This is a genomic window from Glutamicibacter sp. AGC84, from assembly GCF_053543575.1.
In genome coordinates this window covers 310,820-363,712 of record NZ_JBLVOC010000005.1, presented here as the reverse complement: position 1 = coordinate 363,712, position 52,893 = coordinate 310,820, and the positions used below count along the sequence as shown (strand labels likewise).

The following is a 52,893-nucleotide window of genomic DNA, read 5'->3' as shown; positions in this document are numbered from 1 at the left end:
CCCCCCCCTGCCGCGAACCCTTGTCCCATGGCAGGCCCAGTGCTTGAATGGGCCAATGGGCCTTAGAATGCTTACCCCCGCCGCGGCGCGGGTTGCCGACCTCGTCGATGAGCTCGCCAGCTGGCAACGCGATGGCCTGCCCCTGCAGCTGCATCCCGGGGATGTGGGCTGGTACGCAATGCGGGGTCTGGAAATCACGGCGCAAAGCCTGCGGGTCTGGGCGGATCGCGAATCGATTTATGCCATTGGCCTGCTCGATGGCCCGGATCTCATGCGAATGGCCCTGCATCCGGACTACGTCGGCATCCAGCCGCTGGCCGAGCAGATCCACACCGACCTCCTCTCGCCGCAACAGCGGATCTTCCCTTCCTCATCCGCCAGCATCGAAGCCCGCGGCGCGACGGCCTTGGGCCAGGTCCTGCAGGCCAACGGGTGGGTTCCGGGCGAAGCATGGACTCCCTTGCGCCGTTCGCTGGACACTCCGGTGCATCTGCCGGAGCTTACCTTTCGGCGGGTCGATTCCGCCCAAGCCAGCCAATGGATGGAAGTCCACCTCAATGCCTTTCGCGGCGCCGATTTCTCAGCAGAAGACTTGGCGCGTGCGGTGCAGCGCTGGCATACCATGGCCAGTACTCCCATCTATGCCCACGGGCAATGCCTGACCGCCTATGACAGCGACATGAACCCGCTGGCTGTCGCAGCGGTCTGGTCTGCTGGTCCCGGACGGCCAGGGCTGCTGGAGCCCATCGCGGTGCATCCGGCATCCCGCGGCCAGGGGTACGGCACGGCGATCAGCCTGGCGGCCGCTGCAGAACTGCGATCCATGGGAGCATCCAGCGCCTTGGTATGCACTGCCAGCGACAACACTGCCGCCGTTGCCACCTATCTCGCCGCCGAATTCATTGCCGATAACGAATCCTGCGACTGGCATCGCGGGAAGAACGAGGAATCATGAAAGTCTCCGAGCTCCTGTCAGACTTGGCCCAGCGGACAATTGACGCGGCACGCGCGCTTCCGCAGCTGGGCAATGAACAGCTCAACGCGCACCCGGGCAACCACCCCAACTCCATTGCATGGCTTCTCTGGCATTCAGGGCGCGAAGCAGATATCCAGCTCTCGGCGCTGAGCGGTCAGCCTGAACTCTGGGAGCAGTTCCGGGACCGCTTCAATTTGGGCGAGCTCGGCGATTCGATGGGCTTCGGGCACAGCGCCGAGCAGGCTCGCTCGATCATCGTCAACGACCAGCAGCTGCTCCTGGACTATTTGGAGGCGTGCTTTTCCGCGCTCGGCGGCTACGCCTCAAGACTGCGCGAGGACGAACTCGACGAAATCATTGATCGAAGCTGGGACCCGGCGGTTACCCGTGGGGTGCGCTTGGTATCGATCATTGACGACGCATCGGTCCATGTCGGGCAGGCTGCCTATGCCGCTGGCGCCTTGGGCTAGGCTGCAGGCAGGCTTTTGGCCCTCTTGGCGATCCACCAGAAGATCACCAGCTGGAGCACCAGTACGATAGCCGAGATGCCGGCATCGCCCCATCCCATCGAATACCCAGCCTGCAAGGTCCCGATTCCACTGGCTACTGGGTAGAATAGCGGCCACAACACCGCGAGGTTGCGCATCATGGCAAAGGCAATCGCGAACAAGATCGCGAAAACACCGAATCCTGCTGCAGCTGCCACCGGAACCGAACCGAGGTGCTGAACCATGAAGCCGAGGCCAGTCAGCGCAATAGCTGGCAACCATCCGAAAGCGCGTTCCCACCGCAGATACAACCATCCAAAGACAAAGAACGGTTCCCACAAGACCAAGAAGTTCGCCGCCAGATGGCTTGCGATATCGGCGCCACTGGCGTTGGCCAAGGTGACCAGCTGGTAGGCGGACCCGGCACCCAGCACCAGGGAAATAGCGAGGGATGCCAGCAGGAGTTTTCTCGTGATCCCCACCCCTGCAAGAGTCTCTCGGCGCCGGTGCAGCACCGTCCAGAGAGGGACAAAGGTTCCGAAGACCAAAATGCCGAGCCAGAGAAAAAGGCTATCAATCGCGGTCCCCGCGTAGTAGCACAGGGAAAACGCCAGCAACGTGGCCAAGGCAATGAGCGTATCGGCTTCAGGTCGCCACGCGAATGCACTCCGACGGTGATCCATGGCTGTTTCAGATCGAGCAGAAAAAGCATTCATGTTGACGTGCCTCGGTGCCGTGGGTGGTTTAGCTGGCTCCGTCCGAGAATAGCAGTTCCTCAACCGTCCGATCATAAAAAGCATGAACAGATAAGGAATTGAAACAAAATACTACTTGCGAATATTGCAACTAGTTGCAAAGATTGAGGCATGAGCCAAGATTCCAGTTCATCCACCCCGCTATCGCCCGGCAAGGCGCAGCAACTGCTGGGCTCGGTCCCCCACCGCCCCCGCCGCGAACTCAAGGCCGTCGATCACGCGATAGCGATCTTGGTTGTTGCCGCATCATTGGCGGCAGGACTACTGGCACTGTCCGGATACGGTTGGATCTCCATAGCGCCAGCAATTATTGCCTTTTTGTCAGCGAATCACTGGTTCGCTGCGCGGCAGCGCCGCATCAATGAACCGCGTTATCCCGGTGCCCGCACGATCCTGGCCATTTTTGCCACCTGGTTGCTCCTGCCTATTTGGCGAAGCATCGTCCATCATGAAACCGCACCTTGGCCTGAAGCGCTGCTGCTGGGAGGCTTCGCACCGATGCTGTGGCTTGGCTACTATCTCTTCCTGTTAATTCGGCGCTGAGCTCCATGAATTACCAAGAACTTGATCCCTTGCTTCTGGCGCCCAAAAGATTCGTTACGCTGGCGCATCTGAGCCAAGTAGAACAGGCGGATTTCGCTGGACTCCAAGCAGCCACGGGGCTGTCCACCGCCGACCTTTCAAAGATCCTCAAGGATCTGGAAAATCGTGAACTAATCCACCTGTCAAAGGAACGCAAAGACCGCTACGGCATCACCCTCGTGTGCCTGTCGGAGAGTGGCCAGCGCACCTTCAAGAAACTGATGAAAACTCTCAACCGTATTGCGGGAGAATAGTGCGGGGCACCTGATGCCTTCACGCTTCAAGGAAAGAACTCATGAAACTCGTTATTATCGGTGGCAACAGCGGAACCGGCGCTGCGCTGGCTGAACTCGCTCGCCAGGCATCCCATGAAGTTACCGTCGTCTCGCGAAGCGGTTCCCGCACCGCGCATGGGCAAATAAATCAGCTCAACGGCGATGCCTCTGATCCTGAATTCGCGGTGCAGGCGATTGCCGGCGCCGACGCCGTAGCTATCACCGTGGGTGGCAGCAAGGGAAAGAAAAATGCCCGCACCAGCGTGACACGCAGTGTTATCCACGCGATGCAGGCGAACGGTCCCCAGCGCCTGCTGATCCAGTCTTCCCTGGGCGCCGGAAACTCCGGTTCGCAACTTCCCGGCGTCATCGGTCTCATCTCCAAAATGCTATTGGCCAAGCCTTTGGCCGACCACACCGAGCAGGAAAAGCTAGTGGAAGATTCTGGCTTGGATTGGAGCATTGTGCGCCCCACCGGATTGGGCAGCAAGCCTGCCCTCGGCAAGTGGACCGCACTGCAAGTTGGTGAACCAGGCCGGCTGGGTGGAAACATTACGCGTGATGATCTTGCCGCGTTCATGCTCGAAACACTTCAAAGCAACCAGAGCATCAGCAAGGCCTACGGCATCAGCAATTAGTTCGGCTGCGGAAAGCCAGGGGCCCTTGACACCCGTTTGGTGCGGGCCAGTCCCGGCAATGCCGGAGCCTGCCGCCAAGGCGAAATGCCCTGGCGGCAGATTTTCCAACTATTCACAGAACACAAATGTCCTATGAGGTGCCGGGCTGTGCCCGGGTTGCCGTTCCTTGATGCAACCCGCGTGCGGCCGTCGCCCGCCTGGCGCGCACTGCCTTATCCGGGGAAGGCTTAGAGCCAAGCTCCGAGCTGCTTGCCGGACATCTCCGCCAACCACATTTGCCACAGCGGTCCGAAGCTCACGCGACGAACCCCTAGCTCACGCAAGGCTGCGAGGTCACCGGCGGGGTGCGCGTTGACTGGGTGGGCCGTCACGTTCACCGGAATGCTGACTGCTCGCACGACCTGCGCAACCTGATCGGCATTGGCCAGGGCCACCGGATACACGCTACGCGCACCAGCCTGCTCCATCAGCTTGATGCGCTCGATTGCCTCGCCCAGCGGGTCTGCGAACTTATCGGCCAGCTTCACTGCATCGGTGCGTCCGTTGATCACGAATTCGATGCCTGCTGCATCTGCTGCTTGGCGGACGCCGTTAATGTAGTCCGCATGCTCCTGGCGTTCACGGACACGGCCGCCTTCACGGTGGAGAACATCTTCGATATTCACGCCGACAGCGCCCGCTGCCGCAACGCGTTCGAAGAGTTCCTTCGGATCCAGGCCGTAGCCGGATTCAACGTCAGCGCTGACCGGCACATCGACACTGCTGGTGATTCGCTGAACCGCGGCCAGATAGTCTGCGAAGTCCATCTTCTCGCCATCTTCACTGCCCAAGGCATCGGCGACGGGGTGGCTTCCGACAGTCAGCGAGGCGAAGCCAGCGGATGCCGCGATGTTGGCGCTGAATGCATCCCACACGGTTGGCATGACCAGCAGTTCACCTGAGGCGTGCTGCTTGGCGAGGTTCTGGGCGAGAGCTGAAATTTCAGTCAAGGATATCTCCTAGAGTCGTGACGGAATCTACCCAGTCTACGGCTCGGAGTCCACGATGGAAACAACTGGAAGATGAACTCCCAGGATTCGGCATGAGCGCTGGAACCAGGCATCATTTCAATCCTATTGCTACTTGCCAGGTAGCGGTTTAACCATGATCAAGCAGGGCGTCCCAGCTCCCCAGAGGCTAGTTTCCTCCAGGGGAAGGAAGCCCTGCTTTTCATAGAATCGCCGAGTTTTCGCGTAGCCGGCATCCGGGTGCGAAGGACCCAGGGTCTTGACCTGCAAGAGCTGCACTCCGCCGGCGAGCGCCTCGGCTTCAATGGCTGCGCACAAAGCCGAACCGATTCCACCGCCGTGGTATCCACGGTCGACCACCATCAGATGGATCTCAACGGAGTGGTGGTAGTGCCGTTCTGCCAAGAGCACACCGAGCACTGCGCCTTGGGCATTGCGAACGGTCCAGGTTTCCTTGGTCCGCGCGGACTGGATGTACTCTGCGTTTGATTCAGGTTGGCCAAACCATTCAGGAACGGTGGCAAGCAACCGCGCAACGTCGCCTGGCACGGGATGGTCCCTGGTTGCTGCAAAGCTGGATTGTTCCACGATGGCTCCTGACCGGATAGTACTTGCGCTAGCTAGATGGGGTCATGATTTCCAGACGATTCCCGAACCCGTCGCGGGCATGGAACCGCAGATATCCTTCAAAGGTTTCGCGCTCTGCCCAAGACAGTTCATAGCCCATGGAATCGATACGGCCAGCGAGGGTTTCCCACTCCTCTACCGAGTCGCAGACCATTCCAGGATGCGCTTTCTTGGCTGGAATGAATGCATCGTCTATGCCCAGATGGATTTCCGCCACAACGGCATCTGCTTTGAAAGCGCGGAACCAGCAACCTCCCCTGCCGGCAAGGGAAGGCGGCTTGGGGACTTCGATTAGCCCCAGGGCTTCACCGTAGAACCGGCGGGCTTCAGCTTCCTGGCCGCGTGGCATCGGCAACTGAACGTGATGGAGTCTCATCTGGTCCCTCTTCGTCGCTGTTGCTGCCAATATACCTGCAAGGAGACTGCCCAGGGCTAGGTTCGGCCAATATTGAAGATCAGGGTTTCAGCCCGTGCGGCGTCGCTGTCTGGATCTTCAACCCGGCGTCCTTCCAGCTTGAATCCGGTCTTTTCAAGGACTCGGATGGAAGCTGCGTTTCTCGCATCGCAGGTTGCACTGATCCGTTCCAAACCAAGATCCTCGAATCCCCGACGGAGCAGGAGTCCAGCAGTTTCGGTGGCGTATCCGTTTCCCCAGTATTCTCGATTCAGGGTGTAGCCGATCTCCCCTGCCTTGGCTTTCCGGTCGGTGACCCACACCGAAGCCGAACCGATGAGAACATCACCGAGCATGACCGCCTGCAAGACCCTATGCGGTTGCCCGAGCAGTGCATCGGCGAGAAATTCCCGGGTGTCGGCCAGTTGGTTGGGTCCCCATGTCGAGTAGTGGCACACCACTGGGTCAGCGGCAAAGGCATGGATTGCAGGCAAGTCCTGCGGTTGAAAATCAGCCAAGCGTATTCCGTGCCCAGCGGCACTCCTGCCGCTGGCTGCCTGAGCGTCGCACATTATTTCTCCTTTGCAGGGCAACGCCAGTCTATGTGTTGGGGCGCACCCTATCGGGCTGGCGGGGTTCAAGTCCAAGCATGTTGCGCAGCTGTTAAGCGGTGTTGAGATTCGTTGCGTTTTTTGGAATCGTGGCACCCACATGCCCTGAACTTGGTATGTCCTCAACCGGAAGGAGAGCCTCGTGCTCGCACTGACCGACCAAGCAGCATCGATCGTGACCGCGATCGTCACCAACCAGGCCGAGGAAGAAACCGCTGGTCTGCGCATCATGCAGGCAGACAGCACCCACCCGGAAGATGCCGCTTTCGGCCTGCAGATTGTCCCCGCTCCCGAAAGCACCGACGGCGTCGTGGCTTCCGAAGGCAGCCCAGTCTACGTGGATGAAGCGATTGCCGACGCTTTGGAGGGCAAAGTACTCGACGCGGCGGTGGATGAGCAGGGTGGCGTAAGCTTCCAGCTCCTTGAGCAGGGCTAATTCTGCACCCTGCCCTTTAGCTTTGGCTGCGGGGGTCGTCCTTCGGGACGGCCCCCGCAGTTCGTTAACAATCTCCCTGCACCAGTACGCTGGACGGATCATATTTGCAGGCCAGATGCCCCGCACCCTTGTATATTGCGACGCAGTGCGTCATCGTTCAACTAAGGGAAAGGGGAAAGCAGTGGAAACGCGCGCGGTACGCAAACATGAGTGGGCGACGATTCCGAACGCCATCACGATTATTCGCTTTCTCCTGGTGGTTCCCATCGTCGGCTATTTGCTGGCCGATACCGAACCGACACTGACAGCGGTTCTGCTTCTCGCCTTCGGCCTGAGCGACTGGGTTGACGGGTTTATTGCCCGCAAGTTCAATCAGGTTTCGCATCTGGGCGTCCTGCTGGATCCCATAGCTGATCGTTTGGGCATCGTGGCTATCGCGATCGCCCTGGTGGCCAATGGGGCGATCCCCTTATGGGTTGGCGTGGCCATTTTCATCACCGACCTGATCCTGCTGTGCACCTATTTCTTCTTGCGCCTGGGCTCCCCGCCGGCTTCCACGTGGCCGGGAAAGATCCGCACCGCCATCATGATGCTGGGGCTGGCCTGCGTGGCGTGTGGCAGGATCCCCGATTTTTCGGTGCTGGCAACACCGGGCGTAGCCATTTTGACTGCCGGTACGGTACTGCATTTATTTGTCGGGTTCGGCTATCTGCGCATCATGCGTGCTTCTGCCAAAGAGCAAGCTGCATCGGCCAGCTAGTCGCGGTTTTCCTGCTGCATTGCTCCGGCCAGGAGCGTCAGTTCGGGTATTCGCGGCTTCCACAAGGCTGCCCGGCAGGCAGTCAGTTCCCTGAGCTGCGTTGAGGCCAGCTCTTCAAGTGCCCGGATATAGTCGGGAACAATTTCGCGTGGCAGCCGCAACCCCATGGTCAGGTGCGGGGTCCACCGCGGTCCCCGCCCATCGGGATTCAGCGCGCTGATTTCCCGGGCTGCCATTTCCAAGGCATCCGTGGTTTCCAGCAGCCACGCAACCGTCTGCTTGCGCTTCGTGCCAAAGACAATAGTGCCCACCCGTTGGAAGCTCGCGGGGATGAGCGCAGGCAGTAATTCTGCCGCCCGCTGCGTCACGACCTCGCTCATGCTGGGCGAAAAGGTAATGGTGATATGCGGAGTCTGGTGTTGCGCGGGGAAGCCGCGCATCTCCAACTGGGCAAAGACCTCCTGTACTTGCTGCTCCTGCTCTGCTGGAAGGTGCAGCAAAATGTTGTCCGGGGACCTACTCATCAAGGTTCTCCTTCCTCATGCTGGTGATCGGGCGCGACCACGTGCGCGCCCATGACTGCTTGTCCCCCACCGCGTAGGTGCTGATTTCTCCGGTCGGCGCATAACCAAGGCTCTTCCAGAACGGTTCAACTTCAGCAGCATTGGCATCGACTATCGAAATCCGGCAGGCGGTGATCAACAGATGATCCTGGATCACATCGAGCACCGCTTCATGGATCTGCTTCCCCAGGCCCCGTCCGTGCCTGGCACCATCGACCATGAGCAATCCGATGTGGACCGTATCTGGTCTGGGCCAGCCGACGATCAGATCCGCGAATCCGGCCAGTTCTTCGCCTTCCCATAGGCCAAGATCAATTTTCTGCTCGGATTGCGCCTTCGGCGGCAGGGCGCTCAATGCCTGAATTGCGGCATCGGATGCAGGCCCGGCACCGGTGACACGTTGCGAATATCCCGGGTTGCTTTCCATCAGCCGTTGCAGGCAAGCTGAATGCTCGATGGAAAGCACGGTAACCGGCAACTTGGAAGGTTGCCTATCCATGAGCAGTCTCCCCGGCCACTTTCCTGATCGCTTCCGCTTCGAAGATCATCAGGGGTTGTTCTCCGTTGAAGCGGTTCTTCTGCCAGTCACCCCAAATTGCGCGAACTTTGAACCCTGCGGCAACTAGATCTGCACTGATCTGCTCGGCGCTGCGGAAAGCCAGGTCCAGCTTTTCGACCAGTACTTCCTGCGAGTGCTCAATCTTGGCATAGGATGTCAAGCGCACGAGTCCCGCACTGGTTTCTTCCGCATCGCTCCACTCGGTCAGCGGACCGAATTGCGTGTCCCGGGTTGCGGTTTCTTCGTCATTCCATTGCTCCCAGGCGCGAGTCGACGGGTTCCTGCTTTCAAAGGCCAGCACGGCCCCGGTCGCCGCGGCAGCGCGGAGTTGTTTCAGGGTTTGCGCCCACTGCGGATCCGGGATGTGCTGGGCTACGTTGCCGGTCATCACCATCAGGTCAAAGGGCCCGCCGTCGATTGCCGAAGCGTCGCCGTCAATCCATGTGACTCGCTCAGCGTTGGGCCGTTGTCTGGCGTAGTCCATCATTACCGGTGAGGGGTCAACTCCAACGACAGTTCTTTGCGCAATGGCAAGCGTAACCGTCAAAAGGCCGGTGCCGGAGCCGAGATCCAGAATCCGGTGCGCTTTGGTTTCAGCCGCTAAGGCACGGTAATAGTCATGATCCGGTCCGTCGGGATTATCCGTATCGTAGAGCGCAATGATTCGTGGATCGTAGTCAGCGAAGCTCACTTGGGCCTGTTCCGTTCTCAAAATTTCCGTCGAGGTGCAGTGTGCTCCATCAATTCTTGCATTGCCTAGGTGCAGCCCGCCCATTGGCAAGTACTTCCATCAGGCGTGTTCAATTCGCCGGACACCACGCCGAGTACTCGCGCCAACACCGAGGGCACCGCGCTCCTGCTTTGACCTTCCAGGACTCCAGCCTTGGCAAAGCGCGGAACCGAATTGGCTGCCTTCTATGCCCTGTCTCCACCTGGCAGCACCCGGAATCACGCCACGAGTTGACCGCGGCCTTGGGCACCGCAGGTCCAGCGGAGGCCGGATGAGTCCCGGCAATGGTTGCAGGCTTCCCGAAGCAAAAACGATCAGACGGTCTTGTGCCCGTGACTCGGCGACGTTTAGCAGGTCCGGGTTGGGGTCGCTGAACCTGGACTGGGCGCTAATCCGGTCGCAGGCAATTTCCCGGCTCGCTTCGCCCGCGCATCCGTTTTCCATTCTGGAGCATATTCTCCAGCCAAGCCGCGCCTATCGGTAGCGAATTTGGAGCTAGTGGCATTTTCCCAAGCCAAGCGTGGCAATTGTGACCTAGACAACCGTTGATGAATTGGGCATTGTTGGTTCAGCAGACGTTTCCTGTCAAAAACTTCCTGGAGGAGCCCATGCCCGAGGCCTACATCATCGATGCGCTGCGTACACCTGTCGGACGCCGGGGAAAGTCTCTGGCGCATATGCATCCGCTGGACCTCGCCGCCGCGCCGCTGGCCGAACTGGTGAACCGCAACAACATTGATTCCGAGCAATACGACGAGATCATCCTCGGCTGCATCGACCAGCTGGGACCCCAGGCCATGGACATCGCCCGCAACGCATGGTTGGCCGCCGGCCTTTCCGAACACGTCCCCGGGACAACGGTAGAACGCCAGTGCGGCTCCGGGCAGCAGGCGATCTCCTACGCGGCCCAAGCAGTCATGAGCGGAAGCAGCGACCTCGTGGTTGCCGGTGGCGTCCAGTCCATGTCGAGCATTCCCCTGTCCTATTCCAACTCCGCCGCCAAGGACTTCGGCTTCCCCGATCCCTACACCGGCTCCACGCTGTGGGCGTCCCGCTACGGCGAGCAGGAAATCTCGCAGTTCCGCGGCGCAGAGATGATGGCAGAACGCTGGAGCCTCACCCGCACCCAGCTAGAGGACTTCGCTGCGGCCTCCCATGAGCGGGCATTGAACGCCCAGGCGCAAGGATACTTCGACCGCGAGATCCTTGCTTTGGATTCCCTGGCTGCAGATGAGGGGCCACGCCCCGTGGACCGTGCCAAGATGCAGTCATTGGCACCGATTGCCGAAGGCGGCGCGCATACGGCAGCCACAGCATCGCAGATGTCTGACGGCGCCGCGATGCTGCTCATTGCTTCCGAGGCCGCGGTCAAACGCTATGGGCTGAAACCCCGCGCCCGCATCCACCACATCTCGGCCCGAGGCGATGACCCGGTCATGATGCTTTCGGCCCCGATCCGCGCCACCAAGCATGCCCTGGCACGCGCCGGGATGGGCATCGAAGACATGGACCGCATTGAAATCAATGAGGCCTTCGCCGCGGTAGTGCTTGCCTGGCAGCAGGAAACCGGCGCCGACATGTCCAAGGTCAACGTCAATGGCGGCGCCATCGCCCTGGGCCACCCCATCGGTGCCACCGGTGCACGGCTGATGACCTCCTTGCTCCATGAGCTGGAACGCAGCGATACCCGCTTCGGCCTGCAGACCATGTGCGAGGGCGGCGGCCAAGCCAACGTCACCATCATCGAACGCCTCTAGCTACCCGCACCCGCCGCAAAGGAAACTACCATGAGTGCATTGCGAGCCACCTCGGCGATGAATTCCGATGACCAGAACACCATGGGCGCGCTGCTGCGCCGCTCGGTGGCCCGCTGCCCCGCGGACAATGCTCTGGCCTTCGGGGAACGGAACTGGACCTACAGCCAGCTGGCCGACGGGGTGAATCGGGTGACTGCCCGGTTGCGGCAGGCAGGCCTGCCGGCCGGTTCGCGAGTTGCTGCCTATGCAGCGAACAGCGACGCCTATGCCATCTTGTTCCTCGCCTGCGCCAGTGCCGGGTTGGTCCACGTGCCGGTGAACTTCGCACTCAGGGGCGACGAGTTGCGCTACCTGCTGCACGATTCCGGGGCCGCACTGGTCATCGCCGATGAGTCCCGCCTCGAACTGGTCCAGGAACTGCGCGATGCCGGCGGCCTGCAGGCAGTCAAGGATGTTTGGCCGCTGCTGCCCGGAACCGGAAACAGCACCAGCGTGCTGGAAACGGCGATGGATGAAAGCGTGGAGGCCGCGCCGCCTGGAGCTGCGGTGGCCGGCACGGATCTGGCCCAGCTGCTCTATACCTCCGGAACCACCTCGGCACCCAAGGGCGCAATGATGACCCATTCGGCGCTGGTGGCCCAGTACGTCTCAGCCATTATCGCCCTGGATCTGGAGGGCACGGACCGGCCCCTGATCGCGATGCCGCTCTACCACTCGGCGGCCATGCACGTGTTCCTGCTTCCCTATCTGTCATTGGGTGCCAGCATCCGCTTGCTCGCCAAACCCGATATCGGCGAAATCCTGGAACGCGTCGAATCCGAACGCATCGGCTCGCTGTTCTTGGCGCCCACCGTCTGGGTGCCTCTGAGCAATCACCCGGATCTGGACACCCGCGACCTGGGCTCGCTGGCCAAGGCGCAGTACGGTGCCTCGATCATGCCGGTAACCGTGCTGGCCCGCTTGCGCGACCGCTATCCGCAGATCGGGTTCTACAACTGATTTGGCCAGTCCGAGCTCGGCCCGTTGTGCACGGTGCTGCGCCCCGAGGAGCACGATGCACGCCCCGCGTCCTGCGGCCGCCCGGTGTTCTTCATCGAAGCGCGCGTGATGACCGCCGAGGGGAAGCTCGCCGATGCCGGTGAGCCCGGAGAGATCCAATACCGTTCTGCACAGGTCATGAGCGGCTACTGGAACAAGCCGGCGGAAACCGAGCAGGCATTTGCCGACGGCTGGTTCCGCTCCGGGGACCAAGTGGTCAAGGACCAGGGCGGCTACATCCAGGTGGTGGATCGCATCAAGGACGTCATCAATACCGGTGGGGTGCTGGTAGCCCCGCGCGAAGTGGAGGACTGCATCTACGAATTGCCCGAAATTGCGGAAGTCGCGGTGGTGGGCATCGATGATGAACGCTGGATCGAGGCGGTGACCGCGGTCATTGTGCTCAAGGCCGGCGCCACGCTCACCGCCGAAGAGGTGCGCGAGCACGTCAAGTCCAAGCTGGCGCACTACAAGGTTCCCAAGCGGGTGGACTTTGCCGCACAGCTGCCCCGCAACCAATCGGGCAAATTGCTCAAGCGCCAGCTGCGTGCCGAACGCAACAAGACTTCGGGCGGCACCCATTGACCCGGGACCCATGGGCACCCTACGACCTGGCCTCGGCTTTGGACATCGATTATCTATCCGCTTTCGATGCTGCCACCGACGAGGATCGCAAGCATTGGGCCCGCGCCCGGCACTACGGAGTAGAGATCCTGCCCAGCATCAACCAGCATTGGGAGAACGCGCATTATCCGCTGGATCTGGTTCGCCGCATGGGCGAACTCGATTTGTTCACCGACGGTCTTGAGATTCCAGGCCACGCCCACTTCTCCCCGCTGGCCGCGGGCCTAGTGGCCATGGAGCTTTCGCGCGCAGACGGTTCGATGGCCGCGGCCGCCGCGGTGCAGGGCGGCCTGGTGCTGCGCAGCCTGAAATTCTTCGGCAGCCCCGAACAGCAGGAGAAGTATCTGGAACCCGTGGCCTCCGGTGAGCTGCTCGGTGGTTTCGCCCTCAGCGAGCCGCATCATGGCTCGGACTCTGTTGGCCTGGATTCCAGTGCCCGGCGCGACGGGGATCACTGGATCATCAATGGCCATAAGAAATGGATCGGCAATGGAGCCGCCGGAGGCATCACCATTGTGTGGGCACGCGACGTCGCCGACTCCCGGGTCAAGGGGTTCATTCTCGACCAGCAGGCCCCTGGCTACGAGGCTTCCCCTGTGCGCGGCAAGGGCGTGCTTCGCGCGATCGAACAGGCAGAGATCCGGCTCACGGACGTTCGCGTTCCTGAATCCGCCAGGCTCACCGGGGCCGGCGCATTCAAGGATGTCTCGCGGGCACTGGTTGAAACCCGGGTGAATGTTGGCTGGTCGGCGCTAGGCCATGCCCAGTTCGTCTTCGAAGCGGCCCTGCAGTACGCCAAGCAGCGCACGCAGTTCGGCAAACCCCTGGGCGCGCACCAGATGGTGCAGGAACGGCTGGCGCAAATGCTCGCCGAAATCACCAATATGCAGTTGCAGTGCGTGGCCGTGGCCGGCGCCCAGGCTGCCGGCCGGTTGAAAGACACGCAAGCTTCGCTGCTGAAGTACCACAACACCCGGGCTGCCCGCCGGGTGGCAGCCACCGCCCGCGACCTGCTCGGCGGCAATGGAATCTTGCTGGAAAATCACGTGATTCGCCATTTCGGCGATATCGAAGCCTTGCATACCTATGAGGGAACCGAGTCTGTGCAGGCATTGATCCTCGGCAGGGACCTGACCGGATTCAGTGCCTTCGGCTAGTTTCGCGGAGTACGATAACAACGAATTACCGAATCCACGGGGCCAACGCCCGAAGGGATGCCCATGCCATACCTTGTCGATTTCAAAGACATATCCACCCACGGTCTTGAGACTTCGCCTGTTGCTGACGCGCTGGCAGGCTTGCGCGCCAACGAAGCGCGCTATCTGAAGAACAAGTTCAACCACGACTTTGCCGTGGAGCAAGCAGACGACGCAAGGGAAGCCATAGCTTGGGTGCACACGATTCTGGCGCAGGAACGCGACTTGCACATCGCATCGAAGCCATTGCAGGCAGCTGTGTTCGAGGCGGATGGCGCCAAGCGCGCCTACGTCTTCTACGCGTCCGGCTTGTCCATCAATGTTCTCTACGGCCTGGATCCCGGCGAGAAGCGCGCCGTGGGCTTCAAGCTTTCCGATGGCATGGCTGTGCCCAGCGAGCTGGAAGGGAAGTTCAAGTTCGCTCGCCAGAAGTCCAAGCTTGCAGGGACCATCCGCGGCTCGTACTTCGTGATCAAGAACGAATACTGACATTTCGCCCATTCCGCCGCTGCCCTCAGTCGAGTGCCGGCCATGAGGTCATTTCGTGCTCTGGCTTCATGCGCCGCGCTTTCCTGGTTCCTTCGCGTTACCCGGCAGCTGCGCGTAGGCATCCTTGGCAGCTTCGAGAAGGAAATCGGCAGGCCACAGTTCTTGCAGCTCTGCAGGGAACGCAATGTCCTTGATTGCCGCACCCTTCTCATGAGCCGAACCCAGGGTCGCGGCGAGCAGCTCGAAGCAGTGCATTTGCCGAACGACGAATTCCCGGTCGACGGGCTCTCCATGGCCTGGAACAATGACGTCTCCCGGCTGGATGCGCGCTAGCAGGGATTGGAGCACCACAGGCCACTTCATCGGATAGGCGCCCGAGCCGAACATCGGTGGACCAGACTGCTCGATGATGTCGCCAAGGAACCATGCCTTGGCATCAGGAATATGGATCGCAAGGTCGGTGTCGGTATGCCCGGCACCCAGCGGGATCAGTTCAACTTCCCGTCCGCCTAGATTTGCCGTGCAGGGTTCGGCCAGCAAGTGGCTAGGCGGCGTCAGCGTTACACCGCCCCAATTCATTTCAGGTTCGAGTTCCGGCGAGCGCTGCACCATTTCAAGCCGGGGCTTCTCGAACTGCTCGAAGTGCGCGGGGATCCGGTGATGGCCGTAAATCGGGATTCCCCGCTGGGCAAAGAGCTGGTTGCCGAAGGTGTGGTCATAATGCGCGTGGGTGTTGATCACGGCAACGATCGGCAGTCCGAATTGCGTTGTGGCTTCGTCAAGGATTTCTTGTGCTTCGGGTGCGTTGTTGCGGGTATCGATGATCGCCACGCCTTGCCCGCCGAGCACCGCTCCCACGGTAATATCCAACGGATCATATCTGCGCTGGAATACTCCCTCGGCAACGTGCTTCCAGGGTCCTTCAGCCATCTTTTCCCCTCCCGCCAGCCTTGCTTGGGCTATAGCCCCGCCTTCAGCAACTGCTTCCAGCGCTGCGGCATGGGTGCCTCGATCACCAGTTCCTGGCCATCGGGCTTGGGAATCACCAGCTTAGTCGCATGCAGGAACAGCCCGCGACCCCCAAGCTGTTCGACGCGGCGGTTGAACTTCGCGAAGCCATACCGGTCGTCTCCTGCAATCGGATGGCCTTCGCTTTGCAGGTGGACCCGGATCTGGTGCTTGCGTCCGGTCATCAGCTGCACATCCAGAATGGTGGCGCGCTGGCCTACGCGCTGCTTCACGGTGACTTGGGTTTCGGCTCGCTGCCCGTTCGGATCAACCACGACCTTGTCGGCACGGCGCAGCAGCGGCGAGTGGATCGATTCGGTCTTGTAGCTCCAATGCCCGGCAACGAGCGCAAGGTAGTGGCGTTCTATCTCCTCTTCGCTCTCCCGAAACATCTCATGCAGGTAGCGCAGCATGCTCGGGGTCTTCGCCAACACCAGCAGCCCGGAAGTATCGCGATCCAGCCGGTGGCTCAATTCCAGGTCCGGCAGCTCGGGGCGCAACTGGCGGAAAGCTTCGATAACCCCCGCAGGAACATCGGTTCCCCGGTGCACGGCGACGCCGGCAGGCTTGTCAATCACCAGGACGTCCTGGTCTTCGTGCAGGACGCAGTTGCGTAGCCGCTTGAGCAAGGGTGCCGGGACATCGAAGGCTGGTGCCACGCCCTGTTCTGCATATAGCGCCGGCAGCGTGATCTGGTCGTTTACGGCTAGCCGGTAGCCTTCCTGGACTTTCTTGCCGTTGACACGCAGTTGCCCTTTGCGCATCAGCCGGAAAAGCTGCCCGGCGGGCACCGTCTTGAGCTGGACCCGGAGGAACTTCTCGATCCGCCGGCCAGCATGCTCGCCGTCGACATAGATGGTGCGTGTCTTGGAATCAGACCGCTGTTCTGACGCTGGCTGCTGGAGGACTCCAGACAAGAATTATCACTCCGTTTATAAGACCACATCCAGTGGTGGATCATGGCGTCGCCGCTTTCGACGAGTCATTTGCAAGGGACTTCCGGGAGCTGCCGCCCCGAATTGGCCAACTTTCATGGTACCCCGATGCCGTGAGCCGGTACGAGCAAAGGCGCTGTTATGAGGACTGAACTCACACCTCGCCCGGCGCTCATCGAGCCATAGCGTTCGCTCGGCGAACCAATGATCAGCCCTGGCCCTCGCGTTGCAGCAAGGGTGCAACGGGTGAAGGTACCGCACCTCCAGAACCTGCCGGGCTCTTCGAAGCCCCGGACCTGTTTTCAGCCCAGGAGTCGCTTGCCACCATCTCCATGACTAGGCTGGGTTCATGGCCACAGTAATCCTTGTGCGGCACGGACGCACTACCGCCAACGCCACCGGCGTACTGGCCGGACGCACCCCCTCAGTATTCCTCGACCAAACCGGCGAAGAACAGGCGATTCGTACCGCCGAACGCCTAGCAGCGCTCCCCTTGGCTGGCGTTGTCTCAAGCCCGCTGGAACGCTGTGTGCAGACGGCGGAGTTCGCCATGCAACGGCAAAGCCCAGCGGAGCAATTGCTGATTGAACCCGAACTCTCGGAATGCGACTACGGCCAGTGGCAAGGCCGCACGCTGCAGGACTTGGCCGCCGAAGACCTCTGGAAAACAGTGCAGTCAGCTCCGTCCTCGGTGACCTTCCCGGATGGCGAATCCATGGCCGGAATGCAATCCCGGGCAGTAGCAGCCATCAGGCGCCATGACGCGGCCATCGAGGCCGAACATGGTGCCGGAGCAGTATGGGCAGCCTTCAGCCATGGCGATATCATCAAATCGATACTGGCTGACGCGCTGGGAATGCATTTGGATCTGTTCCAGCGACTGAATGTGGGCCCGGCTTCCGCATCAATTGTGCACTACGGGACCGGTGCGCCTCGCGTGTATTCCATCAACACCGACGCCGGAGACCTCTCCTGGCTAGCCCCAGGAATCAAGACAACCGACGCCCCAGTCGGCGGCGGAGCAGGACACTAAGGAGAGCGAAATGACGGCAACAGTCAACGAATTCAATTGGCCAGACCGCATTGTCATTGGCACCATCGGCGAGCCCGGGTCCCGCACCTTCTACCTCCAGGCAAGAGCCGGCAAGGAACTGTCCAGCATCGCCTTGGAAAAACAGCAAGCCGCGGTGGTTGCCGAGATGATTGACGAGATTCTCGATCAGCTCTCCACCGTCAAGGGCAACCCCTTCAGCGTTCCCGAACATACTCCGGTGGAACTGGTTGACAACGATCCGCTGGAAGAAGTCAACGAGTCCTTCCGGGTGGGTTCCATGAATCTCGGATGGGATGCCACCGTAGCGCAGGTAGTTCTGGAAGCCTTCTCCTTGAACGAAGAAGATGAAGCCGACTTTGATCCAGATGGACCGGGCGCGCTCCTGCGCGTGCGCATGCCCGTAGGCACTGCACGCGCTTTCGCCATGCGCACCCACGAGATCGTGGCTGCTGGGCGGCCTATGTGCGCCAACTGCGGTTATCCGATTGATCCGGATGGGCACACTTGCAAAGATGAGAACGGCGAATGAGCTCTCCCGATCTGCTGACCGCGCAGCTGGAACTCACCGGCCGCATCACCACCGCCTCCAACGCAACTTTCCTGGGCAGCATCGGCGAGAACAGCGTGGTCTACAAGCCCATTGCTGGCGAGAAACCCCTCTGGGATTTTCCCCAAGGCACCCTCGCATACCGCGAAGTTGCCGCCTTCCTCGTATCTGAAGCCCTGGGCTGGAACCTCGTCCCGCGCACTTGGCTGCGCGAAGGGCAGTTTGGCGAAGGCATGGTGCAGCTATGGCAAGAAGTTGATCGAGGACAGCACCCAGTAGACATCGTAGCCGCGGACATGGTGCCAGCTGGCGGTTGGAAGACCATTCTGCATGGGCAGGATGAATCGGGGCGGCAGATGACGTTGATCCACGAGGATACACCTGCGCTGCGGCGCATGGCGGTCTTCGATGCACTGGTCAACAACGCAGACCGCAAGGGCGACCACGTTCTAGCCATGCCCGGTGGCCACCGCTACGGAGTCGATCATGGGCTCTGCTTCAACGCAGAGCACAAGCTGCGCACCGTGCTTTGGGGTTGGGTTGGCCAACCGCTGGGTGAAGAAGAACTGGCCGGCCTCCGGACGGTCAGCGAAGCCCTGCACGCAGAACTTGGCCAAGAACTGACCAACCTGCTAGACGATGAAGAAATCGCGGCGCTCGCCGAGCGCTGCGCTACCCTGTGCAGCGAAGGGCACTTCCCTGCTCATAGGGGGCAGATGCCCGCCGTGCCCTGGCCGCTCTTCTAGAACTCCGATTCCTATTGACCCCAGGACGGCAGGCAAGCCATCCTTGGATTCTGATAGCAAAGGCAGGTCGCGCATGGGAACGGTTGAAGCCAACGGTGTGGAGCTCGGTGCCGAATCCTTCGGCAGCAAAAGTGATCCATTGGTTCTCCTCATCGGCGGAACCACCATGCTTGCTTGGCCAGATGCCCTGTGCCAGGCTCTGGCCGCTGGCGGGCGCCATGTGGTTCGCTACGACCTGCGGGATTGCGGTGAATCAACGGCCGGGAACCCGATGAAACCCGATTACAACCTGCGCGATCTGGCCTCGGATGCCGCAGCGCTGGCCAGATTACTGGATAACCGTCCAGCGCATGTAGCCGGTATCGGAGTCAGCGGCATGATCGCGCAGATTGCGGCGCTGGATCATCCCAAATCATTTGGCGCCCTGACGCTGATAGGCACACGACCAGTAGCTCCCGGTCCGGTAGACAAAGATTTGCCAGATCATGACCAGGCAACCATGGGCAAGCTGTTGTCCCGCCCTATGCCGGATTGGGCAGACCGCGCGGCCGTTGCCCAATTCTCCGCCGAGGGTTCGCAAATTCTAGGCAATGATCCAGAAGTTGCCATGGACTTGGCCTCCCGCATCTGGGACCGTACGGCCAGCGCAGAGCCCGAAGCCCATCTGGCAAACCAGATCGGGATCGTCTTTTCCAAGCTGGACTGCACTCCGCGCTGGCGCGAGCGGCTGTCCGAGCTCGATATCCCCACCTTGGTGGTTCACGGTGCAAAGGATCCGTTTTTCCCCGTCGGCAACGGCATAGTGCTAGCCGAAGAAATCCCGAACGCTTCCTTGCTCGTCCTTGAAAACGCTTCAACTGCCATTCCGTCTTCGGCGATCTCCGAGGTAGCTTCTTCGATGCTGCTGCTCTAGGAACGTAGCGATGCAATTCCTAGTCACAGGGCAATATAGGCTGTCCCCATGGATAACCGACCTAAGCGAGTCCCAGGCGGAGAACTTCGACCTGCTGAACTAGAGCTGCTGGCCTTGCTCTGCAGCGGCACAGATGCTGAATCAGCAAAGGCTCGACAGCAACTGAAGTTTGCGCGTTGGGGCGGCTACCAGTTCAAAGAATGCGAGTGCTTCTCGATTTCCTTCACAAGCAAACTCGATTGCCAAAGCGTCCGGCATGGTGGTGGCCCATTCTCCACTGTTCTCGTTTCAAAAGATGGCAAGGAGCTGGGGCATCTGGATCTCTGGGTTGTTGCCGGATACCTGCATTCAGTCGATTACATGCCGTTTGAAGACGATCCCGGGCACCTGCCAACGGCGGAGAATTACACGTTGGAATTCAGCTGACGGAACTAGGCTTCAGCACTTGCGGGCAGCCGTTCTCCACTGTCCCGAGGCATGCGTCTTTACTTGCCTGCGGGTCATTTCAACCAGCCTGGTTGCTGCTGATCAGGGCGCCATCACTGGTGGCGATTAGACGCGGAAGGCCGCAAGGATGCCAGTCGTGGAGCACACCGTGGTTCTCGTGCGCTAGCCGCGTGGCATCCTCCGGCTACTACTTCTATGCGCGGCGTGGGATTAGGTCTAGTATTCGAGGCACCTATTCATGCCTTCGAGAGGTTTCTCCATGTCATTTCAAGCCTATCTGGACACCATAGAAATGAAGACCGGGCTCACTGCTCGCCAGTTGATCGAGATCGCCCGTGAGAAAGGCCTTAGCCAAGAAGGGGTCAAAGCAGCAGAGATTCTGGCATGGCTCAAGGAGGACTACCAGCTGGGCCGGGGCCACGGCATGGCGATGGTCCATGTCATTCAAAAGGGACCGACTATCGCTAGCAAGCACGTTGGATCCGGAGGCAAGCACAATGACGAATCAGATGTTCTGTGGCTCGACGGCATCGCAACTAAGCCTTCCAACTGAACCAGCCGAAAGGCAGGGGCTATAGTTCCGGCTCGGAATACTCGGTTCCAGTGTCTTGCCGTTGGTCGCGTACCGCAGTGATAGCGGATGTAGCAAGAGCAATTGCTATCGCGATCCAGAAGCTGCCAAGAGCCTCGGCGAGCGACCGGCCGGAAATCATGCAATAGCACGCAAGGAACAAGGCCAGCCCCAAAATCGAGATGCCAAGGTACACCGAGACTCGTAGCCAGGCTACCTTGGGAAGTTTCCTCATTCGATCTGCCTCCACTTCCCTAGCGCTCGATCCTTTTTCTTCCAACGGTATGTTGAGCTGTGGGGATATACAACATCGACCGTGAAAAATAGCCCGGGCTATCGCCAAGCCCGGTCATAGCCTGCGTAGGATATCGCTTGGGCGTCACCACGCCCGCCCGCGAAGGTCGACTTCACCTTCTGGCCAGGAAGCAAGCTGGGACTCGATGGGCAAAATAAGCAGAGGTTGGCCCGGCGGGTCGTAAATTGCGTGGCCTCCACGGCTAATCGAACGCTCGGCAGCGGAAATCCGAGTCCATCCGCACGAGCTGTAGAAAGCGGCCACCTCCTCGCGACAACCGAGATAGCCGAACGCAATACCGCCGGCATCAACCATCGATGAAGCCACGAGATTCATCAGGATCCCGCCTAGGCCGCGGCCCCGCGCGCGCTCGGAAACCAGCACTCCACCCACACCTGCAACGACAAGGCCGCGGCCTCCCACACCGATCGTGCGTCGCGCCCACCCGACATGGCCGACAACCTCGCCTTTGCACCGGGCCATGATGTGGAAATCATGCGGGGCATAGCCATATGGCAGATCCGGATCCCAGATGCCGGCATCCCGCAGGTACTCGGCATCGAACAGTCTGCGAAGCTCCGCGGCATCTTGTTCTGCCAGTTCTGCGTGCGCAACAATCTCCAGCGCAGTTTCAAGTATCGGTGCTTCGCTCGAATCGTCTGCTCGCGTCAAAGACAGGCCTCCTTTTGGATTCCGGTAACTGCTTCAAGTATCAGGGGTATGCGTGCGATATGGATTCCTGTCTCCTGCCATATTTCCCTTGCCCGTGTCCCGCACCAATGCGCGGATCCTGCCCTCTGTCTGGCGCAGCTCATCCAGTAGTCAGCGTGGAACGCGACTATACATTATCCTTGGACTCCACGAGGCTCCGGCACAGGCCAACCTCTGCTCTTGCGACCCGCAATCAGACGAGCGGCGCGACCAGCGGCACCAGCACGAGCGAGTTCGCAGGCATCCGATCAGGCGTGATCACTTCAGCCATTCGCCGAGTCCGTACTGGCCGGGGACGCCGAGGTTCTCGCGCAATGTGGAGCCCACGTAGTCCTCGGGATAGAGGCCGCGTTCGCGCAGGATCGGCACGACCTCGTCGACGAACGCGTCAACCCCGTCCTCATAGACATCGGGCGACAGCCAGAAGCCGTCGGCGGCACCGGCCTCGAACCATTCCTGCAGGTGATCAGCGTGCACCCTTCCCGGCCCCACGGTCACGGGATGGTAGTCGATCACGCCGTGCGCGAGGATGTCGCGCGGCGACCACCCCTCGCGCGCCACCTTGAGCGCGATCCCGGAGCGCGGGTCCTGCGGCGAGGCGTGAGCGCTGGCCAGCTGCTCGGGCGTGAGCGGCTTGTCGATGCGCTCGGACAGGATCGGGACACCGATCATCGCGCTGAGGTGCGGCAGGCGCGCCTCCATGACCTCGCCTGACATCGACAGGCGCCGGTCGAGCCCTTCACGCACCGTTGGGGACACTGTGGTCATGATGCCGACGATGAACTTCACGTCATCAGGGTTGCGGCCAGCTTCCTCGGCGGCCCGGCGCAGCGCCCTGCGCGCAGCGCGAGCCTCGTCGATCGTCCACACCTCCGTGATGAAGCCGCTCGCATAGCGCCCCGCCAGCTCGAGCAGATGCGGGCTCGGTCCTCCCGAGGTGAAGACGACGGGCTGGCCTTGCTCCGACGGCGGCAACGCGAGCGGCCCGCGGGATGCGACGTACTCGCCGCTGAGGTTGATCGGCTGCAGCTTCGCGGGGTCGATGAAGCGGCCCGATTCCTGGTCCTTGATCCAGGCATCCATCTCCCAGCTGCCCCAGAGCGACTGCACGATCTGGATCGTTTCATGGGCGCGCTGGTATCGCTCGGCCCGGTCCGCGACGGGCTTTCCGTAGTTCGACGCGACGAGCTGGTCGCTCGTCGTGACGGCGTTCCAGCCGGCGCGGCCACGGCTCATGATGTCCAGCGTCTTGAACTGCCGGGCCGTGTTGAACGGTTCCTGGAACGTCGTGGACCCCGTGAGCACGAAACCGATGCTGTTCGTCGCTTGCGAGATCGCGGCCGCCTCCATGAGCGGATCCATGATGTTGCTGACGGTCGAATGCTCGAGGCTGCCCCGCACGGCCGGGAAGTCGGGCGTGAATACGAACGAGAAGCCACCGCGCTCGGCGGCTTGGGCGTAGCGAATGTTCTCCTCGACCTTCGAGTAGTTTCCGGGGTCGACGTGCGGTGCGCGCCAGGCACCGGGCAGGGTGCCGTAGCCGTCAGTCAGCGCCAAGCCGAGAATCATCTTGCGTTGTTCCTTGTTCATGGAACCATCATCGAACATTGACATCCATGTAAAGGTCAAATTACCGTGCCTGCAGGTCCGCGGACTCTGGCACCATGGCAGACTGCGCAGCCTGCGGGCGGATTCGCGGAGAGCTGCCGTGGCCGGGAGGCGGTTCCGACCCGTATCCTTGACATGGATGTGAAGGAGAACTGGAATGCGGATCGGCGAGCTGGCCAATCGAACTGGGGTGCCCACGCGCATGCTCCGGTACTACGAGGAGCAGGGACTCATCACGCCGCTGCGGCTGGAGAACGGGTACCGCGATTACGACGAATATCTCGTGGAGCGCGTGCTGAAAATCCGCAGGCTGCTCGACTCAGGGGTCCCCAGCCGGATCATCCGCGACATGCTCCCGTGCCTGAACGACGTTGGCAGCACGATAGTTGCCGATCCCGATCCCGAACTGCGCGCGATGCTCGTCGAACAGCGCGACAAGCTGGCCGAGCGCATCGTCCTGCTCCAGCAGAACCGCGACGCGCTGACGCGATACATCGACGCGATGGATCGCGCCTGACTTCCGCACGCACAAGGTGCCGGAGAATCCCGTCCTCTGCGGGGCATGATCGGCAGGGCAGCTCCTTGCGCGCCGCGGGCAGTGGCCGCAGGGAGCTCAGGCCGATACTTGAGTGCCCATGAACTCAACAGGTCCCTAATCGCGCTTCCGGGCTCCACCCAAGTAAGAGCTCTAGAGCGCAGGGCGGAGTTCGTCCGGATTGCCGCGCGGATCCGGCTCCCAGACCGTCGGTTAAATCGCCGCAACGCGGGGCCTGGTTCCTCAGCCTGCTTGCGGCGTTGCCCCATAAGGGAAAAGGCCCATGCACCTTGAACGGCATCGCTAATGTGGAGGAGCTTTCCTTCCGGCGCCACTTCGTGATGAATCAATGGCACGAGGCAAAAAATCACCCCCGGCTCCAAAAGAAATCGAGGGCGATTGAGACATGAGAATTGCACGTTGAAGCGGAACTCCACCGAGTTCCGGCACTACCAACCGCTGGGTGCCGAACCGGTGCCACGAATCAATCCACCGACCACCTGGCACCTCGCGGGCACCAGCCCAGGAAGAGCACAGAGTTGTGCCGTCTGCGATCGAAGCATAAAATGAACAGAAATTCATTGAAAGGATCTTCGTGCCGCGGACAACGGAACAGAATGAAGCGTTGCGTTCAGCCACACGCGCTGCTGTGGAGACGGCCGCCGTCCGGGTCTTCGCGCACCGTGGTTTCGCGGCCACGAACATGCGTCAGATCGCCGTCGAGGCGGGAATCAGCACTGGGTCGATCTACCGGCACTATGCGAGCAAGGAAGGACTGTTCGATGAACTAATCGATCAGGCCTCACGCGGGCTCGAGGCTGTCGCCGTTCAGCTCTCGACCGAAGGGGATCCGCTCTCCATGATCCGATCCTTCACCGAGGTATACGTGGCAGACCTCGCAGCGAACAACGGCGCGGCCGAGTTCTACATGGTGATCAACCAGGGCTTCTCGACGGACACTCCTGAGGGGACTGCGGCGCGACTGGCCGCAACGCAGGGGACGCTCTGGCGGGCCTTCGCCTTGCTCATCAGTCGAGGCCAGGCCGCAGGCCAAATCACCGCGGGAGACCCAACCCGAATGACTTCTCACTACTTCGCCATGCTTGCCGGTATAACGACGATGCACGTTGCTCTTCGGGAGGGATTTGCGGAGCCCGATGTCGAGCTGATCCTACGAATGTTCACAGGAGGACCCCGATGAAGATCGAAGTCGCGCGCGCAGACGAACTGGGTGAGGGGTATCGGCACAGGATCGCTGAAGTTCTCACGCAAGGGTTCGCCGAGGATTTCGCGTTCTTCTCCAAGGACCCCGGTGTGCTTGCCGACGCGTTCGCCCCGATGCTCATCCTGGAGCGCTTCCACGTCGCGCTCGTCGACGGCGAGCCCGCCGCGGTCGCGGTCGTCACCGAAGGCGAGCAGGAGTGCTTCGAGCCGGATCGGCGCGAGCTCCAGCGCGTGCTCGGTCCAATACACGGCATGATCAGCTATCGGATCATCCGCAGTCGATTCATGGGGGCCTATGACGGTGCCCGCACCGGTCTGACGGAGATTGCGTTCGTCACGACAGCGCCGCAGCATCAGGGCAAAGGCGTAGCCACTGCGCTGATGCGCCGGCTCCTGGAACTGCCCTCCGACAAGTTCGTGCTGCGCGACATCAAGGACACCAACACCCCCGCCCTCGGGCTGTACGCCAAGCTCGGCTTCACCGAGACACAGCGGCGACGCATCAAGTTCGCGAAGCGAGCGGGGTTCTCCGCGTATGTCTCCATGGGGCTCAACCGCGCTCAGGCTGATGCTTGAAGAGCGTCCGGGCTCGACAGGCCCGGAAGCGCGCTTCTGGGCTGTCCTCAAGTCCGCACTCTAGTTCGAAAATCTAAACTCCACCACGTCGCCGCTCTTACCAACCTCTCAGTACCCGGCGAATCCCCGAAGCGTCGACCCTCTCTTGGCCCTGCGAACACCAAACTCGCCGAGCAAATAGGCAACCCAGGTTGACATCCGGCCACTTAGCAACATAGGTTGACGACATGGAGTCTCCGCGGATCGCAACAGTAGCAGCCGATACCAGCGACCCGAAAGCGGGATTGCGGGCCGTAGCGTCCTTGCGCGTGCTTGCGGACACCTTGGAACTTCGGCAGGTCGAGGCCGCGTTGCGTTCGGGCATGAGTTGGCAGGAGATCGCCGACGCGCTCGGAGTGACGCGACAAGCTGCCCACAAGAAGCACTCCAAAAGAATTGACCCCGCGATCTCGACACCCAGGAGGAACAGATGAACAAACTCGTCCGCGCCGCTCAGACCAGCCAATCGCTTTCCCTGGCCGCCATGGAGGAAGCATCCCGGCTCGGGCTCCGCGAAGCCGACATCGACCACCTGTTCCTCGCATTGGTCATCAACGACCAGTCTGCCGGCCGCGCACTGCGCGAGCTGGGTATCGACATTGACAGCGCCCGTCTCGCCGTCGAGGACCAACGTGATGCACAGCTGGCTTCACTCGGCATCGAGGCGTCGTTCCCCGAGGCCGGGCGCATCGTGTTCCATGAGACGGATGGGTACGAGTGGACTCGTCCCGCTCGGGACCTCATCGCGAAATCCAGCAGCAAAGGCAAGTCGGGCGATGCTGCCGCCGTTCTCCGGGAACTCGTCGGAGAGCCCAGCGGCCTGATCACGGATATCCTCGGCCGCCTTGGCACAACATCCGATGCGCTCATCGAACGCCTCGATCGGGCCGACTCGCCCTCTATGAAGTCCATGCCCTTTGCAACGAAAGTGAAGGGGCGGACCACGGGAACGATTGAGACTTTCGTATCCGCACCACTGGACGAAGTGTGGGCGTTCCTCACAGATCCCGCACGTATCCCCGAGTGGGAACCGAGCATCGGCACCCTCGACCAGACCGGTCAAGAAGCGATGCCGGGTACGGTCTGGGAGGGCACGGCACCCGCAATCTATCCAGACGGCAAACCTGTGAAGATCAAGCCTCAGTTTCGTCGACGCAGTGTTGAGCTCATCGCAATTCACCAACCGGACAGGATCGCATGGAGCTTTGGCTATCCCGACGTCGCGCAGGGTAATTCGATTCTGGCTGAATTCACCTTGGCGAACGCGACCGGTGGCACACAGCTGCGGATCAGCAGGTCCTGGTCGCGACGCCAAGGGTGGCGAGGACTTGTCGCATGGCCGCTGCGTCCAGTCCAGAAGTTCCTGGTGTGGATCACCCTGTTCCAGACCGGCAGCGCGATCAGCCGAACATTTCGCTAGTCCCTGGCACGGCGACTCGCCTGCTGGTCGCACATAGATCAAGTGCCCGGATCTCCACAGGGAGATCCGGGCACTCGAGCGGGACATTGAAGCGGAACGCGACTACACGTTGAAGCGGAACTCCACCGAGTTCCCACACGTAGAAACCTCTCCACTGCCACGACTCGACCACGGAAAGGGTTGTCAGCGATGCGCTCAATCATTTCCTTCATCTCGTTAACGTACGTATCTGTCTGGAGGCTGTCACAGCGGTCCTCGGCATAAACGCCAGATCGATAAGAGGTTGCTGAGCACGGCCCAGGTGAATCGGTAACCCGTCAAGTCTTCTCGCGGCAGCGTCGAGGATGCCGTCGAGATGCCCGGTACCTAGCGGGCGGCGACTGCCGGATCGTGAAGCGGGAGAGCAACTGCACTTGGGCATTATCGGTGCCGGAATCTATACTCATCAGCATGACTGAGATGCTGGCAGCCCTTTTAGGCGCGATCGTTGGCGGGGCTCTCTCCGCTTGGGTGGGCTCACGGCAAACCGTCAAGGTTTTGAAGCACGAGACAGAACTGGCAGCGACGGAGCGGCGGGAAGCGCAGAGCGCCGATGAGGATCGGCGACGATCCTTCGTAGCCGATCAGTTGATTGCGGCACTCGCGGACTTTACGACGGTCAAGCGAAACGACAGGGACCTCTCGGCGTCCTTCGTGCGAATTCCGACGACAGCGGACGTCCATAGCGAACGAAACGGTCGTGCCTCGGCGCTATTGCAAGCGGGTTCAAGCCACTCACACGCACTGCCAGCGGAACTGCGCGCGCGATGGGATGCGCTGACGTGGCTAGTCCGCTTCAATCAGTCAGAGCAACCTGAACGTTCAAAGGACCGGCGGCAGCGTGACGCCAGCGACCTGCTGAACTATATCGAGTACGTGCGGCGATCCCTGTGTTCCGTAAGCGGGGATTACCCGGTGCTACCGCATTTCTCCGCGCCGGATGTACGCCGAGATGAACGACGCGCCTGGGGATTCAAACCCGAAGAGGTATACAACGAGCCCGACCTCACCGAATGGCACTTCAGCTCTCGCCTTATCGGCAAGGTGAACTACACCTCCGGAGAGGTACGTTGGCACGGACCCGACGGACTCGTAGTGGATCTTTCGAACGAGACCACCGAAACAGGTCCATCGGACGTGTGAGATGGATGGCTCAACAATTCCAGCTGTACAGCGACCTTAGATTAGAAGCGGCCCAGGACCACGCGCTGATGGTGCAGCTGTCCGGGTAAAGCGCCAACCGACGAGCGAATTCGCACTTCTTCGAGTGTGACCAGAGACTTCCTCGACGTCACTGATCTCAGACGTATTCTCGAGGTCCAGCGAGAAGCACGTTGTAAACTACTCAGACGAGGCCCGTGCCTACACGCACGGGGCCCGCGGCAACTAACAAAGGGAGTCCTGTGGGCGCGGATCTGTTCATCTCGTATGCCTGGACATCAGACGAGCACAGAAAGTGGGTACGCCTGCTTGCAGCTCAGCTCAAGGCGCTCGGATTCGACGTGCTCATCGATGCCGATGTCGATTATGGCAATGACCTCAACGGCTTCATGCGCCGCGTAGACGATTCCAAGCGCGTTCTACTCGTTGTCGACCAGAACTACGTCGACAGGGCTGACACGATGCCAAATTCGGGCGTCGGCAAGGAGAGTCGCTGGATCTCGGAGGTGCATGGCGACCGTGAGGCCAACTGGATGTCAACCCTGTTCGTCAACAACCCCGGTTGCAGGTTGCCCTCGTGGCTAGGCGATACCATGCCGAAGGGCTTCGACTTCAACCACTCATCCGACAGCCTTCAGCAGTTCCCCGGAGCCGAGCAGGTCGAAGACCTCTGGCGTTGGATCGCCGGGCTCCCGACCAACCACGACAGTGCGACTCCGATCGCTACTCTTCGGGAGCGCTCGACGCGCTTGGAACAACAAGCCGTGCGCACAGACCCCTCGCAGTGGCGAAGCCCAGACTTGGTGGGCGAGCGTCGCTTCGCATATGACGATGCACCACAGAGAACCTTCCACTGGGGCTTAGGGGACTCTGCCTTCGCCTTCACTGTAAGCGGGCACAGCAATGACTCTGTATACGTCCTCAAGGATTACGGGAAGGCCGTTGGCCTCGTTCGCGGCGAGATGCCCGACGATGCCGACATGGAGCGACATCTCATGCCCGGGCGCTCAGTTACTCCGCGGGTCGGTCAAAGCGTCATACTGATGAATGAGCACGGTCGGCTCGCCGTTGTTGAGATCATCGACATCGGAAGGGACACCTCGGAGATCCCCTATACCGCGCCGTATGTTACCTTCCGATGGCGAGTCATCGCGTCCTCTTGATCCGTAATAGTTCAAGATTCCCGCCACCTGCTCATCGCGCTCCGAGTGAAGGATCGCGAGTAATGCAGAACCAATGCACGCTAGGGCCAGAGGTTAAAACGCATACCGGAATATCACCACGTTTCGGTACATAAAAACCTCTCAATGGTGGTTCGACACGATCCCACTTCAGGTCCGAAACCTGCGCAATTACCTCGAAGTCCAAACCGATGACTGGCTTCCCACACGAGCGCGTTCCCGACGATGTGAACGTCCAGCAAACCAGCAACGCAGGCAAAACCCGACCGTCAGAGGACACCAGAGACATCTGGATCCATCTGCCTATCGGGCGATAGCGTCACTCCTTGCATCTACGTGCGCCGTTTTCAACTAGACGCATTCCTATCGAAACCAGCCTCCGCACCCACGAAGTACCCCTAATGGTATTAGCAGCCCGCAAAAGAGGATCGTAGGGCCTGTCAGCCGACCAATCTCGGCATGGTGTCCTGCCCCTGGCTAGCCAGTGACCCGAGGGTGTTGCCCCCCTCTACCGCAGAGGTTATAGGCCAAGGCCTGGGCGGGCACTTTCTCGATGGTCTAATAAGTGGGCCGGAGTTGTCTTTACAAGGATGTGGCATAGATTAGCGCGTGGAGTGCTTGCCTGAGTTGGACTTAGGGTTATGAGACTCCTAACGGGCACTCTAGCCCGCGCGCTGGCGCGCCAAGTCAGGGCAACGGACCCTTAGGATTTGGACAGTGAAATTGAGCTCGACCAATAATCGCTAGTTATAGATACCCCAGGTAGAGCGGGCTACGATCCAACGCGTCTTCCAGCTCACGAACGATGAGGGATCGAAATTTGACTCGAGCACCTCGACACTCATGATCTGCGTCGCCGGGAGTGACAACGTATGCGACGCCCCGCTGTCGCTGTCGAAATCCCAGAAGTGGTATCGCGGTGTCTGATCGTGAGCACTCCGACTGGGGCCAAAATCCATCGGTGCGCACCGGCGAGTTAGGATGGCCCCACCGTCTTCTTTGGAGCTAAACTCCACGCATACCTCTTGAAGATTGGTAATCGCTTGAATAATTTCTTCGTGATTAGGCAGTTCCATCCCTTGAGCCTCTTTCTTTGAAATCGCAGAGCCTATCGCCGAGGAATGACTCCATTGGAACAAATAGTAGTGAAAAGGTCCTCCACAATTGATTCTAAGTTGATATGAGTCGTTCAGCGACGCTTTTACGAATTAGAGGATATTTGTGGCCCTCAACAGATTCCCGAACGTTATTCGACAGAGCCCCGTACCGCTCTCAAGACAAGTAATTCAGTCGACCCGAAACCACCAATCGGAATTGAATAGAATCACTTCGAAATGCACAAAGACGCTGCGCTCGTCACTCTGCAGAGTGCCCATCACCGGTTCAGGATACACTATCTTTAGATTAAGAAGGGCCGCAAAATCAGTGCTCCCTAAGACGATTCGAGGCCTAAGTGTTTGAACTGAAATACGAAGAGTACCTAGATTGGCATAAGACTGCACAAAAAACGTTCCTTACGCCTGCGTTGACCACAGCACTGCGGCTTGTCGAAGAACTGCTAGACCATAGCGTCGACTCAGTAGACCGCGGGCGCTTTCGCATCTCCACAAGTCGGGTCAAGTCGGCGCAACGATCTTTCGCCAAATTGAATCGCCAGAAGTATGTGAGTCAAATTGACGCACTGGACGACGTGCCAAGAGCGATTGACGATTTGGTGGGTCTGCGACTCATCTGCAACAACCTCTCGGACATAAACACTTTTCAAGAGATCATCGGTGAACTGCCGATAGAGAGTCCGACTACACCTCAGTCACTCACAGTGGAGCCTGATTCGCATCGCGACTACTTCGCCAGTCCGAAGCCTTCTGGATACCGCGCTTACCACGTAAATCTTGTTGTGCCCGTCCCGCATATGAAGGGAAACAGACGCGTTCGGGTCGAGGTTCAAGCACGAACATTACTCCAAGATGGTTGGGGCGAATTGACTCACGAGGACACGTATAAGCCTGGCTCCACGGTGCCGGAGTGGATTGTTGGAATGTCACTTCGTATGGCGGAATTGTTGGCTGCCGTGGATAATATCGCGCAGGATCTACGCACCGGCCTTGACGTCGAGGCACAACGTTCGGTGCGTGAAGTTGATCTTCAGCCGCTCGACACAGCGGTCGGCTTGGTCACGAATGAGGCCGATGCGGTAGTCATACCTACTTCGCGTGAAAGCACATCCGTATCGACATTGAATGACCGGACTACGACAGTTCCGAAACGCGATCGTGAGGCCGAGATTAAAGCAGCGCTCATCAGTGAGACGGTGTCAGCGGTTCGCAAACTAAGAAAGCCTCTAGCACTGGCTGTCCTTTCGCAGCGACTGACGCTGGTATTCGGAACGGAGATCACCCGTGTATGGGCGAATTTCGGAGGATTCAAAAGCTTCCTTGAGTCTGTGGCCCCGGAGGCTGAATTGTCTGGGCCTGCCCCCGGCTACATTCATCCTCCGAACACCCCGATCCCCGACGGATGGACGACAGAGGACACTGGTACCGGAGTCGTGCCAGGTATAGCCCGAGAACTCCGAACATACGAAAAGGCGCTGCCCCTCATTGGCCCAGAAAGGATAAACCAAGTGATTGTGGCCGTCGCGAACGTGTTGCAGACCCTCGAGTTGAGCCATGCCCGCGCAAGCAACCTCTCAGTCTCGGAAATCGACAACCTAGCTCGCCAAGCACGTTCTGATGCCGAACAGCGCGGTCAATTGGTGGTCCGCCCGCACGCAACATATGTGCTGCAGGCAGCAAGCCGAGTCGGACGGATTCTGCCATCAACTAACGCTGATGACCTCCGCCAGATTCTGTTAGATCAAATTCTCCAGAAGGCTGAGTTTAACGGCCTAATTAGCAATTCCTCTGATGCGGAGCAGGAAGTCCGCGATTGGCTTGGCTTAGAGTCTGCAATGGTGCCCAATCAGGAGAGAAATTCCTGACAGGTAGGCGAACAACACCGGCCCCTCGACCAACTCTCTCAGACGTTTCTCGATTGTCGAGAGAGCCAACCTGCAAAATTACGAAGCGGTCTGTGTCAGCAGATACGATGTTATTTTCGGCGATGAAGCGCCCAACCACAGTTTTCGAACATCCGAGAGCCCGCCTGCGGATCAGGCCGACTCGAGCCGCTCCGTGTCGAATCACTCTTCTCGCTTCCGATTCAGAATTTGCATGGAAACTTCAACCCACGTTGTTCGGCCCCTCACAATACATCTCGTAGAGGCAGCTGGACACCTTGGGTTAAGACCCTATCGTGTAAATGGCATAGGATTTTCCGAAATGCGAGGACCTCTTCTGGGCCATTCAGTCCAGATTCGAGCGCCGACGCTTATCTACATCATTATGTGAACATTGGCAGAGATCCGTTCTATCGCCAGGGACAGAAATGCCCGGTATGCCAAAGCATTCCGGGCATCTCCGACGGCCTAGGCAACGAGCCTTATTACACGTTAAAGCGGAACTCCACCACGTTCCGTAACCGATCAACTTTTCGATGCTCAGCTTCTGACGGTCGTACCTCACAATCAGAAGGTTCTCCGACATTTGCGGCGATCCTTGACGTCGAACAGCGAGGATTCCTCCTCTGGCGTGGCATTACCTACCTGGCCTAAACTCCTGAAAGAATTCGCCAATTGATACCGTATTCATGTGCTTGGAACGTCACATTGTGGCGAGCCTCAAGGCGTACGGAAAATGTCTACACGTCCACCACGCCTACTTGAGAATCCAGCTCGCAGCAGTCACTGGATTGGTGTTTAGCCAGGCACGCTCGGTTACATCGTCATACAACACGACGCGCGCTTTCTCCTTCAATAGGCTGGAGACATACGGGTCTGCCTCATACCCCGCTGCTCGGGCGAATTTGACCCGAAGCTCGTCGCTCGTGAGCCCAGCTTCACCAGAGCCCCTTCGCCAGTAAAGAATGAGATCAGCATCGGTATTAGACAATAGCCCGTCGACAATCGCCCGCCACCACCATCGATCTGTCTCGCCTAGAGAACAGCCGAACACGATGAAGAGGTCGGTCATGGGGAACAACGCCCCGTACTTGACTTTATTCTGGGCCCAGTACGGCTTCGACAGGCGCTGCGCTTCGCGGCTGTTCACCTCATCGATCCCAAACAGCAGCGAACGTGGAGTGTGTTGCACGCCGTGCGGATGGACTACGTCGGCCACGATGTAGGACTCCATGTAGAACTGCTGCCGCTCGCGGGCTCCCGCATGACCCCGCGGATTCGGATGGAACTGCATGTTTCGATCGGACCACTTGTGTGGATGCGGATCGAACTGACTTTGATCAAGGTAGACAAAGTCATCCAAGAGAGCCGTGTAGTTGAAGTTGATGAACTTGAAGTTGAGAAGATGCCCGATGTTGATTCGCTGTGGTAATCGCATCATGTTGTACTCATCCGGGTCTTCGATGTCGCCCAAGAACTCGGTGAAGTGAGCCATTGTTTGCTTATGTGCCACTGCTCTCTCGCCTAATCGAGCCAAGAGTTCAGGCGTAGCCACCTGGTCCAGGAACGTCGAAAACTCCTGCTGAACGGCTTTCAGGTCCGCAGCAATGTTCCCAGGCCTGATGCCGTCAACGGTAAGCAGCTCCCCAATGGCAAACTCGATATCACTCCAGTTCTCTGCGCCCTGACGGCGCAGGCGTTCCATTCGCTCCAAGATCCGATTCGCAGAGTCAAATCTTCGATACTTCAAGTAGTGGTAGAAGGACTCGAACCGGGTGTCGGTGGAGGATTCCAAGCTCGACAAGGCCTGAATGTCGAAGCCATTGCCCACAAGCGCCATGATGTTGTACTGGACTTCGGCATTATCAAACCGACTTTTGAAATCTTCGTACGACATCAGCGATCCCCTCGTGTTGGTCAGCCACAGATTCCCTCATTCCTTCATGAGGGCCTATCCTGGTCCCCGCATTCGATTCTGCCAGAAGTCAGGGACGAAATCCGCGACTTTTACCGCGGCGTTGCCGAGGCTGCCGTGCCGTGAATGCGCTGAGTCGACCAAATACCTGAGAGCTGATCGATGGATGGACGATTACGATTTCATGAAAGGGTAAACCGGAAATCGACAACTCGATGAAGCGGAACTCCACCAAGTTCCGCACATACGGCAATCTGAGAAGAAGCTTCGAACCGCCCGGTATGTCCCGGCCATAAGAAACTGCCGCAGTCCGGTCGTGAGCGACTTGTGTTGACTTCGACGCTTGCGTACCTCGGGGCGCTCCCACGAGATTCACGGCGGATGTGGTTTGGTAGCACTATGAACAGCACCGATCGCCCCCAGGAGAAACCTCCCATCGACGCGCCAATCACCTCCTCTGGTGAAGACGACCTCGGGCGTGCGCCAGTTGCGCACGACTTCGCAGAATCCATCCGGGAACTCGACACGAGCCAGGGACTCGTGGTGGGCATCTTGGGGCCGTGGGGGCACGGCAAAAGCTCATTCATCAACCTGATGCGCGAACAGTTCGAGACCGAGCCGGCTCTTACTGTCGTCGACTTCAATCCTTGGATGTTCTCCGGTTCGAACCAGCTCGTCAATTTCTTCTTCACCGAAATTGGCGCTGAACTCAACGTTCGCAACAAAAGCCGATTCGGAAAGACAGCTGACTGGCTCGCCCAGTACGCCGGCATCCTTAAACCTGTCTCTCAATTCATTCCCATCCCGGGTGCCGCGGCCGCTGGAGAGGTGGCCGCATCTGCCATCGCGGGGTTGGCAGACACGACCAGCGCAGATCGCAGCGCGAAGAAGGTACGTGAAGAAATCACCAAGGAGCTCACAGCACTCACACAACCGATCGTGGTCGTCATCGACGACATCGACCGACTTACCACAATCGAAATCCGTGAGATCTTCAAACTCGTCCGTCTGACAGCCAGCTTCCCGAATATCATCTATGTTCTCGCCTTCGACCGAGAACGCGTGGAGCAAGCCCTCACCGAAGACAGCATGCCAGGACGGGCGTATCTCGAGAAAATCGTCCAACTGAGCTTCGATGTTCCGCAGGCACCCGAGAAGCTGCTTCGATCCCAGATATTCGCAGAACTGAATCGTATCCTCGCCCCCGTTGCGAACGCCACGATCGATGACAGCCGATGGAGTGACGTCTACTGGGACGTGATCGATCCGCTGTTCTCGAACATGCGTGATGTCACGCGTTACGCGATCTCCGCACGGTCAACGATCAAGAGTCTTGGCAATCAAGTCGATCTTGTCGACCTCCTCGCAATGGAGGCGATTCGTGTCTTCCGTCCCGGACTTGCCCAGCAGCTATCGAAGCTCAGAAGCGAGCTGACCAGAACACGAGACATGATGGGGCGCAAGGACGATCGGGCACAGAAGTCCATTGCTGCATTGCTCGCGAAGTTCCCTGATGACGACGACGTGATCCGGGCACTCTTCAACCGTCTATTCCCGGTCACGCTGCAGTACATCGAGAACAATCGCTACGGGTCTGACTGGTTCAGCACGTGGCGAACTAGCCACAGAATGGCACACATAGATTTCCTCAACCTCTATTTCGATCGGGTAGCACCAGACGAACTCGTCGCGTTCCGAATCTCCGAGAATGCTTTTGAACTACTGGGCGATGGAGCAGCGCTCAAGGAGAATCTGACCGGATTGGACCCTGAGAAACTCGAGACCGTTCTCGAAGGGCTCGCCTCGTACGAGGAAAAGTTCACCACCAGCATGATCGTCCCAGGATCAATCACGCTCCTGAACCTCATCGACGCCATTCCGGAGAAGATGCAGCGAGGATTCTTCGATATCGGACGCCGAAATATCACCGTTGGCCGCGTTGTCCTTCGACTTCTCCGTCGCGTGGAAGCCGAGGCAGAGCGTGAAGCGCTGGTTACACAGATCCTTGCGGGCGTCGAGACCTACTCTTCACAACTGGACTTCATACATAGCGTCGGATACCGGGAGGGAGCTGGTCACAAGCTCGTGAGCGAAGCGTTCGCCGAGCAGATTCAGACCGAGTTTGTTGAACGCGTGAAGAATGTTCCGCCTGCAGATGCCGCGCGTGAATGGGATGCCTGGCGAATCTACGATGCCGTTCAAACTCAGACCGGCCAGCCGCCGCTGAACCCAAGCGATGACCCCGTCCTTCTCAAAGCTGTAGTGCACTCACTAAAATCAACCGCGCGATCGCAGTCGATGGGCTCTCGACAGGTCAAGTTTGAGGATCGTCTTGCTTGGGAGCTTCTGGTCCAGACATTCGGATCTGAATCTGCAGTGAAGATGGTCGTGAGTAATGTGCGCAAGGCGCTGGGAGATGACGAAGCTCTCCAACTCGCAGACAAGTACCTATCGGGCTGGCGACCGGAGAGCTTCTAGACTTGGCGCTCACGAACCAACAGAATCAGTTTGTCGTCAACTATTACCCAAAGTCAGGAAGATCGACCCCAGATCAGACGGTGTTTTTACACATTAAATCTAAATTCAGCCACGTTCTGCAACCGAATAACTTCTGGAGTTTCCGCTCGCTGCCGGAGCCGTCCACTGTGCACGAAAGAATCCGCGGACCATGCGGCGTTACAACGGGCCGCAGCACAAACCGGCGAAGTCCGCCGGGTGCGACGTACCGGGGGCGTTGGTGTTCGATCCAGTCCCGATGAGTACATGTGCATGTGAATTCACAATTGCGCGAGATATTTGCTCGTCCGCCTTCAGCGTCAAACCATGAGAAAAGCTGCAATGTCGTCATATCTTCCTGATGAAGTTTGGCATAGCTCCAATCGCCCCATTGGCGCATTGCTCAACTTCGCCATGGTTCCCTCTAAACCATGAGCTTCTCCTGACATCGGTAAAACTAAGCCACGCCTGCATCGGTGCCGCCTGGTTCGTAGAACTTTTCACATGTTCGCCGGGCATCAGAGTCTCCCAATGCCCAACACCGACAACTCCCAAATCTGTCCTTTTCCCTCCACGACTAACCGCTCGTCTTGGCATTGGAATTGTCCAAGCCCAAACATCATGAACAGGATCCGATGAACCATTAATGACATGAATGATCACAGTGCTCTAAGAGGTCACGACTTCATTCCATATCGATATTCGGCGAACTTCAGCGTGCGCCTCGCGAGCCGCGCGTTTTCGTTCCGCCTGCGATTGTTCTCGAAGCTGTATCTCTAGAGCCTTCTGGGCAGACTTTCGATCTTTGCGTTCAATAAGGAATAGGACAGCAGGGACAGATGCGGCAAGAATGGAGCCGACCGCTGATATCCCCGTCCAGACAACGGATGGCATGGTCCTGGTTACTTTCGGTTTCGGAGGAATATGAATTAGGCCCGACGAATTCATATATCAAGATTGAATTCTTGCGACTACTAAAGTATTTCGAAGACTCTCGTCTAAGCTTTAAAGATTAGTCGATGATGCTTTTCTGCGGAGGACAACGTTTCTGCTATCTACAAATCGCAGGAGTAGGGGTGGCGTTAACAATTGATTTACTCTCACACGACCGGTCAGGGTGTGGAAGTGACGAGATTTCACACCTTCTTGCAAGAAGAGAAGTACCTTCAAGCGCTATTCTGCATCCGCCAAGTTCAAGAACTATGAACTGTCTTGCATTGGCCGTTTCTTTCCAAATGCTGGTAACGGATCAAACCTCGATCCATCGACAAGAAATGCCACCCTAAACATTTTCACGTAGGATGGCATTTCGGCTGAATCAGGTGGAGAATTTAAACATTAAATCTAAATTCCACCGAGTTCCGCTACAAACCAACCTCTGACGATGAGTAGTCAAGTTGCCAGCGCTAATCATCCCGCGGGTCAGAGCGTTGCTCTGATCCGTTCGTACAGTGCACGGCCGAGACCAGGTGCGCATAGCCACCGGCGACGCAAAGGAGCATTCTCACCGCGATGCGGTCGGCCAGCTATGACCGAGGATCGCAGTTGAAAAGCAAAGCGCGTCGCTCGCTCCTGAGCACCGCGATCGGGCGCAGAAGGATCTCAGATAGAGGTTGCCAGGTCATCGCCGGTTATCGAGCGCCGACTGTTTCGATGTCGTGTACGCGGTGTGGGCGGCGAGAATAGCCGTCACGGAGAGTACAGCGACGCTCAACGCAATCACCGGCAGGTGATCGATCAGCAGCATCGCGGCGATCATGATCCCCACCAGCACGGCTGCTGCGATGAATCGTGACCGTGCGAGGCGTCCGAATCGGGACCGGAGGAACAGCAGGTTTCCTGCCAGGTATACGAGCGGACCTGCGGCCGTCACGAGAACGATTGCGGGCGTGAGGTGGTCGTGGGAGAGCCGCAGCTCGATGGAGACGGCGACGAGGATCGCGCCCAAGACCATAAAAGCATGCGCATAGGCGTAGGCCGACCTTAGAGCACCCGTGGAAGAATCTCCGCCTTGCGTATCTGGCCCGGCGAGTGCGAAGTAGTTCCACCAGAGCACGAACAGCGACGCGAAGCCGACGACCATGCTCAACGCGAGTGACGGGGTGAGCTGCCCGTGGGAGACGATGCTGCCGCCCATGAGTAGGATGGATTCGCCGAGGGCGATGATGAAGACGAGACGGTTGCGCTCGGCCAGGTGCTCGGCGTCGGTGTCCCACTGGTGCATGGGGGCTGCGCCGATACCGGGGATCCGATAGTGGGCCAGCGGGGCCGCGTAGTCGATGAGCACCGCGATCAACCAGAGACCCAGCCGCCATTCGAGGGGCAGTGCCGCACCGAGGACCCAGAACATGCCGGCCAGCAGGGTCCACAGCAGCAGCATGCGGTAGTTGGCTGCGAGCTGGTGGCCGCGGTAGGCGATCATCATGAACACTGGACGAAGTATGCCCATGAACAGGTAGCACCCTACGAACAACCATGCTCCATCGCCGAAAGCGTTGGGGATGGCTATCGACATGCCCAGTGCGGCAAGCATCAGCATTCCGGAGAGCAGCTGCACCGGGGTGCGGCTCGGATCCAGCCAGTTCATCGCCCAGGCGGTGTAGTTCCACCCCCACCACACGGCGGCGAACACCACGATGGTCTGGGCAGCGCCTTCCCAGGAGAGGTGCTCGATGAGCAGGTGCGAGAGCTGGATGATGGCGAAGACGTAGACCAGGTCGAAGAAGAGCTCAACGGGGCCAACCTCGGATCGGCGGTGCCCGGTGCGGGCGAGCGGGACGGTATTCATGGTTGGCGATCCTCGTATATGCGTGTCGTATGGGGGTCTCGAAGGCGACATCACCGAGCGGGCGTTCATCTGTCTGGACGCCGGATCGAGATGCAAGTGCCGACTCTCAGCCTTCGCGGATTGTCATCTTCACGAGCTTGTCGCCGTCGATGTCGAAGACGAACTTCGACCGACCGTTGGCGTGGTTGGAGCGCCAGTCGCCGATGACCGCAATTGAACCACCTACGCTCTCGACTTTCTCGACGGTGAGCGTGCCGTGTGAGCCGATGAACTCTTTGTCGCTCCAGGTTTTGATCTGATCGCGTCCAGTGAAGTCGCGGCCCCAATCGTCGACGGCTCCCTGCGGAGTGAAAGCGTCCAGGAAGGCTTGTTCGTCGTGGTTGTTAACCGCGGTGATAAACGAGGCCACTGGTTCGGGGATAGTCGGTGCTGCCATGAGATACTCCTCTTTTCGTGGGGTCGAGCTCAGCGAGTGGTGTAGCCGCCGTTGGCGAAGATCGTCTGGCCTGTGATCCACCAGCCTTCGGAGGCGAGGAAGCGGACGATCGGGGCGATGTCTTCGATCTTAGTGAGCTGGTTGCCCATGCCCTGGGACTTGTGGAACTCTACCCGCTCGGGGGTCTCCTGGCCGTAGAAGAACGGCGTGTCCATCGGACCGGGCGCGATCGCGGTGACGGAGATGCCGCGGTCGGCGAACTCCTTGGCCGCGGCGCGAGTGAAGTGCTCCACCGGCGACTTGCCTCCGGCGTAGGTTGAGTAGCCGTCGGTGAACGCGGCCAGCAGCGCGGTGACGATGGTGATGATCTTGCCACCGTCGGCGAGGTTCTTGCCGGCCTCCTGGATGAAGAAGTAAGCGGCCTTGGAATTGATGTCGAACATCGAATCGTACTCGTCCTCGGTGGTCTCCATGATCGGCTTGCGCAGCACCTTGCCCGCCGTGTTCACCGCGACATCGATCGTCCCCAGAGCCGCCTCAGCGTCGGCGAACAGTTCGGCCACGTTCGCCGGAACCGTGAGGTCCCCCTGAAACACCGCGCCCTTGCCTCCAGCCGCTTCGACGGCGGCCAGCGTCTGCTCCGCGTCCGCGCGACTGGAGTCGGAGTTGTAGTGGATCGCGACGTTCGCGCCGCCCTCGGCCGCTTGGCGGGCGATCAACCCGCCGAGGTTCTTCGCGCCGCCCGCGATCAGAACGTTCTTGCCCTTGAGTGTGTGCTCAGCCATGATATTCCCTCTGTATCGTCAGTATGCAACAGTATCATCCTGCTACATAAGCTAACATAGCATCATGACAGTAACGCCGACAAGCCATACACGGGAGCGATTGATTTCGGCGGCTGCCGACCTCATCGCTGCCGCCCCCGGGGAGGAGTTCTCGCTACGAGCGGTGTGCGAGACGGTCGGGGTGAAGATGCCGACGCTGTACCACTTCTTCGGCTCCAAGCAGGGGTTGATCGATGCGGTCATTAAACATGGTTTTGACCTGTATCTGGGCGAGAAGTCTTCGATGGAGTCGTCCGGGGACCCTATCCAGGACATCCGCGTCGGATGGGACGCCCACGTCGCCTTCGGCCTGGCCAATCCCGGCTTCTACTCACTCATGTACGGCAAAGTTCAACCAGGCTACTCCCCTGAAGCGCAGTCGCGGCCAAGCGAAATCCTCCTCGGCCTCACGACGCGCGCAGCCACGCAGGGCCGGCTCGCCGTTTCTGCGCAGCAGGCTGCGGCACACATCCTCGTGACAAATATCGGTGTCACTCTGCGACAGATCGTCTTGGCAGCGCCGGACCCTACCCTCTCTCAGGCTGTCCGTGAAGGTGCTATCTCAGCGATCACCGGTGCGGGAACACGACCCGACAACCCGATCACCACCGCCATCGAGCTCGCCGCAGCACAACCAGACGTCCTTGGCAGGGCAGAGACCCAGCTCCTCATCGAATGGCTCGGCGGGCTGAGCAGGGCGAACGAAAAGCGGCAGTAGGCCAGTGCGACGAACTTCGGAGAGAACTGCAGCTGTTCGGAGGGTAGCCAAGACATCTCCTCTCAAGCCAATTCTGCGCCCATGGGCGGGACTCGCGTCCCCGTAAACAGAATGCTTAGTTCAAGGCGAGTCCGTCGTAGAAGTGCTCGATCCACCGATCATCGGGGACATGGAGTGTGGCTCTATGCAGTCGTCCTCAGCAAACGCCAACGGGGCGCTCAGCCTCCTACACTTAGGGACCACTGTGGATAGCTCACGCAAACTTTTTCCTGAGAGACGAAATCAACCGAATCGACCAGGTAACGACAGAATACCGTTTAGCATCTGGAACCTCACCAGACATTAGATTGAAAAGCGGAACTCCACGACGTCGCCGCACATACCAACCTTTGCTTGCGGTGTTGCGAGGGGTTGTCGTTAGCGGCGTCGCTTGCCCCTCTTCTTCGGCTTCCTACTCGGATTCTGCCTGGCGGTCGCTCTTCGCGCCGACGGTGGGGTCGGACGACTCATTACAGCCGGAGGGATGAGGCCCATCTCCACAATGAGGCTGTCAAGCTCTTTGTTCTCTACCGGAGGCGAGTTGTCATAACGGATCGATACGATGCGCTGCTCCTCATCGAATACCACCATGAGCGCACGATCCGACTGAATCTGGTGCTTCTTCGCGAATCCGTAGGTCGCGAGCCGGGTGCTAGCCTCTTGGATAGACATCTTTCGAGGTTTGGAACCCATGAACAACGTCGGGTAGCCCCACGCTCCGGCGAACGCCATCATCGAATTGTGGTGGAGGCCGTCCTGCCGTGTCATCAACGCCAAGCGTTCGACCATCTCACCCAGCGACTCCTGCGACTCCTCAGCAAGGTTCAACAGATCGGCGCTGAAGCGGAACCACCCCGGCTTGTGCCCATCCTGAAGGAAGTCTACAATCCGGGCGATGCCCGGCGGGATGCCGAAGGAAGGCTTCTCAGCTTCTACAGCGCTAGAGCCTTCCTGGAAGTAGACCCAAGCATCCAACTCATCGGTTTGAGTCATCACACGAGTGGGAACAGCCGACACCTGATACCGGCGACGCTCCTTGCCCGTGGAAGGCGCGACGCCAAGGAACTCTTCGCTTACCCGATCTGGGTCCGGTTCAACCCACAAGCCGCCGGAGAGAAACAGCATGAAGAGATCGAGCTCGTCGACGGCTGAGAACTTCAGCGACACTTCTGACTCTGTACGACGTCGCAGATAGAGCAAGAACTCCGTGGGCCTATCGATGACCTCGGCAATGACGCTCAGGTCGTGCAACGTCACGAGCCAAGGGAAACGATCGCTTCCCACGACCTTGGCACGCACGAGTTCGTCCAAGGCAGTGGACAGCGGGCCGAAGTCGTCGAGGTAGACAGTCACCGAGCGAATCTCGTGGATCTCCGAGAGATCCAGCCATTCGCGATTCTCAAGCCACAGCCCGTGATTGGTTCGGATATGGTTCTCAAGCCTGAGTGCCTGGTCAGTCGCGCTCCCGACCGTCTCCCGCAGGTCGGCAGACAACCTCTGGACATGCCCACGCCGGGCGTGACTGGAGATGCTCTTTGCCTTCACTTCTACGCAGATCGCGACATCCTCGATGATGAATAGCCCATCTGCTTCAGTCTGCTCGGCGATCGAGTTGATGTCTTGCGCATCGGGTCCGAGCTCATAAACCTCGATGCCCGGATTGGCGCGGAAGTATTTGAGGTTCGCGTGGGCTGCATCTGAGTCTAGGATGGCGGCCAGACGCTTCAGAGCGAGCTCCTCACTTACGAACATGCGGCGCTTCTCATAACGGCGAAACTTTGCGGGGGCCGCCTTGAGTGCCTCTTCGACGATCTGACGGAAGCAGTCGGTGCCGATCGGCTTGCCTGTCAGGATGTAGTTGCCGTCGGCGTCATTGACCAGCGATGCAAAGCGGAACGGGTTATCGCCGCTCAGGTACTTCGTCACTACGGCAAGCGCGTCGTCAGCGCCGTTGAACGCCAGGCTGAACCGATCCAGAACGGCCTGGGTCCGCTCTGCCGGCACACCCGAAGCTGCGGCAACCTCTTGAACAGTGATGGTTGCGCGCTCGCCAGGAAACTCCAACAAGCTCATCAAGGCGGAGCGCGCGTCCTCTTCAAACGCAGGATCGTTCTTCTTCTCGGCATGCTGTTCGAACATCTCGCCGACGGTGTCGCGGATAGCGAAGAACTTCTCCCCGTGGACGCGAATGATTGACTCACGCACGGCGCAGAAGTCCTCGTAGCTGAAACCAAGCGTCTCGGGGAGCAAATCACCGAGGTGGCGCGATGAGAACAGCTCCTCGTTGATCTCGTCATGGATATGCGCGTACTGCATGAACCGCACTGTCAGATCGTGACTGACGAATTGGGCGGACAACATGGTCAGCGGTCCGAATTCGTTTCGATCACCCGAACTGAATAGGGCGAAGGAGCCCAGCATCAACATTTCCCGCGCCCGTTCATGCAGGTCGGGAATCAATCCCGCAGGGCGGGTCTTGCTCGTCGGCGTCGACCTAGGCTCGCGCTGCCCCCTGGTGAGCAGAATGAGCGCAATGAGTTCGACCGCTGCTGGCATCTGATCAGCAAGGCTTTCGCGGTAGCCATCGAGGATCATCGGCATCTCGCGCATCCGCATGAGCTCGATCACGTCGAAGGCGTCAGCGTCCTTCAATGAGTCCGCGATGGCCTTGACATGCTCGGCGATTATCGTTGGGCCACGAAGTAGGTACTCCCTCGGGTTCTCCCCCTCGTTCATTCGACCAAGCATTTCCCCCATGCGTTCAAAGGCCACGGCCAGACCCTCATCATCGGCCGTGACGATTCGTCGCGAAGGCAAATCGCGACCCTGCTTCTTCTCCATGACACTCCCCTTTTGTCCATACAAACCGCAGCTATTGGATTTCTACCCCACCACGCGACCCTCCGGGCCGCCTGGGAGTTCTATTCCTCTGCCAGGAGGGTGTGGTGTTGAGTGGCGCAGGAGGCAAATGTGAAGGCACGCTCGGGGTGACTCTTTACCGACTCACACAGGATCTCATCACTCAACGGCCCTGTCAGCGTACACAACCAGGCCTAGAGTATCCAGCCGCCCATACCAGTATCTGTCAGAGTCTTCACCATGGCAGACACGCCAGGACCGATCTGGCCGTCCTTGATAAACTTCATGGACGGGCTGAACACCTCCCATCACCGCAGGACTCCTTCACCGCGCGCTCAGCAACAGAATAGGATCGGGACTGTTCCTCTGTCGATGGGCACAGCACTTCCGATCGATCAAATCTTTGATCCTGAATCTGAAGACCAGTCACGGATTCAATACCCCGATTGCGGAGACAAATGCGCCGGACCCGACAAACGGATCCGGCGCATTCGCAAGAGGTTAAAGCGAAACGCGACTACACGTTGAAGCGGAACTCCACCACCACGTCGCCACGGATAACAACCTCTTGGGCACGGGGCACCACTTTCTATATATGCAACTAGTTGCTAGCTTGGAACCATGAACGACGCAGAACCGAGCGAGCACCAGAACGTCACCGCCGTCGAAGCACAGCGACTGCTTGACTCGATGCCGCCTCGACCGCAGCGAGTCTTTACTACCGGTGACCATCTGAGCGCGTTTGCCACGATCGTCCTCTCTTTCACGTCCGGGCTCCTCGCGCTGAGCGGATTTCCCTGGTGGGCCGTCCCACTCACTTTGGGCGCAATCGTCACGTCAAACGTCTGGATCTCCAAGCGACTGAGCCAGCCGAACGAGCCCAGACTAAAGGGGACCTTCATCTCCGCGGCTTTCGCAGTTTGGCTCCTGATACCCACCTGGCGGGGCCTCGTACATGGCGAGTCGATTCCGTTCCCTGAAGCGTTCATCTTCGCGGGCTTGGCACCTGCGGCATGGCTGGTGTTCTATGTCGTGCTTCTGATCCGCCGCTGACATGTCATACGCAGAGATCGATGCGCATCTGGTCGCGCCCAAGCGATTCGTCACACTGTCGCACCTGAGCCAGGTCGAGCAAGCGGACTACCCGGCGCTGCAGGAGACAACAGGCCTGTCGATGCCCGATCTCTCGAAGATCCTTCGCGACCTGGAGGATCGCGGCCTGGTGGAAATCTCCAAGGAGCGCAAAAACCTGTACGGAACAACGCTGGTGCGGCTGACGCCAGAAGGCAGAGGAACGTTCCGCGAGCTGGTGGCCACCCTCAATCGCATTGCCGGAAGCTGAGTCTTGCAGACAGTGTCATCCTCGAAGATCGGAGCGCGATGAGTGCCCAGGACTACCGCCGCATCGGCGAGGCTTTCAGCCTCCTGGAGAACGCGCTGCTCGACATCCTCTGCAGTGGAGCGGACACGGGATCCTCGAACGCGCGTGCACAACGCGCGACTGCGACGTGGGGCGGATATGAACATGATGGTTGCGAGTGCTTCCTGATCTCGGTCGCGCCTGCAGATGGGGCTCCGACCATCGAGCACGACGGCGGTCCCCTCGCCATGGCCGAAGTCGCTGATGGAGCAGAAACGCTTGGGCTTCTCGAGCTCTGGGTCGTTGATGGGCGTCTGCACTCCGTCAACTACATGCCATTTGGCGACGAGCATGTCGCGCTACCCGCGCCAGAGGAGTACACGATCACACTGATCGATTCAGAGTGAGATGGATGGCGTCAGGGTCCGAGCGACTCGCAGCCATAGGCTAGTTCGAAAATCTAAATTCGACGACGTCGCCGTCCTTCATGATGTATTCCTTGCCTTCGATGCGGGCCTTGCCCGCAGACTTGGCATTAGCCACCGAACCAGCGGCAACGAGGTCGTCGAAGCCGATGACCTCGGCCTTGATGAAGCCGCGCTGGAAGTCGGTGTGGATGACACCGGCTGCCTCAGGCGCGGTGGCGCCCTTGGCGATGGTCCAGGCGCGGGTTTCCTTCGGGCCAGCGGTCAGGTAGGTCTGCAGGCCCAGGGTGTCGAAGCCGACGCGGGCCAGCTTGCCCAGGCCGGACTCGACGATGCCGGCATCTTCCATCATTTCGGCCGCTTCGTCTTCTTCCAGTTCAGCCAGTTCGGATTCGAACTGGGCATCCAGGAAGATCGCCTCGGCAGGGGCAACCAGCTCGGAGAGCTTGGCCTGCATCTCGGTATCGGCCAGGCCGGCCTCATCGGTGTTGAACACGTAGATGAATGGCTTGGTGGTCATCAGCTGCATCGGCGCGAGCTCTTCAAGGTCCACGCCCTTGGTCTTCGCGGCGGCGAACAAGGTGATGCCTTCTTCGAGCACCTTCTGCGCGTTGAGCACTGCGTCCAGGAACGACTTCTCGATCTTCTTGGTGCGCAGTTCCTTTTCCAGGCGAGGCAGCTGGTTCTCGATGGTCTGCAGGTCCGCGAGGATCAGCTCGGTAGCGATGGTCTCGATATCCGAGGCCGGGTCCACCTTGCCGTTCACATGGATCACGTCGTCATTCACGAATGCGCGGGTGACCTGGCAGATCGCATCAGCTTCGCGGATGGTCGCCAGGAACTTATTGCCCAGGCCTTCGCCTTCCGAAGCGCCCTTGACGATGCCGGCGATATCCACGAAGGAGACGGTCGCAGGCAGGATGCGCTCGGAATTGAAGATTCCGGCGAGCACCTTCAGCCGCGAGTCAGGCAACGGCACGACACCCACATTGGGCTCGATGGTTGCGAACGGGTAGTTGGCTGCCAGCACCTGGGCACGGGTCAGCGCGTTGAACATGGTGGACTTGCCGACGTTTGGCAGTCCGACGATTCCGATAGTAAGAGCCACGGGAGGAAATTCTACCTTTTACTAGTGATGAGCGCGCAATGGTGTACTGGCGCTTGAATTCTTATGGAGAAATCAGGCCTGCGGGCGGGCGTGTCCGCCCAGGGCACGTTCCTCGTCCCCGGCTTCCTTGAGCTTTCCGCGGATTTCCTTGGGCAGCGAGAAGATGATGTCTTCCTGCGCGGTGGTGACCTCGGAAACGTCGGTGAAGCCGTACTCTGCCAGCAGCGCCACGACTTCGCGGACCAGCACCTCTGGCACCGAGGCACCGGAGGTCACGCCGACGGTGGAGACGCCCTCGAACCAGGCCTCGTCCACTTCGTTGGCGAAGTCCACGCGGTAGGAAGCCTTTGCCCCGTGGTCCAGTGCCACCTCGACCAGGCGCACCGAGTTCGAGGAGTTCGCCGAACCGACCACGATCACCAGATCCGACTGCGGCGCAATGTTCTTGATCGCGGCCTGGCGGTTGGTGGTTGCGTAGCAGATGTCATCGCTGGGTGGATCCTGCAGGTTCGGGAAGCGCTCGCGCAGCCGGCGCACGGTTTCCATGGTCTCGTCCACGCTCAGGGTGGTCTGCGAGAGCCAGATCAGCTTGTCCGGGTTCTTCACCTGGACGGTGTCGGCTTCCTCGGGGTTGTTCACGATGGTGGTGACCTCCGGGGCTTCGCCGTAGGTGCCCTCGACCTCTTCATGGCCTTCGTGGCCGATCAGCAGGATCTCGTAGTCGTTCTTGGCGAAGCGCACGGCTTCGCGGTGCACCTTGGTGACCAGCGGGCAGGTGGCATCGATGGTCTGCAGGTTGCGGTCCGCCGCGGACTGCACCACGGCCGGGGAGACGCCGTGGGCGGAGAAGACCACTAGGGCGCCCTCGGGCACTTCCTCGTTCTCCTCGACGAAAATCGCTCCGCGGGATTCCAGCTCGGAGACCACGTGCAGGTTGTGCACGATCTGCTTGCGCACGTACACCGGAGGACCGTAGTGCTCCAGCGCCTTTTCAACGGCAACCACTGCCCGGTCCACGCCTGCGCAGTAGCCGCGAGGAGCGGCCAGCAGGACCTTGCGCTCGGTGACCGTTGGGGAGGCAGCTGCAATCTCGGCCGGGGTGCGGCGCACCCGCGGGATCCGAGGCATTGACAGCGAGACCGTAGTGGAAGTGGAAGTAGCCATACCTCTAGTCTACGAAGTGCATGCAAGTTAGCCCATGCTCATATGATGCGCGCCACCCTCCGGGGACTGTGAGATCTGCCTCCGAAGGGTGCTTGCCGGTTCAGCAGGGCAGCGAACTGGGCAGCAGCACCGGGGTGCGCACCACCGCGCCGGTGCCATCGGACCCGCGGTAGGCCCGGCACACGCCCACCGAGCGGGCGCCGAGGTTCGCCTTGATCTGGCGCAGCGCATCGGGCGAGAAGCCGTACCACTGCATGTGCATCAGCACGGTGTCCCCGGGCACCGCGGCCGAGGCCCGCGAGATGGTGATCGACTTGGATTTCACGTCCCAGTCGCGGGTGTCGCGGGACCAGGTCCAGATGGCCATCCCGCGGCTGTCGTAGCCGCAACGCACCGAACCGTCGATGGCTCCAAAAGGCGGGCGCCCGAAATTCGTGTGCACTCCGGAACCGCCCAGTTGCGCACCGGCCTGCTGGCAGGACAGCGGGCGCAGATCCGGGTGGCTGATCGAATGGTTGATCACCCATTGGCCCTTGGCCCGGGCCAGCGCGGCCAGGTCCACGCCGTAGCGCGACTTGAACGAGCCGAGGCAATCGCCGGTGGGAGCGATCACCAGGCCGATGTTGCTGCTGGCGGCGTAATCCATCACCGAGGTGAAGGCGCTCAGCGTGCGCGGGCAGTCATCGAAGGTGAGCACCACCCTCGATGTCCGGTTGGGACCGGTGGACCGCGGAGCGGAGGGCGGCTTCGGATAGGTGGTCACGTAGCTGCCGCTGACCCAGCCGGTGTACCCTCCGTAACTGGCCTTGTACCATCCGTTGGAGGCGCGGGCGTAGGCGGGAACCGTCTTCCCTTTCGGGGTGCTCAGCAGGACCCGGTAGCTGGTGGATGTGCCGGTGCGCAGATTCAGGTCATCGAGCGTGCGCACCGAAGCGGCGACCACGTAGTAGCCGCTGACGTACCCGGTGTACCCGTTGTAGCTGACCTTGTACCAGCCGTTGGAGGCACGCCCGGATACAGGAACCGAGGTCCCCGTGGGTATCTGCACCAGGATCCGGTAACTGGTCGAGGCGCCGGTGCGCATATTCAGATCCGCCGTGGTGCGCACCCGGACCGGCAAGTCGATGGATATGGCACTGGCAACGTCCACCGTTGCGGCCGGCACTGCCGCAGCCGCCAGCACGGGCATCGGGGCCGCGGCGGAGAGCGGAATGGAACCGGCCAGCAAGCTGAGCGCTGCCACCCAAGTCCACCCAGAACGCGCAATATTCTTATTCCCCAATGCCCCACGCATGGCCCTGCATCCTTCTGAAGTGCTTCCCCAATGCTCAATAGTGTCCACCCGCACATTGCCCCTCGCAATGCCCGCAGGCAGGCTTGTCCCAATCGTTGGAAAACCCCGTTTCCCCGGGTCTTGCGGGGCCAATCGGGTATGAAAATCGCCCATTGCGATACCTGCGCTCCACCTGCCGCGGCCTAGCCCCAGCCCCCGGGGATCCGGCCAGCCGTCGGTGCCATGCGGTAGTCTCACAGATGCACCAGAGATTCGACTTTCCAAGGAGCGGCACCGATGGATCCCCAAGCCCCCGCCAGTTTGCCGGCGACCGCCGGGCAGACCACCGCGGACAATCCTTGGCCGCTGCGGCTGCTCTCGGAAAAGCTGAAAATCCATATCGAGAACTCTCCGGTGGTTTGGGTTGAAGGCCAATTGCTGGAAGCCAATGTGCGCAACGGCCACGCCTACCTCACCCTGCGCGATGTCGATGCGGACTTCTCTTTCTCGGTGACCATTTGGGCCTCGACGATGCGCAAGCTGGATGCCACCCCGCAGGTGGGCTCCCGCGTGGTGGCCCAGGTGAAACCGAGCTTCTACGCGAAAACCGGCCGGCTTTCCTTGAATGCCACGGACCTGCGACCGGTAGGCTTGGGCGAGCTGCTGGTGCGCCTGGAACGATTGCGCCAGGCGCTGGGAGCAGAAGGCCTCTTCTCCCCTGAGCACAAGCGCCCGCTGCCTGTTCTTCCCCACCGCATCGGCCTGATTACCGGGCGTGATTCGGATGCGGAGAAGGACGTGCTGCGCAATGCCAGCCTGCGCTGGCCATCCGTGCAATTCAAGGTCATCAATACCGCCGTGCAGGGAATGGATGCCGCCAACCAGGTCATCGCAGCCCTGCAGCAGCTGGATGCGGACCCGGACATCGATGTCATCGTCATCGCACGTGGCGGCGGAGCCCTGGAAGACCTCTTGCCCTTCTCCAATGAGGATCTGGTGCGTGCGGTCTTCGCAGCCCAGACGCCGGTGGTTTCGGCCATCGGCCACGAAGCGGACCGCCCGATCCTGGATGATGTGGCCGATCTTCGCGCGTCGACCCCCACCGATGCAGCCAAGCGCATTGTCCCGGATCTGCAAGAAGAATTCGCCGGCTTGGAAATCGCCCGCAATCGCTTGGACCGTTCCATCAACAATCTTCTCCAGCGCGAAGCCCAGCTGCTGGCCTCGGTGCGCGAACGCCCGGTGCTGGCCAACCCGCAGGTGATGGTCACCTCCCGTGCCGAAGACCTGGAGCGCTGGAAGCAGCGCTCGACGGATCTGCTGCGCCACCGCGTGATGCGCGCCAACGACGAGATCAACCATCTGAAGAACCAGATGCGTGCCCTGTCCCCGCAGCAGACCCTGGACCGCGGCTATTCGGTCACCCAGCTGGAGGACGGAAGCATCGTGCGCGAGGCAGCCCAGGCGCCAGCAGACAGCAAGGTGCTCATCCGGGTGGCTTCCGGGCAGCTGGTTGCACGAACCCTTGAATCCCTCCCTGCCGGCGACAACGCAAGCTAATCACCACGAATACCAATTTGGAGTAATCATGACTGCACAAATCCCTGAAGACATTGCCAAGCTTTCCTACGAGCAGGCTCGCGAAGAACTGCTGGCCGTGGTCAACCAGCTCGAGACCGGCGGAGTTGCGCTGGAAGCCTCGCTGGCGTTGTGGGAGCGTGGCGAAGCACTGGCAGCCCACTGCGAGAACTGGCTCAACGGTGTCTCTCAGCGTCTGGAGCAGGCCCGCGCCAACCACGAGCAGGCCGCCGGCGAATAGCCTGTCCTCACCCGGACCTACTTCGTGGCCGCCAGCCGGGCCTTCTCCTGCTCCACATCGAAGGTGGCAACGGGCCAGTCGGGAGCGACGCGCTCCAGGGTAGCCAGCAGCAGCTCGGCGACGCACAAGCGGGCTTTCCACTTCTGGTCAGCGGGAACGATATGCCATGGTGCGCCCTGGTTATCGGTGCGGTTAATCGCCACCTCGTAGGCGGACTGGAAGTCATCCCACAGCAGGCGATCATCGACGTCGCCCGGCGAGTACTTCCAATGCTTGTCGGCACGCTCCAGGCGTGCCGAGAGGCGCTCGAATTGTTCTTCTCGGCTGATGTGGAGCATCACCTTGATCGGGTGGATGCCCTGCTCGATCAGCTGCTTCTCGAAGTCGACTATTTTCCCGTAGCGGGACTCGACCGCCTCCGGGGTGGCGAAGCCCTTCACCTTGGCGACCAGAACGTCTTCATAGTGGGAACGGTCAAAGACTCCCACTAGTCCCCCGGCGGGCAATTGCTTGGTGATGCGCCAGAGGAAGTCATGGGCTGCTTCTTCCTCGGTTGGCGCCTTGAAGGCATGGTGCTTGACGCCCTGCGGATCCAGCATGCCAAGGACGTGGCGAACAGTCCCTCCTTTGCCGGACGTATCCATTCCCTGCAAAATGAGCAGGACTGCTGGGCCTTGCCCGCCAGCTACCGAGGCGGCGAAGAGCCTCTCTTGCAGATCCGAGAGCAGTTCAGCCAGCTGCTCCATGCGCTTCTCGGCGGCCTTCTTATCCTGCGGGGCGTCGCCGGGCCACCAATCAGCATCCTTGGTTGCGCGCTCTGAAAGCTTCACGCCCGGTTCTGCACGTAGCGCTTCTAACAGGTTGGCAGGATAGGCGCTCATCATTAAGTCCTCACGCGTGTGTCGAAGTGATGCGATTCGTTGTTGCCAGCCTACTGCCACTGCAGGCGCCGTGAGAAGCGGTATTCGTCAACGGCGAAGCACCCATCACGGCTCGATGCACAGGATCGCTAAGCCTCGCGAAAGCGCCGGCAACGGGCCGATACGCCAAATCCCCAGGACACCAAATTCTCCGGTCGCAGTCGCTGGCAGGCGATATCCCTGAAGTTCCGGGGGCCGCATTCCCCGGTGGCCGCCTTAACGCACAACCGGCCCCC

Annotated in this window: 52 protein-coding genes and 1 pseudogene; 32 read left to right on the top strand and 21 right to left on the bottom strand. The window is 59.9% G+C overall.

Translation table 11 applies throughout. The features are described from left to right. Positions 1–67 precede the first annotated feature (67 nt). Together ACNPN0_RS03550 and ACNPN0_RS03545 are read left to right on the top strand one after the other, a co-directional pair. Entirely contained in the window at positions 68–955 is an 888-nt protein-coding gene (locus tag ACNPN0_RS03550) for a GNAT family N-acetyltransferase (RefSeq protein WP_388022592.1), read from the top strand. Further along, a complete protein-coding gene (locus ACNPN0_RS03545; RefSeq protein WP_105661530.1) occupies positions 952–1,446 on the top strand; it encodes a DinB family protein in 495 nt (164 codons plus the stop codon). The genes ACNPN0_RS03550 and ACNPN0_RS03545 overlap by 4 nt, the downstream gene beginning before the upstream one ends. Here the strand turns inward: ACNPN0_RS03545 and ACNPN0_RS03540 are convergent. Next, positions 1,443–2,180, bottom strand: coding sequence for a hypothetical protein (locus tag ACNPN0_RS03540; protein WP_146112272.1), 738 nt, complete (start codon positions 2,178–2,180; stop codon positions 1,443–1,445). The two genes, ACNPN0_RS03545 and ACNPN0_RS03540, sit on opposite strands and share 4 nt — an antisense overlap. Positions 2,181–2,330: 150 nt before the next feature. On the opposite strand from ACNPN0_RS03540, the gene ACNPN0_RS03535 reads away from it, so the two are divergent. Genes ACNPN0_RS03535 through ACNPN0_RS03525 form a run of 3 tightly spaced genes read left to right on the top strand, consistent with a single transcriptional unit; the run spans position 2,331 to position 3,714 of the window. Next, entirely contained in the window at positions 2,331–2,762 is a 432-nt protein-coding gene (locus tag ACNPN0_RS03535; protein WP_105657556.1) for a hypothetical protein, read from the top strand. A gap of 5 nt (positions 2,763–2,767) precedes the next feature. After that, on the top strand, positions 2,768–3,055 hold the full coding sequence (locus ACNPN0_RS03530) for a transcriptional regulator (protein WP_105657557.1): 288 nt from the start codon (positions 2,768–2,770) through the stop codon (positions 3,053–3,055). Positions 3,056–3,096: 41 nt separating this feature from the next. Then, the gene (locus ACNPN0_RS03525) at positions 3,097–3,714 is read left to right on the top strand and encodes an NAD(P)-dependent oxidoreductase (protein ID WP_448937678.1); all 618 of its coding nucleotides are present in this window, start codon (positions 3,097–3,099) and stop codon (positions 3,712–3,714) included. A gap of 227 nt (positions 3,715–3,941) precedes the next feature. On the opposite strand, the gene ACNPN0_RS03520 is transcribed toward ACNPN0_RS03525, so the two are convergent. The 4 genes from ACNPN0_RS03520 to ACNPN0_RS03505 form a co-directional block, all read right to left on the bottom strand. Then, complete coding sequence (locus tag ACNPN0_RS03520) at positions 3,942–4,703, bottom strand: isocitrate lyase/PEP mutase family protein (RefSeq protein ID WP_332728553.1); 762 nt, start codon at positions 4,701–4,703, stop codon at positions 3,942–3,944. A gap of 129 nt (positions 4,704–4,832) precedes the next feature. Then, positions 4,833–5,309: a GNAT family N-acetyltransferase gene (locus tag ACNPN0_RS03515; RefSeq protein ID WP_388022598.1), complete on the bottom strand. Its 477-nt coding sequence runs from the start codon at positions 5,307–5,309 to the stop codon at positions 4,833–4,835. A 28-nt stretch (positions 5,310–5,337) separates the two neighbouring features. Further along, a complete protein-coding gene (locus ACNPN0_RS03510; protein WP_388022601.1) occupies positions 5,338–5,724 on the bottom strand; it encodes a VOC family protein in 387 nt (128 codons plus the stop codon). Between the two features lie 56 nt (positions 5,725–5,780). After that, positions 5,781–6,260: a GNAT family N-acetyltransferase gene (locus tag ACNPN0_RS03505; RefSeq protein WP_388022604.1), complete on the bottom strand. Its 480-nt coding sequence runs from the start codon at positions 6,258–6,260 to the stop codon at positions 5,781–5,783. Positions 6,261–6,495: 235 nt separating this feature from the next. Here ACNPN0_RS03505 and ACNPN0_RS03500 point away from each other — a divergent pair, with 235 nt between their 5' ends. Both ACNPN0_RS03500 and ACNPN0_RS03495 read left to right on the top strand, forming a co-directional pair. Continuing rightward, on the top strand, positions 6,496–6,789 hold the full coding sequence (locus ACNPN0_RS03500; RefSeq protein WP_105657563.1) for a Fe-S cluster assembly protein HesB: 294 nt from the start codon (positions 6,496–6,498) through the stop codon (positions 6,787–6,789). 115 nt (positions 6,790–6,904) lie between these two features. After that, positions 6,905–7,549: a CDP-alcohol phosphatidyltransferase family protein gene (locus ACNPN0_RS03495; RefSeq protein ID WP_388022607.1), complete on the top strand. Its 645-nt coding sequence runs from the start codon at positions 6,905–6,907 to the stop codon at positions 7,547–7,549. Here ACNPN0_RS03495 and ACNPN0_RS03490 read toward each other — a convergent pair. The 3 genes from ACNPN0_RS03490 to ACNPN0_RS03480 are packed head-to-tail and all read right to left on the bottom strand — an operon-like array spanning position 7,546 to position 9,362. After that, on the bottom strand, positions 7,546–8,073 hold the full coding sequence (locus ACNPN0_RS03490) for a 2'-5' RNA ligase family protein (protein ID WP_133833671.1): 528 nt from the start codon (positions 8,071–8,073) through the stop codon (positions 7,546–7,548). The two genes, ACNPN0_RS03495 and ACNPN0_RS03490, sit on opposite strands and share 4 nt — an antisense overlap. Then, a complete protein-coding gene (locus tag ACNPN0_RS03485; RefSeq protein ID WP_388022610.1) occupies positions 8,066–8,611 on the bottom strand; it encodes a GNAT family N-acetyltransferase in 546 nt (181 codons plus the stop codon). The genes ACNPN0_RS03490 and ACNPN0_RS03485 overlap by 8 nt, the downstream gene beginning before the upstream one ends. Continuing rightward, a complete protein-coding gene (locus ACNPN0_RS03480) occupies positions 8,604–9,362 on the bottom strand; it encodes a class I SAM-dependent methyltransferase (RefSeq protein ID WP_286172152.1) in 759 nt (252 codons plus the stop codon). The genes ACNPN0_RS03485 and ACNPN0_RS03480 overlap by 8 nt, the downstream gene beginning before the upstream one ends. A gap of 647 nt (positions 9,363–10,009) precedes the next feature. On the opposite strand from ACNPN0_RS03480, the gene ACNPN0_RS03475 reads away from it, so the two are divergent. The 4 genes and pseudogenes from ACNPN0_RS03475 (at position 10,010) to ACNPN0_RS03460 (ending at position 14,505) form a co-directional block, all read left to right on the top strand. Then, positions 10,010–11,158 (top strand): acetyl-CoA C-acetyltransferase, encoded by a 1,149-nt coding sequence (locus ACNPN0_RS03475; RefSeq protein ID WP_133833668.1) that lies wholly within the window; start codon positions 10,010–10,012, stop codon positions 11,156–11,158. 30 nt (positions 11,159–11,188) lie between these two features. Then, a pseudogene (locus tag ACNPN0_RS03470) lies at positions 11,189–12,781 on the top strand (fatty acyl-CoA synthetase). Continuing rightward, entirely contained in the window at positions 12,778–13,977 is a 1,200-nt protein-coding gene (locus ACNPN0_RS03465) for an acyl-CoA dehydrogenase family protein (protein ID WP_332489183.1), read from the top strand. Before ACNPN0_RS03470 ends, ACNPN0_RS03465 begins: the two are co-directional and overlap by 4 nt. A 63-nt stretch (positions 13,978–14,040) precedes the next feature. Further along, positions 14,041–14,505: a phage tail protein gene (locus tag ACNPN0_RS03460; RefSeq protein WP_388022618.1), complete on the top strand. Its 465-nt coding sequence runs from the start codon at positions 14,041–14,043 to the stop codon at positions 14,503–14,505. A gap of 66 nt (positions 14,506–14,571) precedes the next feature. On the opposite strand, the gene ACNPN0_RS03455 is transcribed toward ACNPN0_RS03460, so the two are convergent. Both ACNPN0_RS03455 and ACNPN0_RS03450 read right to left on the bottom strand, forming a co-directional pair. Then, a complete protein-coding gene (locus ACNPN0_RS03455) occupies positions 14,572–15,435 on the bottom strand; it encodes an MBL fold metallo-hydrolase (RefSeq protein WP_332489182.1) in 864 nt (287 codons plus the stop codon). A 29-nt stretch (positions 15,436–15,464) separates the two neighbouring features. Next, positions 15,465–16,430 carry an RluA family pseudouridine synthase gene (locus ACNPN0_RS03450; protein WP_448937676.1) on the bottom strand — a complete coding sequence of 322 codons (966 nt, stop codon included), beginning with the start codon at positions 16,428–16,430 and terminating at the stop codon, positions 15,465–15,467. A gap of 367 nt (positions 16,431–16,797) precedes the next feature. On the opposite strand from ACNPN0_RS03450, the gene ACNPN0_RS03445 reads away from it, so the two are divergent. From ACNPN0_RS03445 to ACNPN0_RS03420, 6 genes are all read left to right on the top strand, one after another. Beyond that, the gene (locus ACNPN0_RS03445) at positions 16,798–17,481 is read left to right on the top strand and encodes an MSMEG_4193 family putative phosphomutase (protein ID WP_388022623.1); all 684 of its coding nucleotides are present in this window, start codon (positions 16,798–16,800) and stop codon (positions 17,479–17,481) included. A 10-nt stretch (positions 17,482–17,491) separates the two neighbouring features. Next, positions 17,492–18,031, top strand: a complete 540-nt coding sequence (locus ACNPN0_RS03440) for a DUF3090 domain-containing protein (protein ID WP_133833662.1) — start codon at positions 17,492–17,494, stop codon at positions 18,029–18,031. Next, on the top strand, positions 18,028–18,795 hold the full coding sequence (locus tag ACNPN0_RS03435; RefSeq protein ID WP_332489179.1) for an SCO1664 family protein: 768 nt from the start codon (positions 18,028–18,030) through the stop codon (positions 18,793–18,795). The genes ACNPN0_RS03440 and ACNPN0_RS03435 overlap by 4 nt, the downstream gene beginning before the upstream one ends. Positions 18,796–18,868: 73 nt before the next feature. Then, positions 18,869–19,708, top strand: a complete 840-nt coding sequence (locus ACNPN0_RS03430; RefSeq protein ID WP_332498461.1) for an alpha/beta fold hydrolase — start codon at positions 18,869–18,871, stop codon at positions 19,706–19,708. Positions 19,709–19,756: 48 nt separating this feature from the next. Further along, positions 19,757–20,134, top strand: a complete 378-nt coding sequence (locus ACNPN0_RS03425; protein WP_332489177.1) for a hypothetical protein — start codon at positions 19,757–19,759, stop codon at positions 20,132–20,134. Positions 20,135–20,414: 280 nt separating this feature from the next. Beyond that, the gene (locus ACNPN0_RS03420; RefSeq protein ID WP_332489176.1) at positions 20,415–20,708 is read left to right on the top strand and encodes a DUF4287 domain-containing protein; all 294 of its coding nucleotides are present in this window, start codon (positions 20,415–20,417) and stop codon (positions 20,706–20,708) included. Positions 20,709–21,105: 397 nt separating this feature from the next. Here ACNPN0_RS03420 and ACNPN0_RS03415 read toward each other — a convergent pair whose 3' ends face one another. Beyond that, positions 21,106–21,693, bottom strand: a complete 588-nt coding sequence (locus tag ACNPN0_RS03415) for a GNAT family N-acetyltransferase (protein WP_388022628.1) — start codon at positions 21,691–21,693, stop codon at positions 21,106–21,108. A 297-nt stretch (positions 21,694–21,990) separates the two neighbouring features. Further along, positions 21,991–23,322 (bottom strand): NtaA/DmoA family FMN-dependent monooxygenase, encoded by a 1,332-nt coding sequence (locus ACNPN0_RS03410; RefSeq protein WP_448937675.1) that lies wholly within the window; start codon positions 23,320–23,322, stop codon positions 21,991–21,993. Between the two features lie 175 nt (positions 23,323–23,497). On the opposite strand from ACNPN0_RS03410, the gene ACNPN0_RS03405 reads away from it, so the two are divergent. The 8 genes from ACNPN0_RS03405 (at position 23,498) to ACNPN0_RS03370 (ending at position 32,495) form a co-directional block, all read left to right on the top strand. Further along, complete coding sequence (locus ACNPN0_RS03405; protein ID WP_388022633.1) at positions 23,498–23,857, top strand: MerR family transcriptional regulator; 360 nt, start codon at positions 23,498–23,500, stop codon at positions 23,855–23,857. Between the two features lie 643 nt (positions 23,858–24,500). Continuing rightward, positions 24,501–25,076, top strand: a complete 576-nt coding sequence (locus tag ACNPN0_RS03400; RefSeq protein ID WP_400342106.1) for a TetR/AcrR family transcriptional regulator — start codon at positions 24,501–24,503, stop codon at positions 25,074–25,076. Next, positions 25,073–25,675, top strand: a complete 603-nt coding sequence (locus tag ACNPN0_RS03395) for a GNAT family N-acetyltransferase (protein ID WP_332728461.1) — start codon at positions 25,073–25,075, stop codon at positions 25,673–25,675. The genes ACNPN0_RS03400 and ACNPN0_RS03395 overlap by 4 nt, the downstream gene beginning before the upstream one ends. A 227-nt stretch (positions 25,676–25,902) precedes the next feature. Further along, positions 25,903–26,148, top strand: coding sequence for a hypothetical protein (locus tag ACNPN0_RS03390; RefSeq protein WP_015771057.1), 246 nt, complete (start codon positions 25,903–25,905; stop codon positions 26,146–26,148). Continuing rightward, a complete protein-coding gene (locus ACNPN0_RS03385; protein ID WP_388022641.1) occupies positions 26,145–27,134 on the top strand; it encodes a Clp protease N-terminal domain-containing protein in 990 nt (329 codons plus the stop codon). Before ACNPN0_RS03390 ends, ACNPN0_RS03385 begins: the two co-directional genes overlap by 4 nt. 450 nt (positions 27,135–27,584) lie before the next feature. Next, positions 27,585–28,316: a hypothetical protein gene (locus tag ACNPN0_RS03380; protein WP_448937674.1), complete on the top strand. Its 732-nt coding sequence runs from the start codon at positions 27,585–27,587 to the stop codon at positions 28,314–28,316. Between the two features lie 260 nt (positions 28,317–28,576). Then, positions 28,577–29,497, top strand: a complete 921-nt coding sequence (locus ACNPN0_RS03375; protein ID WP_448937673.1) for a toll/interleukin-1 receptor domain-containing protein — start codon at positions 28,577–28,579, stop codon at positions 29,495–29,497. A 1,471-nt stretch (positions 29,498–30,968) separates the two neighbouring features. Continuing rightward, positions 30,969–32,495 (top strand): GTP pyrophosphokinase, encoded by a 1,527-nt coding sequence (locus ACNPN0_RS03370; protein ID WP_448937672.1) that lies wholly within the window; start codon positions 30,969–30,971, stop codon positions 32,493–32,495. Between the two features lie 775 nt (positions 32,496–33,270). Here the strand turns inward: ACNPN0_RS03370 and ACNPN0_RS03365 are convergent. Further along, positions 33,271–34,410 carry an AbiH family protein gene (locus ACNPN0_RS03365; protein WP_448937671.1) on the bottom strand — a complete coding sequence of 380 codons (1,140 nt, stop codon included), beginning with the start codon at positions 34,408–34,410 and terminating at the stop codon, positions 33,271–33,273. A gap of 417 nt (positions 34,411–34,827) precedes the next feature. Between ACNPN0_RS03365 and ACNPN0_RS03360 the strand changes: the two genes are divergently transcribed. Further along, positions 34,828–36,906, top strand: a complete 2,079-nt coding sequence (locus ACNPN0_RS03360) for a KAP family P-loop NTPase fold protein (protein ID WP_448937670.1) — start codon at positions 34,828–34,830, stop codon at positions 36,904–36,906. Between the two features lie 1,639 nt (positions 36,907–38,545). Here the strand turns inward: ACNPN0_RS03360 and ACNPN0_RS03355 are convergent. The 3 genes from ACNPN0_RS03355 to ACNPN0_RS03345 form a co-directional block, all read right to left on the bottom strand. Beyond that, complete coding sequence (locus ACNPN0_RS03355) at positions 38,546–39,712, bottom strand: low temperature requirement protein A (RefSeq protein WP_448937669.1); 1,167 nt, start codon at positions 39,710–39,712, stop codon at positions 38,546–38,548. A 106-nt stretch (positions 39,713–39,818) separates the two neighbouring features. Further along, the gene (locus ACNPN0_RS03350) at positions 39,819–40,148 is read right to left on the bottom strand and encodes a nuclear transport factor 2 family protein (RefSeq protein ID WP_444637451.1); all 330 of its coding nucleotides are present in this window, start codon (positions 40,146–40,148) and stop codon (positions 39,819–39,821) included. 29 nt (positions 40,149–40,177) lie between these two features. Continuing rightward, on the bottom strand, positions 40,178–40,933 hold the full coding sequence (locus ACNPN0_RS03345; RefSeq protein WP_448937668.1) for an SDR family oxidoreductase: 756 nt from the start codon (positions 40,931–40,933) through the stop codon (positions 40,178–40,180). Positions 40,934–40,997: 64 nt separating this feature from the next. Between ACNPN0_RS03345 and ACNPN0_RS03340 the strand changes: the two genes are divergently transcribed. After that, complete coding sequence (locus ACNPN0_RS03340) at positions 40,998–41,690, top strand: TetR/AcrR family transcriptional regulator (protein ID WP_448937667.1); 693 nt, start codon at positions 40,998–41,000, stop codon at positions 41,688–41,690. Positions 41,691–42,107: 417 nt separating this feature from the next. Here the strand turns inward: ACNPN0_RS03340 and ACNPN0_RS03335 are convergent, their stop codons facing one another. Next, entirely contained in the window at positions 42,108–44,570 is a 2,463-nt protein-coding gene (locus tag ACNPN0_RS03335; RefSeq protein WP_448937666.1) for a hypothetical protein, read from the bottom strand. Between the two features lie 639 nt (positions 44,571–45,209). Here ACNPN0_RS03335 and ACNPN0_RS03330 point away from each other — a divergent pair. Genes ACNPN0_RS03330 through ACNPN0_RS03320 form a run of 3 tightly spaced genes read left to right on the top strand, consistent with a single transcriptional unit; the run spans position 45,210 to position 46,355 of the window. Next, a complete protein-coding gene (locus ACNPN0_RS03330; RefSeq protein ID WP_448937665.1) occupies positions 45,210–45,641 on the top strand; it encodes a hypothetical protein in 432 nt (143 codons plus the stop codon). A 1-nt stretch (position 45,642) separates the two neighbouring features. Then, a complete protein-coding gene (locus ACNPN0_RS03325; RefSeq protein ID WP_448937664.1) occupies positions 45,643–45,930 on the top strand; it encodes a transcriptional regulator in 288 nt (95 codons plus the stop codon). 38 nt (positions 45,931–45,968) lie between these two features. Next, positions 45,969–46,355: a hypothetical protein gene (locus ACNPN0_RS03320; RefSeq protein ID WP_448937663.1), complete on the top strand. Its 387-nt coding sequence runs from the start codon at positions 45,969–45,971 to the stop codon at positions 46,353–46,355. A gap of 40 nt (positions 46,356–46,395) precedes the next feature. Here ACNPN0_RS03320 and ychF read toward each other — a convergent pair whose 3' ends face one another. From ychF to ACNPN0_RS03305, 3 genes are all read right to left on the bottom strand, one after another. Then, positions 46,396–47,481: a redox-regulated ATPase YchF gene (gene ychF / locus ACNPN0_RS03315; RefSeq protein WP_448937662.1), complete on the bottom strand. Its 1,086-nt coding sequence runs from the start codon at positions 47,479–47,481 to the stop codon at positions 46,396–46,398. A 72-nt stretch (positions 47,482–47,553) separates the two neighbouring features. Beyond that, positions 47,554–48,645 carry a 4-hydroxy-3-methylbut-2-enyl diphosphate reductase gene (locus tag ACNPN0_RS03310; protein WP_105657584.1) on the bottom strand — a complete coding sequence of 364 codons (1,092 nt, stop codon included), beginning with the start codon at positions 48,643–48,645 and terminating at the stop codon, positions 47,554–47,556. Positions 48,646–48,745: 100 nt separating this feature from the next. After that, positions 48,746–49,939 carry an SH3 domain-containing protein gene (locus tag ACNPN0_RS03305; RefSeq protein WP_448937661.1) on the bottom strand — a complete coding sequence of 398 codons (1,194 nt, stop codon included), beginning with the start codon at positions 49,937–49,939 and terminating at the stop codon, positions 48,746–48,748. Between the two features lie 276 nt (positions 49,940–50,215). On the opposite strand from ACNPN0_RS03305, the gene xseA reads away from it, so the two are divergent. Beyond that, positions 50,216–51,478, top strand: coding sequence for an exodeoxyribonuclease VII large subunit (gene xseA, locus ACNPN0_RS03300; RefSeq protein ID WP_105657586.1), 1,263 nt, complete (start codon positions 50,216–50,218; stop codon positions 51,476–51,478). Between the two features lie 28 nt (positions 51,479–51,506). Further along, positions 51,507–51,737 carry an exodeoxyribonuclease VII small subunit gene (locus ACNPN0_RS03295; RefSeq protein WP_388022645.1) on the top strand — a complete coding sequence of 77 codons (231 nt, stop codon included), beginning with the start codon at positions 51,507–51,509 and terminating at the stop codon, positions 51,735–51,737. Between the two features lie 17 nt (positions 51,738–51,754). Here the strand turns inward: ACNPN0_RS03295 and ACNPN0_RS03290 are convergent, their stop codons facing one another. Beyond that, positions 51,755–52,618: a PPK2 family polyphosphate kinase gene (locus tag ACNPN0_RS03290; protein WP_400342102.1), complete on the bottom strand. Its 864-nt coding sequence runs from the start codon at positions 52,616–52,618 to the stop codon at positions 51,755–51,757. Between the last annotated feature and the right edge of the window lie 275 nt (positions 52,619–52,893).

Coding starts and splice junctions, on each gene's coding strand:
- ACNPN0_RS03335 (WP_448937666.1), bottom strand. CDS start 44,570: ATGGAGAAGAAGCAGGGTCGCGATTTGCCTTCGCGACGAATCGTCACG.
- ACNPN0_RS03455 (WP_332489182.1), bottom strand. CDS start 15,435: ATGGCTGAAGGACCCTGGAAGCACGTTGCCGAGGGAGTATTCCAGCGC.
- ACNPN0_RS03445 (WP_388022623.1), top strand. CDS start 16,798: ATGGCCACAGTAATCCTTGTGCGGCACGGACGCACTACCGCCAACGCC.
- ACNPN0_RS03485 (WP_388022610.1), bottom strand. CDS start 8,611: ATGGATAGGCAACCTTCCAAGTTGCCGGTTACCGTGCTTTCCATCGAG.
- ACNPN0_RS03410 (WP_448937675.1), bottom strand. CDS start 23,322: ATGAACAAGGAACAACGCAAGATGATTCTCGGCTTGGCGCTGACTGAC.
- ACNPN0_RS03435 (WP_332489179.1), top strand. CDS start 18,028: ATGAGCTCTCCCGATCTGCTGACCGCGCAGCTGGAACTCACCGGCCGC.
- ACNPN0_RS03330 (WP_448937665.1), top strand. CDS start 45,210: ATGAACGACGCAGAACCGAGCGAGCACCAGAACGTCACCGCCGTCGAA.
- ACNPN0_RS03425 (WP_332489177.1), top strand. CDS start 19,757: ATGGATAACCGACCTAAGCGAGTCCCAGGCGGAGAACTTCGACCTGCT.
- ACNPN0_RS03350 (WP_444637451.1), bottom strand. CDS start 40,148: ATGGCAGCACCGACTATCCCCGAACCAGTGGCCTCGTTTATCACCGCG.
- ACNPN0_RS03385 (WP_388022641.1), top strand. CDS start 26,145: ATGAACAAACTCGTCCGCGCCGCTCAGACCAGCCAATCGCTTTCCCTG.
- ACNPN0_RS03420 (WP_332489176.1), top strand. CDS start 20,415: ATGTCATTTCAAGCCTATCTGGACACCATAGAAATGAAGACCGGGCTC.
- ACNPN0_RS03360 (WP_448937670.1), top strand. CDS start 34,828: ATGAACAGCACCGATCGCCCCCAGGAGAAACCTCCCATCGACGCGCCA.
- ACNPN0_RS03530 (WP_105657557.1), top strand. CDS start 2,768: ATGAATTACCAAGAACTTGATCCCTTGCTTCTGGCGCCCAAAAGATTC.
- ACNPN0_RS03395 (WP_332728461.1), top strand. CDS start 25,073: ATGAAGATCGAAGTCGCGCGCGCAGACGAACTGGGTGAGGGGTATCGG.
- ACNPN0_RS03345 (WP_448937668.1), bottom strand. CDS start 40,933: ATGGCTGAGCACACACTCAAGGGCAAGAACGTTCTGATCGCGGGCGGC.
- ACNPN0_RS03405 (WP_388022633.1), top strand. CDS start 23,498: ATGCGGATCGGCGAGCTGGCCAATCGAACTGGGGTGCCCACGCGCATG.
- ACNPN0_RS03490 (WP_133833671.1), bottom strand. CDS start 8,073: ATGAGTAGGTCCCCGGACAACATTTTGCTGCACCTTCCAGCAGAGCAG.
- ACNPN0_RS03510 (WP_388022601.1), bottom strand. CDS start 5,724: ATGAGACTCCATCACGTTCAGTTGCCGATGCCACGCGGCCAGGAAGCT.
- ACNPN0_RS03390 (WP_015771057.1), top strand. CDS start 25,903: ATGGAGTCTCCGCGGATCGCAACAGTAGCAGCCGATACCAGCGACCCG.
- ACNPN0_RS03325 (WP_448937664.1), top strand. CDS start 45,643: ATGTCATACGCAGAGATCGATGCGCATCTGGTCGCGCCCAAGCGATTC.
- ACNPN0_RS03340 (WP_448937667.1), top strand. CDS start 40,998: ATGACAGTAACGCCGACAAGCCATACACGGGAGCGATTGATTTCGGCG.
- ACNPN0_RS03305 (WP_448937661.1), bottom strand. CDS start 49,939: ATGCGTGGGGCATTGGGGAATAAGAATATTGCGCGTTCTGGGTGGACT.
- ACNPN0_RS03320 (WP_448937663.1), top strand. CDS start 45,969: ATGAGTGCCCAGGACTACCGCCGCATCGGCGAGGCTTTCAGCCTCCTG.
- ACNPN0_RS03545 (WP_105661530.1), top strand. CDS start 952: ATGAAAGTCTCCGAGCTCCTGTCAGACTTGGCCCAGCGGACAATTGAC.
- ACNPN0_RS03355 (WP_448937669.1), bottom strand. CDS start 39,712: ATGAATACCGTCCCGCTCGCCCGCACCGGGCACCGCCGATCCGAGGTT.
- ACNPN0_RS03495 (WP_388022607.1), top strand. CDS start 6,905: ATGCCCCGCACCCTTGTATATTGCGACGCAGTGCGTCATCGTTCAACT.
- ACNPN0_RS03310 (WP_105657584.1), bottom strand. CDS start 48,645: ATGGCTACTTCCACTTCCACTACGGTCTCGCTGTCAATGCCTCGGATC.
- ACNPN0_RS03460 (WP_388022618.1), top strand. CDS start 14,041: ATGCCATACCTTGTCGATTTCAAAGACATATCCACCCACGGTCTTGAG.
- ACNPN0_RS03290 (WP_400342102.1), bottom strand. CDS start 52,618: ATGAGCGCCTATCCTGCCAACCTGTTAGAAGCGCTACGTGCAGAACCG.
- ACNPN0_RS03475 (WP_133833668.1), top strand. CDS start 10,010: ATGCCCGAGGCCTACATCATCGATGCGCTGCGTACACCTGTCGGACGC.
- ACNPN0_RS03525 (WP_448937678.1), top strand. CDS start 3,097: ATGAAACTCGTTATTATCGGTGGCAACAGCGGAACCGGCGCTGCGCTG.
- ACNPN0_RS03365 (WP_448937671.1), bottom strand. CDS start 34,410: ATGTCGTACGAAGATTTCAAAAGTCGGTTTGATAATGCCGAAGTCCAG.
- ACNPN0_RS03550 (WP_388022592.1), top strand. CDS start 68: ATGCTTACCCCCGCCGCGGCGCGGGTTGCCGACCTCGTCGATGAGCTC.
- ACNPN0_RS03440 (WP_133833662.1), top strand. CDS start 17,492: ATGACGGCAACAGTCAACGAATTCAATTGGCCAGACCGCATTGTCATT.
- xseA (WP_105657586.1), top strand. CDS start 50,216: ATGGATCCCCAAGCCCCCGCCAGTTTGCCGGCGACCGCCGGGCAGACC.
- ACNPN0_RS03295 (WP_388022645.1), top strand. CDS start 51,507: ATGACTGCACAAATCCCTGAAGACATTGCCAAGCTTTCCTACGAGCAG.
- ACNPN0_RS03540 (WP_146112272.1), bottom strand. CDS start 2,180: ATGAATGCTTTTTCTGCTCGATCTGAAACAGCCATGGATCACCGTCGG.
- ACNPN0_RS03380 (WP_448937674.1), top strand. CDS start 27,585: ATGACTGAGATGCTGGCAGCCCTTTTAGGCGCGATCGTTGGCGGGGCT.
- ACNPN0_RS03535 (WP_105657556.1), top strand. CDS start 2,331: ATGAGCCAAGATTCCAGTTCATCCACCCCGCTATCGCCCGGCAAGGCG.
- ACNPN0_RS03430 (WP_332498461.1), top strand. CDS start 18,869: ATGGGAACGGTTGAAGCCAACGGTGTGGAGCTCGGTGCCGAATCCTTC.